This is a genomic window from Megamonas funiformis, from assembly GCF_010669225.1.
GTDB classification, from domain to species: domain Bacteria; phylum Bacillota; class Negativicutes; order Selenomonadales; family Selenomonadaceae; genus Megamonas; species Megamonas funiformis.
Genome location: NZ_CP048627.1, coordinates 1,384,116 through 1,441,786, shown reverse-complemented (window position 1 = coordinate 1,441,786; position 57,671 = coordinate 1,384,116). Strand labels below are relative to the sequence as shown.

Annotated in this window: 53 protein-coding genes and 1 pseudogene (2 of these 54 cut by a window edge); 35 read left to right on the top strand and 19 right to left on the bottom strand. The window is 31.2% G+C overall.

Translation table 11 applies throughout. From position 1 onward, the window contains the following. The 3 genes from ylqF to GXM21_RS07265 form a co-directional block, all read left to right on the top strand. On the top strand, positions 1 to 98 hold the 3' portion of the coding sequence (gene ylqF / locus GXM21_RS07275; RefSeq protein ID WP_008537671.1) for a ribosome biogenesis GTPase YlqF. Its footprint begins 784 nt before the window's first position; the window shows 98 of its 882 coding nt (coding positions 785-882); its start codon lies off the left edge, out of view; the stop codon is at positions 96 to 98. Positions 99 to 236: 138 nt separating this feature from the next. Beyond that, complete coding sequence (gene typA / locus GXM21_RS07270; RefSeq protein WP_008537672.1) at positions 237 to 2,051, top strand: translational GTPase TypA; 1,815 nt, start codon at positions 237 to 239, stop codon at positions 2,049 to 2,051. A 232-nt stretch (positions 2,052 to 2,283) separates the two neighbouring features. Beyond that, entirely contained in the window at positions 2,284 to 2,787 is a 504-nt protein-coding gene (locus tag GXM21_RS07265; protein WP_008537673.1) for a cell division protein SepF, read from the top strand. Between the two features lie 64 nt (positions 2,788 to 2,851). Here GXM21_RS07265 and GXM21_RS07260 read toward each other — a convergent pair whose 3' ends face one another. The 7 genes from GXM21_RS07260 to GXM21_RS07230 form a co-directional block, all read right to left on the bottom strand. After that, positions 2,852 to 5,743, bottom strand: coding sequence for a DEAD/DEAH box helicase (locus GXM21_RS07260; RefSeq protein ID WP_008537675.1), 2,892 nt, complete (start codon positions 5,741 to 5,743; stop codon positions 2,852 to 2,854). A gap of 87 nt (positions 5,744 to 5,830) precedes the next feature. Further along, positions 5,831 to 6,208, bottom strand: coding sequence for a PH domain-containing protein (locus GXM21_RS07255; protein WP_008537676.1), 378 nt, complete (start codon positions 6,206 to 6,208; stop codon positions 5,831 to 5,833). An 84-nt stretch (positions 6,209 to 6,292) separates the two neighbouring features. After that, the gene (locus GXM21_RS07250) at positions 6,293 to 6,976 is read right to left on the bottom strand and encodes an SDR family oxidoreductase (RefSeq protein ID WP_008537677.1); all 684 of its coding nucleotides are present in this window, start codon (positions 6,974 to 6,976) and stop codon (positions 6,293 to 6,295) included. Positions 6,977 to 6,987: 11 nt separating this feature from the next. Then, positions 6,988 to 7,728 (bottom strand): sulfite exporter TauE/SafE family protein, encoded by a 741-nt coding sequence (locus GXM21_RS07245; RefSeq protein ID WP_008537678.1) that lies wholly within the window; start codon positions 7,726 to 7,728, stop codon positions 6,988 to 6,990. A 474-nt stretch (positions 7,729 to 8,202) separates the two neighbouring features. Beyond that, a complete protein-coding gene (tsaD, locus tag GXM21_RS07240) occupies positions 8,203 to 9,234 on the bottom strand; it encodes a tRNA (adenosine(37)-N6)-threonylcarbamoyltransferase complex transferase subunit TsaD (RefSeq protein ID WP_008537679.1) in 1,032 nt (343 codons plus the stop codon). A gap of 37 nt (positions 9,235 to 9,271) precedes the next feature. After that, positions 9,272 to 9,862 carry a ribonuclease H1 domain-containing protein gene (locus GXM21_RS07235; RefSeq protein WP_008537680.1) on the bottom strand — a complete coding sequence of 197 codons (591 nt, stop codon included), beginning with the start codon at positions 9,860 to 9,862 and terminating at the stop codon, positions 9,272 to 9,274. 69 nt (positions 9,863 to 9,931) lie between these two features. After that, positions 9,932 to 10,822: a helix-turn-helix domain-containing protein gene (locus GXM21_RS07230; RefSeq protein WP_008537681.1), complete on the bottom strand. Its 891-nt coding sequence runs from the start codon at positions 10,820 to 10,822 to the stop codon at positions 9,932 to 9,934. A gap of 238 nt (positions 10,823 to 11,060) precedes the next feature. Between GXM21_RS07230 and GXM21_RS07225 the strand changes: the two genes are divergently transcribed. Together GXM21_RS07225 and GXM21_RS07220 are read left to right on the top strand one after the other, a co-directional pair. Continuing rightward, positions 11,061 to 12,407, top strand: a complete 1,347-nt coding sequence (locus tag GXM21_RS07225) for an MFS transporter (RefSeq protein WP_008537682.1) — start codon at positions 11,061 to 11,063, stop codon at positions 12,405 to 12,407. Between the two features lie 43 nt (positions 12,408 to 12,450). Next, positions 12,451 to 14,415 carry a glycoside hydrolase family 127 protein gene (locus GXM21_RS07220; protein ID WP_008537683.1) on the top strand — a complete coding sequence of 655 codons (1,965 nt, stop codon included), beginning with the start codon at positions 12,451 to 12,453 and terminating at the stop codon, positions 14,413 to 14,415. Between the two features lie 59 nt (positions 14,416 to 14,474). On the opposite strand, the gene GXM21_RS07215 is transcribed toward GXM21_RS07220, so the two are convergent. Next, positions 14,475 to 15,737, bottom strand: coding sequence for a dicarboxylate/amino acid:cation symporter (locus GXM21_RS07215; RefSeq protein WP_008537684.1), 1,263 nt, complete (start codon positions 15,735 to 15,737; stop codon positions 14,475 to 14,477). A gap of 285 nt (positions 15,738 to 16,022) precedes the next feature. Here GXM21_RS07215 and GXM21_RS07210 point away from each other — a divergent pair, with 285 nt between their 5' ends. Then, positions 16,023 to 16,409 (top strand): thioesterase family protein, encoded by a 387-nt coding sequence (locus tag GXM21_RS07210; protein WP_008537685.1) that lies wholly within the window; start codon positions 16,023 to 16,025, stop codon positions 16,407 to 16,409. 61 nt (positions 16,410 to 16,470) lie between these two features. Here GXM21_RS07210 and GXM21_RS07205 read toward each other — a convergent pair whose 3' ends face one another. Continuing rightward, positions 16,471 to 18,390, bottom strand: coding sequence for an ABC-F family ATP-binding cassette domain-containing protein (locus GXM21_RS07205; RefSeq protein ID WP_008537687.1), 1,920 nt, complete (start codon positions 18,388 to 18,390; stop codon positions 16,471 to 16,473). A 274-nt stretch (positions 18,391 to 18,664) separates the two neighbouring features. On the opposite strand from GXM21_RS07205, the gene GXM21_RS07200 reads away from it, so the two are divergent. Next, positions 18,665 to 20,917: an alpha-galactosidase gene (locus GXM21_RS07200; protein WP_008537688.1), complete on the top strand. Its 2,253-nt coding sequence runs from the start codon at positions 18,665 to 18,667 to the stop codon at positions 20,915 to 20,917. A gap of 200 nt (positions 20,918 to 21,117) precedes the next feature. Further along, positions 21,118 to 22,402 (top strand): annotated as a pseudogene (locus tag GXM21_RS07195) (S-layer homology domain-containing protein). 137 nt (positions 22,403 to 22,539) lie between these two features. Here the strand turns inward: GXM21_RS07195 and GXM21_RS07190 are convergent. The 3 genes from GXM21_RS07190 to GXM21_RS07185 form a co-directional block, all read right to left on the bottom strand. Beyond that, on the bottom strand, positions 22,540 to 23,268 hold the full coding sequence (locus GXM21_RS07190) for a DUF362 domain-containing protein (RefSeq protein WP_008537691.1): 729 nt from the start codon (positions 23,266 to 23,268) through the stop codon (positions 22,540 to 22,542). Between the two features lie 117 nt (positions 23,269 to 23,385). Next, a complete protein-coding gene (locus GXM21_RS13025) occupies positions 23,386 to 23,568 on the bottom strand; it encodes a hypothetical protein (protein ID WP_008537692.1) in 183 nt (60 codons plus the stop codon). Between the two features lie 93 nt (positions 23,569 to 23,661). Next, positions 23,662 to 25,617, bottom strand: coding sequence for a sigma-54 interaction domain-containing protein (locus tag GXM21_RS07185; RefSeq protein ID WP_008537693.1), 1,956 nt, complete (start codon positions 25,615 to 25,617; stop codon positions 23,662 to 23,664). Between the two features lie 203 nt (positions 25,618 to 25,820). Here GXM21_RS07185 and GXM21_RS07180 point away from each other — a divergent pair, with 203 nt between their 5' ends. From GXM21_RS07180 to ftsY, 11 genes are all read left to right on the top strand, one after another. Then, entirely contained in the window at positions 25,821 to 26,063 is a 243-nt protein-coding gene (locus tag GXM21_RS07180; protein ID WP_008537694.1) for a hypothetical protein, read from the top strand. A 5-nt stretch (positions 26,064 to 26,068) separates the two neighbouring features. After that, positions 26,069 to 27,553 carry a sodium:solute symporter family protein gene (locus GXM21_RS07175; protein WP_008537696.1) on the top strand — a complete coding sequence of 495 codons (1,485 nt, stop codon included), beginning with the start codon at positions 26,069 to 26,071 and terminating at the stop codon, positions 27,551 to 27,553. Between the two features lie 32 nt (positions 27,554 to 27,585). Then, positions 27,586 to 28,344, top strand: a complete 759-nt coding sequence (locus tag GXM21_RS07170; RefSeq protein ID WP_008537698.1) for a creatininase family protein — start codon at positions 27,586 to 27,588, stop codon at positions 28,342 to 28,344. An 18-nt stretch (positions 28,345 to 28,362) separates the two neighbouring features. Beyond that, entirely contained in the window at positions 28,363 to 29,226 is an 864-nt protein-coding gene (locus GXM21_RS07165; protein ID WP_008537699.1) for a PLP-dependent aminotransferase family protein, read from the top strand. A 162-nt stretch (positions 29,227 to 29,388) separates the two neighbouring features. Next, positions 29,389 to 30,027 (top strand): nucleoside recognition domain-containing protein, encoded by a 639-nt coding sequence (locus tag GXM21_RS07160; RefSeq protein ID WP_008537700.1) that lies wholly within the window; start codon positions 29,389 to 29,391, stop codon positions 30,025 to 30,027. A 14-nt stretch (positions 30,028 to 30,041) separates the two neighbouring features. Then, positions 30,042 to 30,530: a YjiG family protein gene (locus GXM21_RS07155; protein WP_008537701.1), complete on the top strand. Its 489-nt coding sequence runs from the start codon at positions 30,042 to 30,044 to the stop codon at positions 30,528 to 30,530. A gap of 15 nt (positions 30,531 to 30,545) precedes the next feature. Further along, entirely contained in the window at positions 30,546 to 31,739 is a 1,194-nt protein-coding gene (gene iadA / locus GXM21_RS07150) for a beta-aspartyl-peptidase (RefSeq protein ID WP_008537702.1), read from the top strand. A gap of 150 nt (positions 31,740 to 31,889) precedes the next feature. Continuing rightward, entirely contained in the window at positions 31,890 to 32,534 is a 645-nt protein-coding gene (locus GXM21_RS07145) for an HAD family hydrolase (RefSeq protein ID WP_008537703.1), read from the top strand. Between the two features lie 183 nt (positions 32,535 to 32,717). After that, complete coding sequence (locus GXM21_RS07140; protein ID WP_008537704.1) at positions 32,718 to 33,749, top strand: HlyD family secretion protein; 1,032 nt, start codon at positions 32,718 to 32,720, stop codon at positions 33,747 to 33,749. A 39-nt stretch (positions 33,750 to 33,788) separates the two neighbouring features. Further along, positions 33,789 to 37,349, top strand: a complete 3,561-nt coding sequence (smc, locus tag GXM21_RS07135; protein WP_008537706.1) for a chromosome segregation protein SMC — start codon at positions 33,789 to 33,791, stop codon at positions 37,347 to 37,349. A gap of 3 nt (positions 37,350 to 37,352) precedes the next feature. Next, positions 37,353 to 38,279, top strand: coding sequence for a signal recognition particle-docking protein FtsY (ftsY, locus tag GXM21_RS07130; RefSeq protein ID WP_008537707.1), 927 nt, complete (start codon positions 37,353 to 37,355; stop codon positions 38,277 to 38,279). 78 nt (positions 38,280 to 38,357) lie between these two features. Here ftsY and GXM21_RS07125 read toward each other — a convergent pair whose 3' ends face one another. Beyond that, positions 38,358 to 38,831, bottom strand: coding sequence for a nucleoside deaminase (locus GXM21_RS07125; protein WP_008537708.1), 474 nt, complete (start codon positions 38,829 to 38,831; stop codon positions 38,358 to 38,360). 202 nt (positions 38,832 to 39,033) lie between these two features. Here GXM21_RS07125 and GXM21_RS13125 point away from each other — a divergent pair, with 202 nt between their 5' ends. From GXM21_RS13125 to GXM21_RS07100, 5 genes are all read left to right on the top strand, one after another. Next, positions 39,034 to 39,159 carry a uracil permease gene (locus GXM21_RS13125; protein WP_008537709.1) on the top strand — a complete coding sequence of 42 codons (126 nt, stop codon included), beginning with the start codon at positions 39,034 to 39,036 and terminating at the stop codon, positions 39,157 to 39,159. A 134-nt stretch (positions 39,160 to 39,293) separates the two neighbouring features. Further along, the gene (locus GXM21_RS07115; protein WP_008537710.1) at positions 39,294 to 40,400 is read left to right on the top strand and encodes an RNA-guided endonuclease InsQ/TnpB family protein; all 1,107 of its coding nucleotides are present in this window, start codon (positions 39,294 to 39,296) and stop codon (positions 40,398 to 40,400) included. Positions 40,401 to 40,502: 102 nt separating this feature from the next. Then, entirely contained in the window at positions 40,503 to 41,678 is a 1,176-nt protein-coding gene (gene uraA / locus GXM21_RS07110; RefSeq protein ID WP_008537712.1) for a uracil permease, read from the top strand. A 212-nt stretch (positions 41,679 to 41,890) separates the two neighbouring features. Further along, complete coding sequence (locus tag GXM21_RS07105; protein ID WP_008537714.1) at positions 41,891 to 42,139, top strand: type II toxin-antitoxin system Phd/YefM family antitoxin; 249 nt, start codon at positions 41,891 to 41,893, stop codon at positions 42,137 to 42,139. Next, positions 42,140 to 42,400 carry a Txe/YoeB family addiction module toxin gene (locus tag GXM21_RS07100; RefSeq protein ID WP_008537715.1) on the top strand — a complete coding sequence of 87 codons (261 nt, stop codon included), beginning with the start codon at positions 42,140 to 42,142 and terminating at the stop codon, positions 42,398 to 42,400. A gap of 136 nt (positions 42,401 to 42,536) precedes the next feature. Here GXM21_RS07100 and GXM21_RS07095 read toward each other — a convergent pair whose 3' ends face one another. Continuing rightward, a complete protein-coding gene (locus tag GXM21_RS07095) occupies positions 42,537 to 43,028 on the bottom strand; it encodes an HD domain-containing protein (RefSeq protein ID WP_008537716.1) in 492 nt (163 codons plus the stop codon). A 196-nt stretch (positions 43,029 to 43,224) separates the two neighbouring features. On the opposite strand from GXM21_RS07095, the gene GXM21_RS07090 reads away from it, so the two are divergent. Beyond that, on the top strand, positions 43,225 to 44,190 hold the full coding sequence (locus GXM21_RS07090; protein ID WP_008537717.1) for a 5-bromo-4-chloroindolyl phosphate hydrolysis family protein: 966 nt from the start codon (positions 43,225 to 43,227) through the stop codon (positions 44,188 to 44,190). Positions 44,191 to 44,195: 5 nt separating this feature from the next. Next, positions 44,196 to 45,353, top strand: a complete 1,158-nt coding sequence (locus GXM21_RS07085; protein ID WP_008537718.1) for a toxic anion resistance protein — start codon at positions 44,196 to 44,198, stop codon at positions 45,351 to 45,353. Positions 45,354 to 45,484: 131 nt separating this feature from the next. Here the strand turns inward: GXM21_RS07085 and GXM21_RS07080 are convergent, their stop codons facing one another. Next, positions 45,485 to 46,360, bottom strand: coding sequence for a LysR family transcriptional regulator (locus GXM21_RS07080; RefSeq protein WP_008537719.1), 876 nt, complete (start codon positions 46,358 to 46,360; stop codon positions 45,485 to 45,487). A 277-nt stretch (positions 46,361 to 46,637) separates the two neighbouring features. Here GXM21_RS07080 and pckA point away from each other — a divergent pair, with 277 nt between their 5' ends. Further along, complete coding sequence (gene pckA, locus GXM21_RS07075; protein WP_008537720.1) at positions 46,638 to 48,215, top strand: phosphoenolpyruvate carboxykinase (ATP); 1,578 nt, start codon at positions 46,638 to 46,640, stop codon at positions 48,213 to 48,215. Between the two features lie 310 nt (positions 48,216 to 48,525). Here pckA and GXM21_RS07070 read toward each other — a convergent pair whose 3' ends face one another. Genes GXM21_RS07070 through GXM21_RS07055 form a run of 4 tightly spaced genes read right to left on the bottom strand, consistent with a single transcriptional unit; the run spans position 48,526 to position 50,844 of the window. Beyond that, on the bottom strand, positions 48,526 to 49,005 hold the full coding sequence (locus tag GXM21_RS07070) for a hypothetical protein (protein ID WP_008537721.1): 480 nt from the start codon (positions 49,003 to 49,005) through the stop codon (positions 48,526 to 48,528). Between the two features lie 53 nt (positions 49,006 to 49,058). Next, positions 49,059 to 49,928 (bottom strand): hypothetical protein, encoded by an 870-nt coding sequence (locus GXM21_RS07065; protein ID WP_008537723.1) that lies wholly within the window; start codon positions 49,926 to 49,928, stop codon positions 49,059 to 49,061. Positions 49,929 to 49,942: 14 nt separating this feature from the next. Continuing rightward, positions 49,943 to 50,611, bottom strand: coding sequence for a hypothetical protein (locus GXM21_RS07060; RefSeq protein WP_154645544.1), 669 nt, complete (start codon positions 50,609 to 50,611; stop codon positions 49,943 to 49,945). A gap of 59 nt (positions 50,612 to 50,670) precedes the next feature. Continuing rightward, complete coding sequence (locus GXM21_RS07055) at positions 50,671 to 50,844, bottom strand: hypothetical protein (protein WP_008537725.1); 174 nt, start codon at positions 50,842 to 50,844, stop codon at positions 50,671 to 50,673. 514 nt (positions 50,845 to 51,358) lie between these two features. On the opposite strand from GXM21_RS07055, the gene GXM21_RS07050 reads away from it, so the two are divergent. From GXM21_RS07050 to GXM21_RS07015, 8 genes are all read left to right on the top strand, one after another. Further along, positions 51,359 to 51,895: a hypothetical protein gene (locus GXM21_RS07050; protein ID WP_008537726.1), complete on the top strand. Its 537-nt coding sequence runs from the start codon at positions 51,359 to 51,361 to the stop codon at positions 51,893 to 51,895. A 131-nt stretch (positions 51,896 to 52,026) separates the two neighbouring features. Then, complete coding sequence (locus GXM21_RS07045) at positions 52,027 to 52,299, top strand: hypothetical protein (RefSeq protein WP_008537727.1); 273 nt, start codon at positions 52,027 to 52,029, stop codon at positions 52,297 to 52,299. After that, positions 52,299 to 52,745 (top strand): terminase small subunit, encoded by a 447-nt coding sequence (locus tag GXM21_RS07040; protein WP_008537728.1) that lies wholly within the window; start codon positions 52,299 to 52,301, stop codon positions 52,743 to 52,745. Before GXM21_RS07045 ends, GXM21_RS07040 begins: the two co-directional genes overlap by 1 nt. Next, a complete protein-coding gene (locus GXM21_RS07035) occupies positions 52,738 to 54,150 on the top strand; it encodes a PBSX family phage terminase large subunit (RefSeq protein ID WP_008537729.1) in 1,413 nt (470 codons plus the stop codon). The genes GXM21_RS07040 and GXM21_RS07035 overlap by 8 nt, the downstream gene beginning before the upstream one ends. 20 nt (positions 54,151 to 54,170) lie before the next feature. Continuing rightward, a complete protein-coding gene (locus GXM21_RS07030; RefSeq protein WP_008537730.1) occupies positions 54,171 to 54,494 on the top strand; it encodes a ribosomal-processing cysteine protease Prp in 324 nt (107 codons plus the stop codon). A gap of 6 nt (positions 54,495 to 54,500) precedes the next feature. After that, positions 54,501 to 56,669 carry a portal protein gene (locus GXM21_RS07025; protein WP_008537732.1) on the top strand — a complete coding sequence of 723 codons (2,169 nt, stop codon included), beginning with the start codon at positions 54,501 to 54,503 and terminating at the stop codon, positions 56,667 to 56,669. Positions 56,670 to 56,682: 13 nt separating this feature from the next. Next, complete coding sequence (locus GXM21_RS07020; RefSeq protein WP_008537733.1) at positions 56,683 to 57,039, top strand: hypothetical protein; 357 nt, start codon at positions 56,683 to 56,685, stop codon at positions 57,037 to 57,039. A gap of 5 nt (positions 57,040 to 57,044) precedes the next feature. Further along, positions 57,045 to 57,671: the 5' portion of a hypothetical protein gene (locus tag GXM21_RS07015; RefSeq protein WP_008537734.1), read on the top strand. It continues 555 nt past the right edge of the window; only the first 627 of its 1,182 coding nucleotides appear in the window; its start codon is at positions 57,045 to 57,047; its stop codon lies beyond the right edge, outside the window.

Here is a 57,671-nt window from a genome sequence, read left to right as displayed (position 1 = left end):
AAAAAGGCGGTATTGTAGATACTGAAAAAACTGCTATTGCTGTGCTTAAGGATTTTAGAGCAGGAAAATTAGGAAAAATCTCTTTGGAAAGACCTTGAGTCTAAAGAAAAATTTTTAGCTATTTTAGTATTTTAATTTGACATAAAGATATTGATATACTACACTAGTAAAGAGATATTTTATCTTTTATATGATGTAAACATAATATATTCATTAATACATTGGGAGGAATTTTTTTGTATACTAATAACAAATTGAGAAATGTCGCTATCATAGCTCACGTTGACCACGGTAAAACAACTCTTGTTGACGCAATGCTTAAACAAAGCCATATTTTCCGTGCTAACGAACAGGTAGCAGAAAGAGTAATGGACTCTAATGCTATTGAACGTGAACGCGGTATTACCATTTTGTCTAAAAATACAGCTGTAATGTATAAAGATATAAAAATCAACATCGTTGATACACCAGGCCATGCTGATTTCGGTGGCGAAGTTGAACGTGTACTCAACATGGTTGATGGCGTTTTATTATTAGTTGACGCTTCTGAAGGTCCTATGCCTCAGACTAAATATGTTTTACGTAAAGCTTTAGAACAAGGTTTAAAACCTATCGTTGTTATCAACAAAATTGACCGTCCTGACCAGCGTATTGATGACGTTTATGACGAAGTTTTGGAACTTTTCATGGAACTTGGTGCTGATGATGATCAGCTTGATTTCCCTGTTGTATACGCAATTGCTCGTGATGGTATTGCTAAACTTGACCTTGATGATGAAAGCGATAGCTTAGAACCATTAATGGATTTACTTATTAAAGAAATTCCAGCTCCACAGGGTGATGTAGAAGGTCCTCTTCAAATGATGGTAACTACACTTGATTCTGACGAATATGTTGGTCGTGTAGCTATTGGTCGTATCATGCGTGGTAAAATCAAAGAAGGTCAAAATGTAGTAGTTATCAGTGGTGATGGCGAAACTAAAGAACGTATCGGTAAAGTATATGTTTACCAAGGTTTAAAACGTATGGAAGTTAGCGAAGCTGAACTTGGTGAAATCGTAGCAATTACTGGTCTTCCTAGTGCAAGTATTGGTCATACTGTTGCTGATGCTGAAAATCCAGAAGCTTTACCTAGCATTAATATTGATGAACCTACATTGTCCATGACTTTTGGTGTTAATACTAGCCCATTTGCTGGTCGTGAAGGTCAGTTTGTAACATCTCGTCATTTACGCGACCGTTTATATAAAGAAACTGAAACAAATGTAAGCTTATGTGTTGAAGAAACAGATAGCCCAGATACATTTAAAGTTTCTGGTCGTGGCGAATTACATCTTTCTATTCTCATTGAAACAATGCGTCGTGAAGGATACGAACTTCAGATTGGTAAACCAGAAGTTATTTATAAAGAAATCAATGGTCAACTTTGTGAACCAATTGAAAACTTAACTATTGAAGTACCTCAAGAATTCATGGGTACAGTTATGGAATCCCTTGGTACTCGTAAAGCAGAACTTTCCAATATGACTGAATTAAAAGGTTATTTACGTCTTGAATTCACTATTCCTGCACGTGGACTTATCGGTTTCCGTTCTGAATTCTTAACTAATACAAAAGGTAATGGTATTATGAACCATGTATTCCGTGGATATGCTCCATATAAAGGTGATATTCCAGGTCGTAGCCGTGGTTCTTTAGTAGCATTTGAACAAGGTGAAACAACTCCATACGGTATTTATACTCTTCAAGACCGTGGTGTAATGTTCATTTCTCCAAACCAAATGGTTTATGAAGGTATGATTATTGGGGAAAATACTCGTGAACTTGATATGGACGTAAATCCATGTAAGAAGAAAAATGTTTCCAATATGCGTTCTTCTTCTTCTGATGAAGCTATTCGCTTAACTCCACCTCGTCTTTTAAGTCTTGAACAGGCTCTTGAATTCATCAACAAAGATGAAATGGTAGAAGTTACTCCAGAAAGCATTCGTTTAAGAAAAACTATTCTTGATAAATCTCAGCGTGGACGTTTACGTAAAAACGCAAAATAATTTTAAGTATAGTATATAATGTGTTAGAAGCGACATTTGTATGTGTCGCTTCTTAGCATATTTATGAATTTATTTGATTAGTTAAACAATCAAATAAATTTTATGAAAATAATATTTATTACAGTTTTTTGCAGGATTTTTTTATTTTATAGAGAATTGTTCTAGTATGGGTTTATTTTAATTTTATATAAAATATATTTATGGGTTATAAAAGGATATTTGAGGTGAGATTATGGCGGATTTTTTATCAAAAATCACTAAGTTTCTAATTCCAGAAGAAGTTGAAGAAATAGAAGCTAAAGTTGATGAAAAACAAGAAACTAGAAGACAAACAGTAAAAGTAGCTCCTAATGTTACTCGTGTAGCAAATGGACCTTCCATTTACACAAATACAGCTGAAGCTACAAGAGATGAAGCAACATCATCTGCTACTAATAACTATGAAGAAAATAATCGTCGTCCTAGTTTAAAAGTATATAAACAGCCAAATATGAATGTACTTGTATTTGAACCTACTAATTTCAATGATACAAGAATTGCTGCTGATGCTTTAAAAGCTTCTAAAGCTGTGCTTATCAATTACGAAAAAATTGAACAAAGTGAACAAGTTCGTATTTGCGATTTTATGAATGGTGCTTGCTATGTATTAGATGGTTCTGTAAAAAGAATTTCTGCAAAAATGGTATTATATGTGCCAAATGGCGTATCTATTGAAGAAATTATTCCAACAAAATAAAAAAAGACATCTATGGAAATGGAAGTTTATGAAACTTATCATTTTTTATAGATGTCTTTTTATTTTAAACGGTTATGGTTGTAAGATAATCGAAAATATCTGCTCTAACAGGTGTATCTAATTTATAGAGAATTTTAAAACCATTATATTTAGGTGCAAATTCTGGATTGCCTTGGGCTGTGATTTCACCTAAAAAATAAAATTCCTTAGCTTCTTTATCTTCACTAGGTTTGCGCACAAATAGATATAATTTATTTTGTTCTTTATTCGCATTATATATATGTTTAGCATCACTAGAGTCTAATTTTCGATTGCTTTTGGAGTAGGCTGTAATCAAGGTATTGCTTAAAAATTCATTAGTATAATCTACTCTTTTTTTATCTGGCGCTATATAATTGATAAATACTGGCATGGTATGTGTTGTTTTTTCATAGAAATAACCAGCCATGGCATTAGGATTTATTTTTTGAGGCCAATTTAATAGATAACAAACTTCTTCATAAGTGTATTTTTGATATAAAACAAGATTAGTATTTTTGTATTTATTTTGATAGTATTTTTGATATCTTTCTAAGGCAAAATCGAGAATTTCATTTATTTGAAAATAGAACTTTTCATCTTGTAAAGCTGATTTAAAAATATCACTGATGATGTAATCATTATCATTTTCTTTGATGAAAATGCAATTACTAAATTTAGCTTGCTCATTGCTAATAGTAAATAGATTAGTTAAATTGCGTATTAATGAAACTTTTATTTGCTCAGTAAATTCTTGATGGTATTTTGTAATTAAGATTTGCTTTATATCCATTAATAAATGAGATGTATTTTTTAATAATAATTTTAAAGCTATGAGTTCATGAATTCTTTTGCCTTTAGCAAAGCGATATGAGATAAAATAAAGAATTTCTTCTTGAATTGTATTAAATCTAATTGTGTAATCTTTATCGTATTTTTGCAAGAAATTATGATATGTTTTAAATTTATCAAGGAATTTTAAAATATCTATACTACCAAACTGGGAAAAATCAAAGATAGAAGGAATTTTTCCTAATTTTTGTTTTAATTGTAGATATTCATTTTTCAATAAGGCTGTATCGCTTAATTTGGCACTATCAATGGCTTGATAGATTTTTTGACGAGCTATTTTATCAAAATGAATGGTAGAAGAACCAAAGATGAAACGATTGCCTTCTGCTACATAATGACGGATATTATCTTTATTATAAGAAGTATCACCAGATAGAGCTATTGGTATCATAAAGTTATTTTGATAGTTGCCGATAAAGTCAAGAATTACTACATAATCTTTTTGTGGATATTTGCGAAGCCCACGACCTAATTGTTGAACGAAGATAATGGCTGATTTTGTAGGTCTGAGCATGATTATTTGATTTATAGCAGGAATATCAATGCCTTCATTCATAATGTCTACAGTGAATATATAATCAAGACCTGTAGAGCGTTCTTTTTGTTCTAATTTATGAATGGCATTAGTTCGTGTTTCTTGACTATCTTTACCTGATAGAGCAATGGTATTAAATCCTCGCTCATTAAATTTTTGTGAAAGTATTTGGGCTTCTTCTATTTGACTACAAAATATTAAACCGCGCAGACGTTCTCCACTGAAACCATAGTATTTAGATTGATTGATAATATGTGTTACGCGAGCGTCTGTAGTTAAATCGTTAAATGTTGAATTATCATTGATTTCTTGATCATCAACTGTGATATCAGTAATGCCAAAGTAGTGAAATGGGCAAAGTAAATTTTCTTGCATAGCTTGGTTTAAGCGAATTTCATAAGCTATATTATGGTCAAATAATTGGTAGATATCAAAGCCGTCTGTGCGTTCTGGTGTAGCTGTCATACCTAATAAAAATTGTGGCTGAAAGTAATTTAAGATTTTTAAATAACTACTGGCACCAGCTCGATGAGTTTCATCAATGATGATATAGTCAAAATGTGTTGGTGTGAATTGAGTTAAATTTTCTTCTTTGCTTAGCATATTTATGGTAGCAAATAGATAAGGTTTATGAAAATCCTTATGATTAGCTGACAAAATACCATATTGGATATCTGGTATTATTTTGGCAAAAGTTTTACAAGCTTGTTTAAGAATTTGTTCGCGATGGGCTAAAAATAATAGTCGTTTAGGATTGGCTTTTTTGACAGCAAAGGCACTTAAATATGTTTTTCCTGTGCCTGTAGCTGATATCAATAATGCTTTTTGTTTATTATCTTGTTGTAATTTTGCTAATGCTGTTAATGCTTCCTGTTGCATTTTATTAGGAGCAATATCATTAGTAGAGATATTTTCTTGAACTGTAGCAAATTGTCTTTTTAATTTTTGTAAAGAATGATATTTATCAGCATATTGTTTAAGCCAGATATCAGTCAAAGGCATGGCTTCTTGCCACATTTGTTGAAATTGAGATAATGTATTGTTGATTAAAGCACCATTTGCTAAAGAATTTATTTTTAGGCTCCATTCTTTATTTGCTTTTAAGGCTGTTTGCGTTAAATTATTACTGCCTACAATTAAAGTGTAATAATCATTTTGTTCAAAGATATAGCCTTTGATATGGAAATTTTCTTTAGTATAAATGCGAATATTTAAATTAGGATATTGTTGTAATTCTTGTAGAGCTTTTGGTTGATTAAAATATAGATAATCAGTGGTTAAAATATCGCCAGTGATGTTTTTTTCTTGAAGTAGTTTTAAACATTCTTTAAGACAAATTAAACCACTTTGAGTGATAAAAGCTATGGCAAAATAAAATCGTTTACAAGTTTGTAATTCTTGAAGTAGTTCTACTAATAGATTAGAGCCACTATTATAATCATTATAGATTATCTGTGGTTGTAAATCAGGCAAGGAATTAATTTTATCATCTATAAGAGCGCTAGCAAGACTTTGTTGGAGTTCTTGAGCTAAATAATCTTGTGTTTGCATAGAGTAACCTCATAATTTTATATTGAATTTATTGATAAAAAAGGCTGAGTTTAAATCTATAAAGGATTTTAAACCCAGCTTTTTATTTTAACGTAATACATATTCAGCTAAAATAGCTTGTAGTTGATAAATATCTAAACTTTTATCAAATTTTTTGCTAATAGGCATATCCATACCAGCAACATATATTTTTAATTCAGCATCTAAATCAAAATGACCAGCTGTTTCAATGCTGAAATGTCTTATACTTTTATATGGTATAGAATGATATTGTGTTTTTTTACCTGTAATACCTTGTTTATCTACAAGGATAAGGCGTTTATCGGTAAAAATAAATAAATCACGAAAAATTTCATAAGCCTGTTGAATGTTTTCGCCATTAGCTAATAATTTAGCGTAATCTTGGCGGATATCATCAAGATTTGCTTTAGAGGCATTGCCTAAAAGATTATCAAATAATCCCATAAAAATTCCTCCTATACTTATATACATATTTTTATATTATAAATATTTATATAATATAATTCTGTGTATCAAGGAAGAATACCTTTATTTATTGTAATACCAATCGCAATCATCATGATAAATCATTTGTTTGGTCATGCCACCATCAACGACGATATCTTGACCAGTAATAAATGAAGATTTCTCACTGCAAAGAAACATCACAGCATTTACAATATCTTTGGGTACGCCAACTTGAAGTTTATCTGCTGAGGAAAATTCACTATTTGTAGTATCTATCCAACCAGGAGAAATACTGTTTACACGAGCTTTTCCACGCAATGTAACTGCCATAGCATGAGTTAGTGAAGAGATTGCTCCTTTAGCAGCAGTGTAACTTTCAGTATCTGCTTGACTCATCAAATGACGGCTAGAAGAAATATTTACGATGCTAGCATTGTCTTGAAGATGGTTCATAAATAATTTAGTAAGCATAAAAGGAGCTACAGCACCAACTTTTAGTACGTAGAGAAAATCTTCATAAGAAGCAGTAGCTAAGCCACCTTTCATAAGACAAGCGTTATTGATTAAATAATCTATTTTTGTATGCTCATCAATTACTTTTTGGGCAAATTGCGTCAATATTTTTTCATCAGCAATATCGCCAACAAAATAATCATTAGATAAAATATCAATAGTACATACTGTAATATTTTGAGCTTTGAATTCATCACAAATGGCTTTGCCAATACCTCTAGCGCCACCAGTAACAACGGCAACTTTATTCATATAGTTCTCCTTTAATTGATAGCTGAATAAATAGTATATAAAGCACTGAATAATAACATAACGAAGACGAGTCGATTAAACATTTTTTGAGAAATATAAGGAAATAATTTATTACCTAACCATAAAGCAATAAAACAGAATGGAACGATATAAATACTTTGTTCAATAGCAAATGAAAAATCTTTTCCTGCTAAGTAAAAAGCAAGGATACCTAGGTAGTTAATAATAGTAAAATAAGCAATACAAGTGGCACGCAAAGAAGTTTTATCACGATTAGTAGATGTTAAATAAATAATAAGCGGTGGACCACTCATACTGGTAGAAGTATTTAAAATACCAGATAGACAACCAACAACACCAGTTTTACAGGAAGTTTCAGTCAGTTGTTTACGATAAATTTTGGTAAGAAATAAGAATGATAAAATAACACAAGCAATGAAAATTTTTAATCCTATAGTAGGCACAAATAGATAGATAAGAATACCAATAGGATGACCTATTACTGAACCAATCAGCAATGGTTTTAGAAAATGCCAATCAATATTATCTTTGACAAAAAAGACAAAAACAGTATCAAGAACGACAGATAAAAATTGCAAAAGTACAACGACTTCTTTGGCATCATAGACCATTAAAAGTAATGGCGTAGAAACAATAGCAAATCCAAAACCCGTCAAGGATTGGATTAATGTAGAAATAAAAGCTATACCAATAGCTAATAATAACGAAGTATCAGAAAATATCTCCAACATAAAAAATCGCCCACTCATAAGAGATTATTCATTTTTCTTTTATTTAAAAGAAAAACGAATCAAAAAGAAAATATGCCCGCAATATTAGATTTTACTTTGGCAAAGATGAAATCATGTCTACAACGCTCAAAACTCGCTTCGCTCAGACAGTTGGACTAAAACCGTATCCATGATTTCATCTTTGCCAATAGCTTTTAGCTACCGTAAAATCTACTAACGCGGGGAATTTTGGTATTATTAAAAAAACAATTATAAAATAATAATTTGTAATTTTTATTTTCCGCATTATAAAATTTTAATGGTAATCGCAAGATTATTGAAAATAATTATCACTGAATACGGTTTTAGTCTGAATGTTTGAGCGAAGCGAGTTTCTAAGCGTTGTATGAAGTGATAATTATTTTCAAAATTAAAATTTTATCTGCGGTGATTTCTTTCGTTCGTTTCTTTGGCACCAAAGAAATGAATAAATCCCTATTTTTTGTCAGTTAATTCTAGATAAGGGATAGCGTTTAGGTTGCTATCGGCAAAGTCTCCTGCTTGGGCTTGGTAGTAGCCACGGCAGGCTATCATGGCAGCGTTGTCTGTGCATAAAATTTTGCTTGGGTAGTAAAATTCTAGACCGTTTTCTTTGCAGGCTTTTTGGAGATGTCCTTCTAGGGAGCTATTTGCTGCTACACCACCGGCAAGTACTAGTTTTGTCATGTTGGTTTGACGAGCTGCTTCTACAGCTTTATGCACTAGGATATTAACTACTGATTTTTGGAAGGAAGCAGCAACATCAGCTTTGTTGATTTCGATGCGTTTTGCTTTCATATTGTTTAAATAATTGAGCACAGCCGATTTTAGACCACTGAAGCTAAATTCATAGTTACCTTTTTCATTTAATGCCATAGGGAAATCAATAGCATCAGAATTTCCTTCTTTAGCTAATTTATCAATTTGAGGGCCACCTGGATAAGGTAATCCCATTACACGAGCTACTTTATCAAAAGCTTCACCAGCTGCATCATCACGAGTTTGTCCCATTAGGGAAAAATGATTATAGTCTTTTACGTGAACTAGGGAAGTATGTCCACCAGAAACTACGAGAGCCATAAATGGTGGTTGAAGTTCAGGTGTGGATAAGAAATTGGCGAAGATATGACCTTCTAAGTGATTTACGCCAATTAGTGGTTTATCTAAAGCAAAAGCCAAAGTTTTGGCAGCAGATACGCCTACAAGTAAAGCACCTACTAATCCTGGGCCATACGCTACAGCAATGCGATCAATATCTTTTAAAGTAACATTTGCTTTATGAAGTGCTTCATCTAAAACAGGCATGATATTAACAATATGTTTACGAGAGGCGATTTCAGGAACGACACCTCCGAATTTTTGATGAATTGGAATTTGAGTAGAAATTACATTAGCTAGTATTTCTCTGCCACCGCGTAAGATAGCAACAGAAGTTTCATCACAGCTAGATTCTATACCTAAAGTCAATGAATTATCTGTAGTAGTCAAATTTTTATTCCTCCTCTAATTTTTATTAAGTAATTTATTATAAACCTAAAGCTTGTTTAGCTAATTTGTCAGCAAGTTCATTACCTAATACTCCTGTATGACCTGCTACTTTTTTGAAGGTTACTAAATGTAAATATGGTTTCATAAATTCAGCATATGCTTTGGTCAATTCTTTATTTGTTTTCCAATTGCCTAAAGCCCATTCAGATAAACCAATATAATCATGGCAGATTACAATTTTTTCATCATGAGCAATAGCCCATTTGGTAGCTTCCATAGCGCCTTGAATTTCTCCAGCTACGTTATGTAACTCACTAGCATCTATGGAAGTGCCTTTTCCGTTGAAAGTATCTATTAATTTACCTTTATAAAAAATAGCCATACCCCAGCTATATTCACCATTTATATATGAACCATCTACATAAATATAATAACGGTCATCATCTTGTTCAGAAATATTGACAGAAGGTTTATCTTCTAAATAGTTTTGAGCTTCTTCTTTTGTGGGAAAAGATTTAAATAATGCTCCTTTAAAACCTTGTGTCTGTTTTTGACATTCAGCCCAAGTAGTAAATATTCCTGTTTGATAACCTTTTTTTACTGCGTAAAATTTTTTCTTTGTAGCCATATGTCCTCCTTTACAATATGTTTTATTATAGCATTTTTGTTTTATTATAGCTATTTTAATTAAAAATAGTTAGATTTTATTTATTTGTTGTTGCTTTCTATAATTTGTAGGAGCAGTGCCAACTATACGTTTAAATTGTTTAGTAAAATATGCATTATCATCAAATCCTACAGATATAGCCACTTTATTAATAGAAAAATTTGTGTATGTTAATAATTCTTTAGCTTTTTGTATGCGTATGTGCAAGAGTAGTTGTAGTGGACTCAAGCCATATTTATTTTTCACGCAACGAATTATATGTGTAGGATGAAAAGCATATTCATCAGATAGTTTTTTTAAATCGAAGCTTTCTGTATAAAATAGAGAAAAATGTTCATAAATTTTTTCTGCTACATTTTTGGTATTTGGCTCATGAATATCACAAAGAATACTTAGAATGGAAAAAAATAATTGTTGGCTCTTTAATTGAGAAACAGTTGAAGAATAGAAATCTTTTTTGGGTTTAGTTTTATCAATTTTTACTTGAACGATAGTATTCATATATTCAGCCATTTGAGATTGTTGTTCGGCTGTTAGTGAACCATGTTGAGGTAGTGATATATGGAAAGGTTCTTTAGTAAATTGATAATTTGCTTTTTGTTTATGGTTTTTATCATAGATAGGTTTATCCATATATTTGAATTTACCAGTAGTATAAAAATGTAGCCAAAAGAAATCTGTAGCTTCATCACAACATTTATATCCTTTGTGTAATCTATTTGGTGGCAAAATCAAGAATTCTCCTTTTTTGAGAATATATTTTTGAGAATTTTCTTCTAAATACAGCTTGCCAGCAGTTACAAATATTAAGTCAAATGTAGACGGCATGATTCTTCTTAAATGTAAATCGCCTACTCGATATAATGATTTACCTCCTACTATTAAATGAGGTAAAGGTGGACAAGTAAAAATAATATACAAAAAATCACCTCAAATATTAATTTTATTATACTAATAAAACTTGAAATTAAGCATAATATTGATGTTTATTAATATTATACTATATATTTTTTTATTAGTTATGATAATTTTATTATATTATTTATGCTAATATTATACTATTAAATGTTAATTTTATTTATTTAAAGTTTTCAAATAATTATATAAAATATAAACAGTTAAAAGTTACGTGACTAAAAAAAATAAGGTGGTTTTAGATATGAGTAATAATCAAATTAATCATAAAGTACCATTATCTGGTCGTTTGAGTTATGGCTTGACTGATGGATGCGGAAATTTATTATATTGTATAATAGGTTCTTATTTATTGTATTTCTATACGGATGTTTTTGGTTTATCTGTTGCTACAGCTGGAGCTATTTTGTTATTTACTCGTTTATTAGATGCTATAGATGCTCCAATTTGGGGCTTTATTGTTGACCATACTAAATCTAAATATGGACAATCTAGACCATACTTTTTATGGTTATGTGTACCGTTTGCTGTATTTATGTGGCTTACATTTACTACACCAGCTTTATCAGGTACAACAAAAATAATTTATGCTGTAGTTACTTATATATTAGCAGGAATTTTTTATACGGGGATACAAACAGCAATTACTTCAATATTACCAAATTTAACTCGTCGTCCAGGTGAGCGTGTTATATTAAATACATTTCGTATGGTTGGCGGTAATATAGGAGCATTTATTTGTATGACTTTTACGTTACCGTTAGTTGCTTTTTTTGGTGAAGGAAATGAACAAAAAGGATTTTCATATACATTAGCATTTTTTGGTATTATTGCTATTGTTTTATTTATAGTAGCTTTTAAGAATTTACGTGAAGTTAACGTAGAGAAAATAAAAAGTATACCAATAAAAGATAGTGTAAAAGCTATAAAAGGTAATTGGCCATGGATATTGGTTGTTATAGCTAATTTGATTTTTTGGATAGCATTAACTATACGTTTATCCACTGTAGTATATTATTGTCAATATTATTTAGGAGATAAGAGTTTAACAGTATTTATAAATGGAATAATGTTGGTTCAAGTTATAGGTATGATTTCTATTCCATTATTAGTAAAAAGATTTAATAAATATGGAACAATGATTTTAGGTTTTATTTTAGTAGCAGGTGGACATATTGGTATTTTCTTTGTAGGCACTAATATAGAATTAATGATTGTTTTTTGGATTATTGCTTCTTTAGGGCAAGGTATAGCATGTTCAATGCCATTTGCTATGCTTTCAGATACAGTTGATTTTGGAGAATGGAAGACAGGTATTCGTGCTAGTGGATTTTTAACAGCTATAGGAAGTGCATTTTGTATCAAAGCTGGCTCTGGTATAGGAGGTTTTATTCCAGCAGCTGTTATGAATTTATTTGGTTATGTGCCGAATGCAGTCCAATCTTCAACAGCATTATTTGGTATACAATTTGTATTTACATGGCTTCCTGCAATAATTTTCTTATGTGGAATTATTCCAATGCTTTTTTATCGTAAATATGAACAAAATGAAAATAATATTCTTTTAGATTTAGCAAAAAGAAATAGTTAATAAAAAAATAATAGATGGAAATAAATTGTTGAGGAGATTTATTATGTTTGAAAATAAAATAAAAATAACAGCACCATTTTGGCAACAATATATAAATTTAATCCGTGAAGAAATGCTACCTTTTCAGTGGTCAGTATTAAATGATGAAGCTGATATTAAAATTGAAAAAGAAAGAGATGCAGATCATATACCAGCAGAGAAAAGCCATGCTATTGAAAATTTCAAAATTGCAGCTGGAATAAGCAAAGGAAAACATTATGGAATGGTTTTTCAAGATAGTGATGTTTATAAATGGCTAGAAGCGGTAGCATATGCACTACATCAACATCAAGATAATGCTTTACAAAAAATTGCTGATGAGGTAATAGATTTATTAGCAAAAGCTCAACAAAGTGATGGATATTTAAACACATATTTTACTATAGAGGCACCAGAACGTAGATATAAACGTTTATATCAAAGCCATGAACTTTATTGTGCAGGACATTTTATTGAAGCAGCAGTTGGATATTATAGTGTTACAAAAAATCAAAAAATATTAGATATTGCTTGTAAATTAGCAGATCATATTGATGATATTTTTGGCAGTGAAGATGGAAAAATTCATGGATATGATGGACATGAAGAAATAGAATTGGCATTACTTCGTTTATTTGAGCTTACAAAAAATGATAAATATAAAAACTTAGCAAATTTCTTTTTATATGAACGTGGGAAAAATCCAAATTTCTTTAAAGAACAACAAAAGACAGATCCTTCAACTAAACCTGTAATTGAAGGTATGGAAAGTTTTAAACCGGAATATTATCAAAATCATAAGTCTATTTTGGAACAAGAAACAGCTGAAGGACATGCTGTACGTGTTATGTATATGTGTACAGGTATGGCTATGTTAGCTCGTTTAAATAATGATGAAAAGATGTTTGAAGCTTGTAAACGTTTATGGAAGAATATTGTTACTAAACGTATGTATATAACAGGTGGTATAGGTTCTACTGTTATAGGAGAAGCATTTACTGCAGATTATGATTTGCCAAATGATACAATGTATTGTGAAACATGTGCCTCTATAGGATTGATCTTTTTTGCAAATAATATGTTGAAATTAGATGTAGATAGTCAATATGCAGATATAATGGAAAAAGCTCTATATAATACAGTTATAGATGGTATGGCTCTTGATGGAAAACATTTCTTTTATGTAAATCCATTGGAAGTTGTTCCGCAATTAAGTCATAAAGATCCAGGTAAATCACATGTAAAAACTGTTCGTCCAGCGTGGTTTGGTTGTGCATGCTGTCCACCTAATTTAGCTAGATTATTGAGTTCTTTAGACGAATATATGTATACAGTAAAAGATGATGTTATTTATAGCAATTTATATGTAAGTAATAAATCTGATTTTAAAATTAATAATCAAGTGATAAGTATTGAAGAAATTACAGATTATCCATGGGATGGAAAAATTACTTTTAAAGTAAATAGTGAGGCAACATTTAAATTAGGTTTACGTATTCCTAGTTGGGCAAATAGATATTTATTTAAGTTAAATGGTAAGGAATTTACACCAAAAATAGAAAAAGGATATGCTATTATAGATAGAACTTGGGAAAAAGGAGATATAGTTATTTTTGATATACAAATAGAAGCTAATTTTGTTTGTGCAAATCCTTTAGTTCGTGAAGATTATGGCAAAGTTGCTATACAACGAGGTCCTATTATTTATTGTGCAGAAGGTGTGGACAATGGAGATAATTTGCATTTAATAACTATAGATACAAATAAGAAAATAAATGAGTATAAAGATAGTGATAGTTTAGGGGACATTGTAAAATTAGAATTAGAAGCTGAAAAATTAATTTTAGATAAACAGTGGAATAATATTTTATATAGAAATATCATGGAAAAACAAGAAAATGTAGAGATTATTAAGTTGAAACTAATACCATATTTTTGTGCGTTTAATCGCGGTGAAAATGAAATGGCTATTTGGTTAAAAACTAAATAATAAATAAAGCTCCTTAAAAGTCAGTGGACAGCTTTTAAGGAGCTTTATTTTTATTTATATTATGCTAAAGTATCACCTTTAAAATTATTTTGGTAAGAAGATTTTATTTCTCCGCGAGAAATTTCACGTTCCCAGAGACCAACAACAACTGTAGCAATACAGTTACCAAATATATTGCAGAATGTACGAGCCATATCCATGATACGGTCTACACCTAAGATAATAGCGATACCTTCTGTTGGAATACCAAAAGAAGCAGCTGTACCAGCAATTACAATGATAGAAGCGCCAGGAACACCGGCTATACCTTTAGTGGAAATCATAAGTGTAAGTAACATCATGATTTGTTGAGTAAGACCAAAATCAATATTATACATTTGAGCTAAGAAAATAACAGCTAGAGAACTATATAAAGTGGAACCATCAAGGTTGAAGGAATAACCTGTTGGCATAACGAATGTGATGACATGTTTTGGTAAACCTAATTTTTCTAAACATTTCATGGCAAGTGGTAAAGCAGCTTCACTACTTGCAGTGGAATAACCTAATAATAATGGTTCACGTAAAACTTTGAAGATATGCCAGAAATTTAATTTAGTGATGATAGAAGCAATAATTGCAAGGATAATTAAGAAGACGATTATTGCAAAATAAAGTGAAAATACTAATTTTCCAAGAGGAATAAGCATTTCTAAACCGAAAGTACCAACAGTATAAGAAATCATAGCAAAAATACCAATTGGTGCAAAAAGCATAACATAATGTGTAACTTTGAACATTGCTTCTGCTACACCGCGACAACATTCAACAACAATTTTTCCTTTTTCGCCGATATGAGCAAGAGCTACACCGAAGAAACAGCTAAAGAAGATGATTTGTAACATATCGCTTTTAGCGCAAGCTTCAACAATGTTAGCAGGAATGATATTTAATAAGTGCATAGAAATACTGAAAGATTCTGCAGTAGCGGCAGCATTAGCTCCAGCAGAAGCTCCAATGGAAGGAAGAGAAACGCCAACACCAGGTTGAAGTACATTTACGACTACAAGACCAACAACTAAAGCTAAACTACTAGCAACTTCGAACCAGATGATGGCTTTACCACCTAAACGACCAAGTTTTTTGAAATCACCAGTACCAGCAATACCAATTATTAAAGTACTAAAAATAAGAGGTACAACGATCATTTTAATCATGCGAATGAACGCATCGCCTAATGGTTTTAATTGTGACCCGATATCAGGTAAAAAATAACCAAAGATAGCACCTAATACTAGCCCTAAAAATATTTGAGCTGTGAGATTAATGCGCAACTTTTTCATTAAAAAGACTCCTTTTTGAAATTTATTTTTTGCATAAAAACGGATTATATATTGTTATTTTATGCAGTTAACATATTAACAATATATTTAAAAACATATTTATCATTATAGTAGTAGTGTTATGTTAAGTCAATGTAAAATCTAGATAAAACATTGTATACATTGTTTTAAGAGTAAAATTAGTTTGAATATTTATGAATTAATAATTTGCATAAAAACTCTATGGATAAATTTTAAATATATGTTAAAATAAAAAATATATTTAAATGAATAGGAATGAGATTAATGTTAACTTTAAAAACAGGTATAAAAGGACAAGCACAAGTTAAAGTGGTTGAAGAAAATACAGCGAAAATAATGAAAAGTGGAGCCTTGCCAGTTTTTGCAACTCCAGCGATGGTGGCGCTAATGGAAGAGGCTTCTTGCATGGCTTTAAAAGATTATTTGGAAGAAGGAGAAGGTACTGTAGGTATAAAATTAGATATATCACATATCGCACCAACTGCTTTAGATGATGTCGTAATAGCTATAGCTACTTTAGATAAAATAGAAGGTAGAAAATTAACTTTTATAGTTGAAGCAAAAGATACGCATAAAGTTATTGGTAAAGGAATACATGAAAGATTTATTATAAATAATGAAAAATTCATGAATAAATTACAAAAAAATTAATAATTAATAAAAAAGCTTTCTATTTATAGTTTGTACTAAATAGAAAGCTTTTTTGTTAGATTTATTTGCTATTTTCGGCTAATTCTTCTAAATATGCCCAACGTTCCATTAAATAATCTAATTTTTCTTGAAGAGCAGTTTCTTCTTTTGTTAGTTCATTTAATTTGCCATAATCAGAAGCATTTTGACTCATTTGAAGTTGTACTACTTTTAGTTTTCCTTCTGTTTCAGCAATTATGGCTTCAATTTCAGCATATTCTTTTTGTTCTTTAAAAGAAAGTTTTTTTACGGGCTCAGTTTTAGTTGTGGTATTTTTAGATGTTTTTTCTGTATCAGAAATGGCATTTTTTGTTTCAGTATTTTTTCCTTTTTCTAATGTAGCTAATTCTTTTTCTTCAATGCCTTTGTAATAAGAATAGCCACCAGGATATTGACGAAGCGAGCCATCTTGTTGATAAACAAAGACTTTATCTGCTAAGCGGTCAATGAAAAAGCGGTCATGGGATACAAATATAATAGCACCATTAAAATTATCAATGAATTCTTCTAAAATAGACATGGTTTGTAAATCTAAATCATTTGTAGGTTCGTCTAGTAATAGAACATTAGGAGAACTCATTAAAACTCGCAATAGGAATAAACGACGTTTTTCACCACCAGATAATTTACTGATAGGAGTCCATTGTAATGTACCTGGGAATAAAAATCTTTCCATTAATTGAGATGCACTTAGTTGTGTACCATCAGCTAATGTTATGTGATGAGCAACTTCTTTGATATATTCAATAGGGCGAAGTCTTTCGTCCATATCAATATTTTTTTGAGCAAAATATCCAATTTTTACAGTTTGACCAATATTTACATTTCCTGTTGTTGGTGGCAAAATGCCAGCTATTATATTTAATAAGGTAGTTTTACCAGAACCATTAGGTCCTAAAATACCTATGCGGTCATTTCGTAAGACTGTATAAGTGAAATCTTTAATGATTGTTTTATTATCTACAGTATAATTTACGTTTTCTAATTCAATTACAGTGCGACCTAGACGAGAGCCTGCAAGTCCCATTTCAATTTTACTATTATCAATATTTACTTTTTGATTTTTTACTTCTTCAAATCGTTGTATTCTTGCTCTTTGTTTGGTAGAACGAGCTTGAGCACCACGACGTATCCATTTTAATTCATTACGTAAAAAGTTTTGACGTTTTTGTTCTGAAGCTTCTTCGCGTTCTTCTCGGGCAGTTTTTAATTCTAAAAATTGAGTGTAGTTACCTGTATAAACATAAGATTTGCCTTTATCCAACTCTAAAATTTTAGTAGCAACAGAATCAAGGAAATATCTATCATGTGTTACCATGATTAAAGCACATTTCAATTTTTGAAGGTATTCTTCAAGCCATGCGATAGTTTCACTGTCTAAATGGTTAGTAGGTTCGTCAAGTAATAATAAATCACATGGTTGAATTAATGCTGTAGCTAAAGCTAATCGTTTTTGTTGTCCTCCAGATAAGGTTTTTATTTGGGCAGAAAAATCCATAATACCTAATTTAGTTAGAATGGTTTTAGCATCACTTTCTAATTGCCAGCCATTTAATTCATCAATTTTACTAGTTAATTTAATAATTTTTTCTTGTAATTTATGATCATGAGGATTTTTTTGACTTTGAGCTAGAGTGATTTCGTAATCATAAAGCGCTTGCATAATAGGTTGATTACCTTGAAATACTTCCATTAGAATAGTATTTTCAGGATTGAAAATTTTATCTTGTGATAGATATTCAATTTTTATATTTTTGCCAGCAATGATATTACCACTATCTTGAGGAATAAGACCTGCAATAACTTTGATAAAAGTAGATTTACCCGTCCCATTGACACCAACAATACCTATTTTATCACCTGAAGATAGGCTGAAGTTTACATTTTCAAATAAGACTTTTTCTCCATAAGTTTTACATAAATTTTCTATTGTTAAAATCATAATAAAAACACACTCACTTTAAATGTTTTATTGTTTGTATATTATATCATAATTTATTTAGCTAAATAAAATTTTTAATTAAGTGAAAAAGAACAACATAGATACAATTTTTAGAAACATAAAACATTGATTTTATTTTTTATAAATATTATAATATTAAGCAAGAAAAGCGAAAACGTTTACAGATTTATTTGTATTGAATTTTGCAAAAAATCTTAGCATTTTTAATTTAGTTATTAATGCAAGAAGTTTTTTAATTCAAGGAGGATAAAAGATGATTTTATTTAACCAAGAAACAAAGACATTTCATTTAAAAACTTCTAAAACAAGTTATTTGATGAAAGTCTTAGAAACAGGGCATTTACTCCATCTTTATTGGGGGCGTCCTTTAAAATCTGAAAATCTTGATTATACTGTACGTAGAAAAGATTGGTTTAGCTTTGTTGCTAATACAGATAATATAGATGCTTTCCATTTAGAGTCTAAAGAACAAGAATATCCTGGATATGGTTCTACAGACTTACGTAGTCCTGCTATTGAACTTGAATTTGCTGATGGTACAAGTGCTACAGATTTTAGATATGTAGATTATAAAATTGTTGATGGCAAACCTGCATTAGAAGGTTTACCTGCAACATATGTGGAAGCAGATAAAGAAGCTCAAACTTTAATTATTACATTAACTGATAAAGTAAAAAATGTTGATGTAGAATTATCCTTTACTGTTTTTGAAGAATATAATGCTATCGCTCGTAGCGTTAAAGTAATAAATAAAAGTGCTGATGATGTAAAAATTCAACGTGTATTGAGTGCAAACGTTGATTTTAAAGATAGTAAATTTGAAATGATTCAGCTTTCTGGTTCTTGGGCTAGAGAACGTCATATCATTCGTACACCACTTCGCATCGGTGGACAATGTGTAGAAAGTCGTCGTGGTGCAAGTAGCCATGCGCAAAATCCATTTATGGCTCTTGTTCGTAAAGATGCTACTGAAACAAATGGCGATGTTTATGCTATGAGTTTAGTATATAGTGGTAACTTCTTAGCTAATACAGAAGTTGATATGTATAGCAAAGCTAGAATGCAAATTGGTATCAATCCATTTGATTTCACATGGTTATTAAAAGCTGGAGAAGAATTCCAAGCACCTGAAGCTGTACTTGTTTACTCTAACGAAGGTTTAACAGGTATGAGTCATACTTATCAGAATTTATATGGTAAACGCTTAATGCGTGGTGTATGGCGTGATAAAGCTCGTCCTGTTCTTATTAATAACTGGGAAGCAACATATTTTGATTTCAATGAAACTAAAATCAAAGAAATCGCTAAACAAGCTAGTGAATTCGGCATTGAATTATTCGTTTTAGATGACGGTTGGTTCGGTGAAAGAAATAATGATGACCGCTCTTTAGGTGATTGGTTCGTAAATGAAAATAAAATCCGTGGCGGTTTGAAAAAACTTGTTGATGAAATCAATGGTATGGGCATGAAATTTGGTTTATGGTTTGAACCAGAAATGGTATGTCCTATCAGTAAATTATATGAAGCACATCCTGATTGGTGTTTGCATATAGAAGGTCGTACACGTTCTACAGCACGTCGTCAGTTGATTTTAGACCTTTCTCGTAAAGAAGTTTGCGATTATATTATTAAATCTGTATCTGATGTACTTGCTAGTGCAAATATCGAATATGTAAAATGGGATATGAATCGTAATATGACAGAAATTGGTTCTGCTGTATTACCAGCAGAACGTCAACGCGAAGTAGCTCATCGTTATATGCTTGGTTTATATCATGTAATGGATGAAATTACTAGTCGTTTCCCTAATGTTTTATTTGAATCTTGCTCTGGTGGTGGCGGTCGTTTTGACCCAGGTATTTTATACTACATGCCACAAACTTGGACAAGTGATGATACTGATGCTATTGAACGTTTGAAAATTCAATATGGTACATCTATGGTTTATCCTAATGTTGCTATGGGTTGCCATGTTTCAGCAGTACCAAATCATCAGGTAGCTAGAATTACACCATTTGCTACTCGTGGTATTTCTGCAATGTGTGGTAATTTTGGTTATGAACTTGATTTAACAAAATTAACTGATGAAGAAAAAGCTCAAACTAAAGCTCAAGTAGCATTTTATAAAGAAGTTAGAGAACTTATCCAATTTGGTGATTTCTATAGAATTCAAAGTCCATTTGAAAATAATGAAACAGCATGGAGCTTTGTAGCTAAAGATAAATCAGAAGCAGTTGTAAGCTTCTTTAGAACTTTAGCAGTGCCAAATGATAATTTAGCAACTATTTGTGCTGTAGGTTTAGATGCTGATGCTATTTATGAAGATATGCGTACTGGTAAACTTTATGGCGGAGATGAATTAATGTATGTAGGCATTAATGTTCCAGATAAAGTTGTTGGTGGTATAGCTGAAGAAGGTAAAGAATTATTTGCAGGCATGCCAAGTCCTGTTATTGAAGGCGATTATGCTGCATTTATATGGCACTTCAAAAAAGTTAATAAATAATAAAATAAATTATATAAATGAATTTACTAGAGATTGAGATTTTATCAATCTCTAGTAAATAAAAGAGAAATGATTGAATATTTTTAATATTATTTTTATAGGCAAAAACTTTATTTTAAATAAAAATTTTATATTTTAGGAGAGAATTTATTATGTTTAACAAATCTACATTAACTATTACAACATCTGCTTTGGTTTTAATGAGTACGGGAGTAGCAGGAGCTGCTAGCAATCCATTTAGTGATGTTCCTCAAGATAGATAGCTGGGCTTATGATGCAGTGGCAACACTTGCTGCTGATGGCGTAATTGATGGTTTCCCAGATGGAACATACCAGGGCAATAAAACAATGACACGTTATGAAATGGCTCAGATTGTAGCTCGTGCTATGGCAAAAGAAGATTTACAAAAAGCAGATAAAGCTATTGTAGATAAGTTAGCTGCTGAATTTGCAGAAGAACTAGATAATTTAGGTGTTAGAGTAGCAGACCTTGAAAAGAAAAGTGATAATGTAAAATTCACAGGAACAGCTCGTTTACGTTATGATGATGGCGATATCAATGCTACTGGTCCAAAAGCTGATTGGGATAAAGATAGTGCAAGTCATGCTCATATTGAATACTGGATTAAAGGAAAAGTAAACGACAATTGGACAGGTGTAAGCCAGATTGAAACAGAATACAATATGAAATCCGATAGCATCACTGCATATGGAGACAAAGATATTCAAGTAAATAAAATATATGCAGAAGGTAATTTCGGCGATAGCATGTTAAAAGTAGGTCGTTATGGAGAATTTTCTTCATACGGAAGAATTATCGATACTGAAATTTCTGGTGCAGAATATACATTTGAAGCTGGCGATTTATCTGGAGCATTAACTTATGGTAGATTAAAAGATAGTAGAACATTAGCTGGAACTAAATTCGAAAATAAATCAGGTGGAGAATATGGAGCATATCTTGGAACAGAGTATTCCTCTGCTAGATTGAAATATAATCTTAGCCCAGTAACATCAATTGGTGCAACATATGGTAGATTGAATGAAGTAACAGTAGAAGATCAAGGCTTTAAAGATAGTGTAAATATTTGGGAAGCAGGATTTAATACAAAACTTGCAGACAATTTAACATTAATGGCAGCATATAGTAAATCTGATTTAGATGGAGTAACAGATAGTGTTGGCAGTGAAGTGGTAAATGATGGATGGTTTAGTGAACTTCGCTATAAACAACACAATCCAAGTGATGTAGGTTCCTTTGCAATCTTCACAAATTATAGAAATGTAGGTGCATTCTCAACAATAGATGCAACAGTAGACTATACTGAAAACGTAAGAGGATGGACACTTGGCTTTGACTATGTACCAATGGAAAATACAACAATAGAAGTATTCTACACAACAGGTACACAAGTAAATGCAACAAGTACAGAAGGTAGACAAGATGTAGATATTTTCCGTGCACAAATGGAATTTTATTTCTAATCATATAATTTATAAATCTAATATTTAAACAAAAAGGCTTATTACTTACAAATTGTTTAGTAATAAGTCTTTTTGTTTTGGAAATTAAAATCATGATATTAGATTTTAAATTTAATAGATAGTGTCTTTAATCATTTTTAATCAATAGAAATTAATTCATATTGAGGATTACCCATTTTTAAATCGCGCATAGCGGTCAATTGATGTAATCCATGACGCGATTCAATACGTTCTACTAAATCTTGATTGTTTGGTTGAGCATATACTAAATCAATAGAGGCTTGGTCTATAGCAAGTAAGTCAGTTGAGACTAATATACCAATATCTGGGATTGTAGGTTCAGCAGCAGATAATCCAGCGCAATCACAATCAACAGACATTCTACGTAAAACATTAATAAAAACGATATGTTTGCCAAAATAATCAATAACAGCTTTTGCTGATTCGGCCATATTTTCCATTAGACGCCCTTTACTTGGCCATCGTCCCCAGTCAGCAGGTTGATTATCAAATGAAACGCCATGAACCATTGATTTACCAATTCTACCATCAGCACAACCGATAGCGATATTTTTCATGGAACCACCATATCCACCCATAGCATGACCTTTGAAATGGGTTAATACAATCATAGAATCATAATTAACGATATTTTTTCCCATTGAAATTTCTTGAAAATGTTTGCCATTGCGTACAGGGAGCATAACAGTACCATTTTCATCCATTATATCTACAGGGCAAAAATCCCAACCATTAACTTTTAAGGTTTCTCGATGACTTTCGGTAGTATATCTATCACCTTTATATAAGGTATTTGTTTCAACTATATTGCTATTAGGAACATGTTGTTGAAAAACGCAAACCATATCTCTAGGCAAAATATTTGGACCATTTTTTTCGCCTGTATGAAGTTTTATAGCAGTTTTTCCATAAATACCTTCATTGATTAAGTTATATAATTTTAGCAGACTATCTGTATTAATTTAAGAAGAAAAATATACTTTGGCTTTAGAGCCAATATAATTGTCATTATTGATTTTGGTACTAGCTATTACTGGTGATTGAGCAAAAGAATGAGAAATATTATCCGTTAAGCCATAAGTTGCTGCTCCAATAACTGCACCACCGGCTACTTTGAAAAAATCACGTCTAGAAAATTTTTTCATAAAAATCTCCTCCTGTAAATGATTTTATTATTATTTTAATCATACATCTTGGAGTTTACTTTAGGTCAAGAAAATAATTTTATAGTAATGATTTTAAATGACTTTTAAACTGTATTTACCAAAACCTATTTGAATGCGGTTTTCTTCATGTAAGACGTTTAAAACTTCACGGATTTTATTTTCAGAAACGGAGAATTTATGAGCTAAGGAACGTCGACCAACAGGTTGGCGAAGTGTATTACAACGTTTGATTTCAGCAAAAATTTCTTCTTTTAAATCAATGATATCATTAGGAGTTTTAAAAATTTCAGATTTAATATCTTCTGGCAAATCACTGCTTTGAGGTGGTTCATTAGGGCAAATATTAGCTAGATATTCAACTACATTTTGAAGTTCACGAATATTTCCAGGCCATGAATAGTTTTGAAGACAAATTTTTATATTAGAAAAATATAATTTGGCATCTAAAGATAAAGGTTTATATTTTTTATAAAAATTATATGCAAGTGGTAAAATATCTTCTTTGCGTTCACGCAGTGCAGGCATTTTTATAGGAAGTACATTTAAGCGATAATATAAATCTTCTCGCATCAATCCAGCTTTGATATGTTCTTTTAAATTGTGATTAGTGGCAACAATGACGCGAACATCAATAGGAATTATTTTTATACTACCTACACGACGAATTTGACGTTCCTGAAGGACACGCAATAATTTCACTTGGAATGGCAAAGGGGCATCACCAATTTCATCTAAAAATAATGTTCCTTTATGAGCTGCTTCAAATAAACCCGAAGAACCGCCTTTTTTAGCACCTGTGAAAGAACCTTCTACATAACCAAATAATTCTGATTCTAAAAGTGTTTCTGAAAGTGCAGCAAAATTAATGGCGACGAAAGGTCCTGAACTGCGATTGGAAGCATTGTGAATACTTTGAGCTAATAATTCTTTACCCGTACCAGATTCACCTTGGATAAATACTGTAGAGTCGGATTTTGCCATTTTTTGCGCGAGTGATAATACTTTTTGTAGTGCTGGACTTTTACCAACGATATGAGAAAAATCATAACGTGCAATATTTTGTTCTTGGTATAAACGACGACGTACTGATTCTTCAAGGCGATGAATTTCGGATACATCTTTTAATACAAATAATTTGCCATTATCGCTGTTTTTAGCATAGAGGGGAATTTCTGATATTAAAAGTTCATGAGAAGGCAATTTTAATATACCTTCTTTTCGAGGATTATTTACTGTTTGGAAAAAAGTATCATCTAAGAAATTTTCACTATCTTGCCCAATTAATTTCGTCGCTTTTTGAGCAAAGATTTTTTCAGCAATAGGATTAAAAACAGATATTTTATTTTCTTTATTGATAGCTATTAATCCATCATGAACATTATTGATGACGGTTTTAAATCTTTCTTTCATTTTGCTACTATCTTTTAATAATTTATTACCTGTTTTTATTAATTTAATAATATCTTGAATATATTTAGCTGATAAAATATTAGCGAATTTATCTAAAATATCAAAATGAGTGAGAATTTCAATGATAGAAGTAATATCAACTAAGCGAGTTTTTATATCAATAATATGATTTACAAATCCCGGAACATGTTCAGTTTCGCCAGGAGTAATAGCTATTTTTAATTTAGGATAATTGTCTATTCCAGGATAATAAGGATAATAGTTTATATGGTCTATACCTAATGCTTGCAATAATAAAATAGTTTCTTCTGCACTATCTTTAGAATCATTAACTAATAATACATCACTATATTTAGGCAGTTTAAATAGTTTGCCAATTTCATGATAATTTATAGAGCGTCGTGCAATAATATAAGGTACATTTGCAGGGCGAAAATTAATTCTTTCAAATGCATATTCGCTGGAATAGAGGATTAAGTCAACTTCTAAGTTTGTTGGTGGAGGCGAAGATGAATAATAATATTTGATATCTACTGAGGAATAAAGAATATTACATAATTGTTCATAAATAGTATGAGCAGTATTATATCCTACAGAAATGATGACTAATTTTTTCATTTTATATTTATCTCCTAATGGGAATTTAATGGTAATTTATAATAATATACCCTATATTATCAAAATAAATGGTATTTATCAATTTATAAAAGGTTATGATTTTTAAGTGTTTCTTGGTTCTTCTATGTACAAATGTTTACTTGGCATGGAAATTGCATGATTATATTAGTGAAACTTTATATACTGATAAGGGAGGTTTTATTATGAACCCATTTAGTAATTCTTTTGAAAAGAAATGGACTTTTATTTTTTTATTTATGTATGTGTTAATAATGTTGCCATTTCCTTGGTATTATGCCACTGAATACATTCCTTCATTTTTGGGAACTCCGTTATTCATCTTTGGATGGATTTTTCATGGTTTAGTAGTTATTATACTCATATTTTTATGGTGGCAAAGTTGTAAAAAACGACCAGAGTATAAAGAATTTGATGATGAGGAGTGATTTAAATGACACATTCATTAGATAATAATATTATTCCATTTTTAGCTGTTATTATTACTTATTTTGGTTTATTGACTTATATCGGTTATTATGCTACAAAGCAAACTCGAACTCTTAGAGATTATTTCACAATGAGTGGTAAGGCAGGAGCTTTGCTTAGTGGTCTTGCATATTTTTCAACTCAATATAGTATGAGTACATTTATGGGTGTGCCAGGCACTATTTATAAAGTAGGTTATGCTGGAATGTCTGTATCTGTGCCAGGTATTGCTTTTAGTATGGTTATTCCTGCTTTACTTGTTGGTAGAAGATTAATTCGCTTGGGTCATCGTTATCGTATGCTTACTATGGCAGATTACATATCTGATAGATATGAGTCCACTTTAATGCGTGCGTTATTGGCTATTATTATGATTTTATTCTTAGTACCAATGATGGGAGCGCAAACAATTGGAGCTGGAATTATTTTTAAAACATATACTGGTGCTCCAGAATGGGTTGGTATTGTAGTCATGGGTATAACTGTTATACTTTATTGTATGGCAGGTGGTATTAGAAGTATTATGATTACAGATGTTATTCAGGGTATTTTAATGGTAGCAACAGCTGTAGTTACTTTCTTTGTATCTTTGCAATTAGGTGGAGGTCTTGAAGTAATTAATCAGCATTTAGCAGATACTGATATGAGTTTATTATCTCATCCTGGACAAAATAATTCTATGCCATGGCAAAATTATGTTTCTATGATCATCATGTGGAGTTTCTTTACAATTGGACAGCCACATTTATTTACAAAATTTTTCACTATGAAAAACTACAATGTAATGTTTAAAGCAGTATTATTGGGAACTTTAGGTATGTGGTTTTCTGCTACACTCATTGAATGGTGTGGTGTAACAGGTAGAATGTCTTTCCCTAATCTCACAGGAACAGATACAGACTTTATCGTACCTCTTATTTTACAAGCAGGCGTTCATCCTGTAATTTCTTCTTTGATGGTGGCTGGTATTTTCTCTGCAGGTATGTCAACTGTAAGTGGTGTATTAATTACTTCCACAAGTGCTGTAACTCGTGATTTATATCAAAAAATATTTAATAAAGAAGCTACAGATAAAGATGCATTTATTATGTCTCGTTATGTAACAGTTGGTTTGGGCGTATTAGCTATTTGTATTGGTATTTATAAACCATCTTCAATTTTTCAATTAGTTTTATTCTCTTTTGGTGGTTTAGGTATTTGGGCAGCTCCGATTTTAGCTGGTCTTTATTGGAAACGTGCAACAAAAATTGGTGCATTTGCGTCTGTAATCGTTGGTGAAATCGTATATATTTTATTGACAACTACTTTTACATCTTTAACATTTGGTTTCAATCCATTAATCGTGGCATGGATTATTGCTATGGTGGTATTGATTGTAGTGAGCTTGTGTACAAAACCTGCATCAGCAGAAACAATCAGACGTCATTTTGATGATTTAGAAAAATGTTAATTTGATTTTAATGAATAAAGAAGGTATTAATTATGTATTTAGCACATTTAAATTGGCAACAAGCAAAAAGAGCTTTCGCAAAAGATGATTTAGTAGCAATTATTCCTATTGGAAGTACAGAACAACATGGCCCTGTAGGTCCTTTGGGAACAGATTTTTTAATTCCTGATTATTTTGCTAAACAGATAGAAAAACGCACAGAAGTTTTGATTGTGCCTACAGTTCCTTTTGGTATAGCTACACATCATGTGGAATTTTCGGGAACTATTGATATTGGTTTTGATGGCTTATATGCTGTTATTAAAGGTATTGTAGATGGTTTAAGTCGTCATGGCGTGAAGAAATTTGTATTTTTAAATGGTCATGGTGGTAATACTCCTGCTTTGGATAAAGTAGCATTAGAAGCGAATAAAAAAGGTTGTCTTTGTGCTCAAATTGATTGGTGGTCACTTGCTCCAATGCTCAATCCTGAATGGAAAGGTGGTCATGGTGATGGACAAGAAGTTTCCATGATTATGGCTATTGATGAAAATTTAATAAATAAAGATGATTTAATGGAAACAAAGGTAAATCATTTATCGGATAAATTAAAAAATATACATTTAAATGCAGTTGATTTTAAAGGCGCAACTATAAAAGTAATTCGCAGTGTAGATAAAGTGGTAAATAGCGGTGGCTATGGCGGAAGTGATTCTTATAGTGCAAATAAACAATGGGGCGAAGATATGAAAGTAGCTTTGCTTGATTATATTGTTGATTTTGTAAATGAATTTAAATCTGTAAAACTATAATTAGATAGGATAATTATTATGTTTAAACGCAGAGATTATTTTAAAGAAGATAGACAAAAACCATGGTCAATAAAAGATGAACCTGTTACTTGCGAAGCTTTAGCTGATACAGAAGCAAGAACATATCCAGATATGTTTGAGGCATATAAAAATTTTGCACAGACATATAATTTATCAAGGGATAGTTTTATCTTAACTAATGGCTGTGAAAATGCAGTGAGAATTATTTTTGAAGCACTTCGACCTAAATATGCTTATATTGAAAATCCTTCATGGGGTTTGGTAGAAGTACTGGCTAATGGTTTGTTATATCCTCGACCTGAGGAAACACCTGAAGAAAAGCGAATTTTTCTAGTAGATTATGAGTTTAAAAATGAAAAATTTGTTTTAGGGGATTATCCTTTAAAATTACCACAAGAAAATTCTTTGTTTTATGTTACTGATAAATATAATAATGTTTTTGAGCATGAAGTACTTCAAGATAGAAATGAATATGCTAAATATACTATTGTTGATGAAACTTATTCAGCTAAAATATTGAGAGATAGTAATAGAGAAATACCTGAAAATGTTTTTGTAATTGGTTCATATTCTAAGTTTTGTGGTGCGGGAATACGTTTAGGCTATATTTTATATAATCCTAAATGGAATAACTTAATGCAATTACTAAGAGAAGAATGTATTTCTAAATTAGCAGAAAAATATACAAGTATACACATGCCAGAAATACATTTACCAGAATTTGATGGCGATTTTGTTTGTAAGTCTAATAATTATGTTATAGTAAAAGCTGATAGTTATACAGGTGATAAACGAAGAATTAATCGAGAGTTTGAGGTTTCAGGTATAAAATTTTATAAATTAGGATTATCCTTAAAATGATTTTAATGGGAATTTTATATTTTAAGTTTTATAAAATTCCCATTAAGTTTTTATAATAAAACACAAAAGTACTTTTATATTAGATTGTTGTATCTATTAAATTGTTGGCACGAAAATTGCATATAATAAAATAGTGAAATATTTTATTAGGGAGAGATACAAATGGATAAACAGAAAAATAATGATGTAAAAATCTCTGTGCCATGGTATGGTTATGTAGTTTTTGTGTTGGCAATTTTATTATTTTCAGGGATCTTTTCTTCGTCTGATGGAGTTTTACGTGCTTTAGATTTCAATGTATTGAATGGTAGTTTTGGACAGATACCAACTGATAAAGCTATGAGCTTTAGAGGTGCTGGCGGTAGCGGTGCTAAAGATGGCTTTTTATTTGCTTTAGAACTTATTCCTGCTGTTATTTTAGCTTTAGGGATTGTAAATGTCATTGATGGTTTGGGTGGATTGAAGGCTGCTCAAAAATTAATGAACCCATTATTAAAACCTTTACTTGGTGTACCAGGTGTTTCTGCACTTGCAAATATTGCTAATATGCAAAGTACAGATGCTGCTGCTGGTATGGTTAAAGAATTAGTTGATGAAGGAAAATTAACAGATAAAGAACGCTCTGTTATCATCACTTATCAAACAAGTGGTAGTGCTTTTGTAACAAATTACTTTTCTTCTGGTGCTGCTGCTTTTAGTATTTTACTTGCACCAATTATCGTACCTTTACTTGTAATTTTTGTATTTAAAATTGTGGGTGCAAATTTAATGCGTTTATATTTTAAATTTATTGGACAATAAGTGAGGTAAGATAAATGAGCGACAATAAAGTAGAAGTTATTCAGAAAAAAACAATTTTGGATTTATTCATTGATGGTGCTAGAAAGGGTTTTACTATTGGTACTACTAGTTTGTTACCAAATGTAATGATGGCATTTGTAATTATTCGTATTTTAGATGTTACAGGTCTTTTACAATTAATTGGCGTTGTATTCCAGCCAGTAATGGGGCTTTGGGGTCTTCCTGGTGAGGCAGCAACAGTTTTAATTACTGCTTTAATGAGTATGGGTGGCGGTGTAGGTGTAGCAATGAGCTTATATACTGCTGGTTCTTTAGATGCTATGCAAGTAACAGTGCTTTTACCTGCTATTTATTTGATGGGTAATCCTGTACAAAATGTGGGTCGTTGTTTAGGTATTGCTGGTGTAAGTACTAAACATTATCCTGCAATTATTTTAATTTGTGTAATTAATGCATTATTATCTATTTGGGCAATGCATTTTATTATGTTATTTTTACAATAAAAGAAGGTTGATTATATGAATACTAAAAAAACATTTTTCACATTATTAAAAAATGCACATGTAATTGCTCCAGAAGATTTAGGAGTTAAAGATATTTTAGTAGCTGGCGAAAAAATCGCTATGATAGGTGAAGGTCTTTCTTTACCAGCAATATATGATTGCGAAGTAGTTGATTGTGAAGGTAATTATGTAGTACCAGGTTTTATTGACTCTCATGTACATTTAATCGGTGGTGGCGGTGAAGGTGGTTATGCTACTAGAACACCTGAAATCCAATTAACAGATATCACAACTTCTGGTGTAACTACAGTACTTGGTCTTTTAGGTACAGATGGTGTAACTCGTCATGTAGCTAGCTTACTTGCCAAAGCTCGTGGTCTTGAAGATGAAGGCATTACAGCATATATTTATTCTGGTTCTTATGAAATTCCAACACCAACAATTACAGGTAGTGTACGCAATGATATTATTTTGATTGATAAAGTAATTGGTACTGGTGAAATTGCTATGTGCGATCATCGTTCTTCTCAATCTCCAAAAGAAGCTTATCAGCAAATTACAGCAGAAGCTCGTGTTGGCGGTATGCTTAGCGGTAAAGCTGGTGTAGTTAATATGCATTTAGGCGATGGCGAAGATGGTTTAAAAATGCTTTATGAAATCACTAAAAATGGTGAAATTCCTAAAACACAAATTATTCCAACTCATGTAAACCGCAATAAACGCTTATTTAAAGAAGCTATTGAATGGGCAAAACAAGGCGGTATTATGGACGTAACTTCTAGTGTTAGCCCAGAGTCCGGTTCTAGCCATTCTGTAAAATCCAGTGAAGCTGTAAAACAAGCATTAGAAGCTGGTGTTAATATTGAAAATATCACTATGAGTTCTGATGGTAATGGTAGTATGCCAATTTTTGATGAAGCTGGAAATAATATTGGTGTTGGTGTAGCAAGCCAGATTTCTATTTTAAATGAATTTAGAGATATGATGCAAAAAGAAAATATTGCGATTACAGATGCTATAAAAATTATTACAAGCAATATTGCTAAATTTACTAAATTATATCCAAGAAAAGGTTGCTTAGCTAATAACAGTGATGCAGATATTTTAGTATTAGATAAAGATTTACAATTACAACATGTGTGGGCAAGAGGCACTCATATGGTAGAAAATGGTAAACCTATTGTATTTGGTACTTTTGAAAAAAGATAATAGAAGATATGCAATAAAAAGTGGTAGAAAAAATCTACCACTTTTTTATTTATTAATATATTTAAACATAATAAATTGATTTTGTTATGTATTTGATAGATAATAAATATAAATATGAATAAAGAGGTGAATGCTGGAAACAGCGAATTTATGTTAAAAGCAGTTATTTTTGATTTTGATGGTACAATAGGAGACACTTTAAAATTAGTTATTGAGTCAATCAGAGAAGCAGTAAGTCCTTTTATAGATAGAGAATTATCTGATGATGAAATAGCAGATACATTTGGACCTATAGAAGAAGGTAGCATTTTAAAATTTGTAGATGAAAAAGACTATGAAGAAGCTTGCAAACGATTATATGATGCTTATGCAAGATTACATAGAGAAATAACACCAAAACCATTTGCAGGTGTTGTGGATTTAATAAAATATTTGAAAAGTAAAAATCTCATTGTAATTTTGGCTACAGGTAAAGGTGCAAAAACTTGTGAAATATCTTTGAAGCAGTATCAAATGGAAAATCTTTTTGATAAAATAAAAACTGGCTCCATAAAAGGTGGTATAAAACCACAAATGATGCAAGAAGTTATCGATGAATATAAATTATCAGCAGATGAAGTGATTTATATTGGTGATGCACCAACTGATATTGATGCAGCTAGACAAGTTGGTGTAAAAATAGCTTCTGTATTGTACGGAACAAGAATAGAAGAAGAAGCCGTAAAAGCTAAAAATCCAGATGCAATTTGTTATTCTATTGAGGACGTTAAAAAGTATTTAACTAGTTTGATTTAAGAGAAAAATAAATATTATTATTTTGTTATAATTTCATTAGAAATGGGCTATTTTGTTGTATAAATTATCTTTTTGTGGTATTTTTAATACTAGCTGTAAGAATATATACAGCCTTTCTCATTTATTTAGATATATGTTGAATGAGAAAGGATTTTTTTATTGCTGAAGATGGGAGGTACTATTATGGAAAAAGATATTACAAAAAAAATAAAACCATTTATAATTTATAGTGTTCCTATAATTCTACTTATAGCTGTTGTAGCTATTTTTGGTGTATATAAATGGAACCAGGGACAAGGAATTATTAATATTAATGATGCAAAACTCACAAGTTCTAAAGTTATGGTTATAGCTCAAAATGATGGAACATTGACAGAGCTTTTAGTAAATGATGGTGATAAGGTAGAAGCAGGTCAAGTTATTGCTAAAATGAAAGTAGTTGTAACACCTGAACAAATTGAAGCTTTGCAAAAGGCATATGACGAAGCAAAAGTAAATTATGATACTTTAGAGCAACAAGTAAAAGCCTCTATGGTAGTAAGTCAGCCAGTAGTTACAAGTTCTTCGACAGGAAATGTAGCAGCAGCTCAAGCTAGATTAGATGCAGCCGCAGCAAATAAACAGAAGATGGATAAATTATATTCTATAGGTGCTGTAAGTGCGACACAATATGCGGAAGCACAATCAGAATATGCAGCAGCACAAAGTGCTTTAGCGGCAGCAAGTACACCACAAGTTGTAGAACAACAAGCAAGTGTTTCTTCTGCTCCATCTAAAGAATTATCAGAAGCATTAGCTACAGCTCAAATTCAATTAAATCAAGCAAAAGCAGCTTTAGACCAAGCTCAATCTGATGATAATTTTGCCGATATTACAGCTCCAGTTAGTGGTATTATATATTTAACTGATTTTAAACAAGGTAATGAATTAAAACGAGGCGATGTATTCATCAATGTGGGTAATACTAAAAATTTATGGGTAGAAGCACCACTTACAGAAGAACAATATGCTAAAGTACATCAAGGTCAATTTGTGCATTATTCTGTTGATGATATGGATTTAACAGGTACTGTCTTAGAGGTAACACATCAAGATAGTGAAGATGAAGAAAATAAAAATTTAGTTACAGCAGCAAAAATTTCTTTCCCTGATGAATTAAAAGATAAAGTTTTACCTGGTGCTGATGTAACAGTTCAAATAACAATAGATAGATAGTAGTTTATGAAATAGAAACAACAATGGACGGTGAAAACTTTGCTGTTAAAGCGATTAGAAGCGTATGGATTTAAATCATTTGCAGATAAATTAGAAGTAGAATTTGATGAGGGCATAACAGCAATTGTAGGGCCTAATGGGAGTGGTAAGAGTAATATTACAGATGCCATTCGTTGGGTTTTAGGGGAACAAAATGTGCGCAATTTGCGTGGAAATAAGGCAGAAGATATTATTTTCACAGGTAGCTCCACAAGAAGACCTCTTGGTGCAGCGGAAGTTTCCGTTACTTTTGATAATAGTGATGGTAAATTGCCTATAGATTTTCAGGAAGTAATGATTACAAGACGCATATTTCGTTCCGGTGAAAGTGAATTTTTAATCAATAAAACAAAATGTCGTTTAAAGGATATTTATAATTTATTTGCCGACACAGGATTGGGTAAAAATTCTATAAGTGTTATTAGTCAGAATAAAGTAGATGAAGTTTTAAATACAAAGCCAGAAGAGCGAAGATATTTCTTTGAAGAATGTGCGGGAATTACTAAATATCGTGAACGAAAACGCGAAGCTGTACGAAAATTAGATAATACACAGGCAAATGTTGTACGTTTAAATGATATTGTAAGTGAGATTGAAAAACAGTTAGAACCTTTAAAAGAACAAGCTGATAAAACTAGACGATATAATGTCATTGATAAAGAATATAAAGATTGTAGACTCACGCAGATTTTGTATAAATATGAAAATCTTTCAGCTGAAAATAATAAACTGGATTTAGAGATAAAAGGTTATGAACAAGAAAGAGCTTCATTAGAGGCCACAGTTTCTGTTTCTGAAAGTGAAAAAATCGCTAAAAAAAGTGAGATAAATAAATTAGAACAGAAAATAAAATTGCTTGGTGAAAATAATCAAAAAATCCATGAAGAAATAGAACGCAGTCGCAATCAAGCCACTTTATTACAAGAGCGTATACGACAGAGTTGTCAGTCTCAACAGCGTTTAGAGGAAAGACAAAATCAGACAAAAGAAGAATTAAAAATATCTTTAGCTGATGGAGAAGAACTAAAAAGAAAAGCTCAGATTGCTAATAATACTGCAGATAAATTGGAACTTGCCCTGCAAGAAGAAAATTCAAGTGTACAAAAAGTAGAAAATGATATTAAAGCGAAAGAAGAAGAAATTAAATTAAAGCAAGAGCAAGATAATGAAAAGCGCAAGCAGATAGAAGAACAAAATAAGGTATTACTATTGTTAAAGCGAGATATGTCTGATATAGATGTAAATATTGAAAATCAACATAGTGCGCATAAAAATGCAATTAATGAAAAAATAGAAAAAAATACAGCTAAGGAATTATTACAGGTAGAGATTGATAATATCAATAAAAAGGTACAGGCTAAACAAGAAAGTATTAATTCTCAACAAAGTAATTTAGATGAACTTATAAAAGTTTGCAAAGAAGCTACAGAATTTATCAATGAAACTCGCCAAAATGTGCGTATGGCAGAGGAAAAAGTAAAATTTTTCCAAGAAATGCAAGCATCATATGAAGGCTTTGGCAAAGCTGTAAAAAGAGTTTTAAAAGCGGATAAATCATGGCAAAAGGGTATTTGTGGTGTTGTAGCTGAATTGATAAAGGTAGAAGATCCTTTTATTACAGCTATTGAAGTAGCTCTTGGTTCTGCTATGCAAAATGTAGTTACTAAAGATACAGATACTGCAAAATCAGCAATTAATTATTTGAAAGAAAATAAATTTGGTCGTGTAACTTTTATGCCATTGACTACTGTTCAGCCACATAAAAATAAACGCACTGAAATTGAACCAGGTAAACATGGTTTTATCGCTTATGCAGATGAACTTGTAAATATTGATGAAGAATATAAAGTGATAACTCAATCTTTATTAGGTAGAATTTTAGTAGTTGATGATGTGGATAATGCTTTAAAGTTGGCTAAGTTATATGATTATCGTTTGCGTATCGTAACTTTAGAAGGTGAATTATTGCAGCCTGGTGGTGCTATTGCTGGTGGTAGTAGCCAAAGCAAGGAAGCAGGTTATTTACACCGTAAAGGTGAGTTATTAGAATTAAAAGATTATCTAGCTAGTGAACGTAAAGTATTACGTGATGCGAAAAATAAATATGAAGATGATGAAGCAAAACGCGTGGCTTTGGCAGAAAATATCAATCGTTTGCAAAAAGATTGGCAAGAGTTATCTTTATTATTAGCACAGAAAAAAGTAGAATTTAAACAATTAGAAAATTGGTTTGTAAATCAAGAAGATATCTTAAAAGCTATAGATAATCGCATATCTGCTTTAATCGTGAAAAAAACGGCTATTGAAGCAGATATTGAAAAACAAACAGCTAAAATTACTCAAATGGAAGCTCAAGTTGATGAAAAACAAAATCTTTATGAAGATATTTACAATGAGATTGAAGTATTGAAACATGATTTAAAAATTCGTCAACAAAAGGTAATGCAAAAACAAATTAGCTGTACAGAGGCAAGACAAGAAGTCATTCGTTATAATGATAAATTGAATTTGTTGACAGGACAGGCAGAAAGATTTAAGGCATTTTTAGCTGATAGTGATAAAGAAATGGCTGAATTACAAAAAGTCATTGATGATAGTTTAGCTGAATTAAAACAATTAGAAGAATCTGTAGCTAATTTGGAAAAGTTAAAAACTGATGGTAAAGAAGAATACAATACTTTATATAAAAGACAATTAGGTATGCGAAGTGAATTGTCTGATATGGACGAAGAACGTGCTAAAATTGCAAGTAAAGTAGGCGTTATCAAGGATAAAATTCATAAATGTGAAGTAAGTGTAGCTAAATTGGAAACTGAAATTAAGCAGTGCTTGCAAAGTATGCAAGAAGAATATGAATTGACTCCACAAGAAGCTTTAAATCATCGTTTAGAACTTGATGAAAATGAGCTGAAATCTAAATTAAAAAAATTAGATAAAGAATTAAAAGATATTGGTCCTGTAAATCCAAATGCTATCAACGAATATGAAACATTAAATGAGCGTTATAGCTTTATGAGTAAACAAATTGAGGATTTAGTCAAGGCTAAAGAAGATTTAACAAAAATCATTGAGCAGATAGATAAAACAATGTCTACACAATTTAGCTTGGCTTTTGATAAAATAAAAGTATATTTTAATGATATTTTTAAACGTTTGTTTGGTGGTGGCAATGCAAAATTAATTTTAACAAATAAAGAAGATATCTTAAGTTCAGGTATTGAAATTGAAGTAGAACCACCAGATAAAAAACCACAGAGTCTAGCTGTATTATCAGGTGGGGAAAGAACGCTTACAGTTATAGCATTACTGTTTGCATTTTTCACTTATAATCCTGCACCATTTAGTGTATTAGATGAAATTGATGCTCCATTAGATGAAGCAAATGTCAAACGTTTCGCGAAGTTTTTAAAAGATTATGCCAAACGCACTCAATTTATTTTAGTAACACATCGTAAGGGAACAATGGAGTCTGCTGATGTTATGTATGGTGTAACTATTGAAGATGCTGGTGTATCTAAGTTGATATCTGTTCGTTTAGAAGATTTTGAGGAAAGAGGTTAAAAGATGGGATTTTTTAGTAAATTAAAAGAAGGTCTTACAAAAACACGTAAATCTCTAACAGAGAAAATTGAAAAAGTAATTATTGGTTATGCTGATATTGATGATGATTTATTAGATGAATTAGAAGATGCTTTAATTCAAGCTGATGTAGGGGTAAAAACTTCTTTACAATTAATGGACGATGTTCGTGCTGGTATTAAGAAAAAACAGATTAACTCTCCAGAAGATTTAAAACCATTCTTGATTAAACGTATTACAGAAATGTTAAATGAAGGTTCTGATGAAACAAACATTGCTAAATCTGGGCCTACAGTAATTTTAGTAATCGGTGTAAATGGTGTAGGTAAAACTACAACTATTGGTAAATTAGGTAGATATTATAAAGAACAAGGCAAAAATGTCATGTTTGCAGCAGCAGATACTTTCCGTGCAGCGGCTATTGACCAATTAGAAATTTGGGGTCAAAGAGTAAATGTTCCTGTGATTAAACATGAAGAAGGTTCAGATCCAGCAGCAGTAGTATTTGATGCTGTGAAAGCTGCTATCGCAAGAAAAGTGGATATACTCATCATTGATACAGCAGGACGTTTGCATAATAAAGCTAATTTAATGACAGAATTAAATAAAATTCAAAGAGTTATTAAACGTGAAATAGCAGAAGCTCCACATGAAACATTATTAGTATTAGATGCTACAACAGGACAAAATGCAATTAGCCAAGCTGAATTGTTCACAAAATCAGCTCCTATTTCTGGATTGGTATTGACTAAATTAGATGGTACTGCTAAGGGTGGTGTAGTAATTGGCTTAAAATCTGAACTTAGTATGCCAGTAAAATGGATTGGCGTAGGTGAAGGTATGGACGATTTACGACCATTTGTAGCTAATGACTTTGCAGCGGCTTTGTTTAACCAAAAAGTAGAAGAATAATATAATTAAATAATTGTCTATTTGATGATAATAAAAATAATAAAAAGAGGATAAGTATAAAACTTATCCTCTTTGTTTTTAGTAGATTGTTTTGTCTGTTTTTTGTGCAAAGTTATCAAAGGATTTTATAGTGATATCTCTACCAAATTGTTCTAAATCTAAAACGGAGATATCTTGGCATTTTCCTTCAATATAGTTGTAGATGAAATCATCTCTAAAACCAATTTTATCAGCATCTTTAGCTGTGTTTCCATAATAAACTTTTTTAATGTTTGCCCAAATAGTAGCAGAAAGGCACATTGGACATGGATAGCAAGATGTATAGAGTTCACAACCTGTTAAATCATGAGTACCTAAGTTTTGACAAGCATCACGAATAGCTTCAACTTCGGCATGACAAGTTGGATCATGTTTTATAAGTACACGATTATGACCACGACCTACGATTTTGCCATCTTTTACAATAACTGCACCGAAAGGGCCACCTTCATTAGTTGTTAAATTACTATCAGCTTCTTGAGTTGCAATAAGCATAAATTCTTCTTTAGTCATAAAAAATCTCCTATTCATAATAAAATATATAGGAAAAAATAATGTTTTTATTTTTTGCCTATATAAATATAAATTAAAAGCGGTAAATATGCAATAATCTTTTGGTTTTTAATAAATATTTTTATTTTTAAATAGATAGATATGATTTCTTATGATAAAATAACTAAGGAATTTTTTATTTATTTATGAAAGCGAGGACAAAATGAAAAAGTTTTATGACGTAGAAGAAAAAGTGCCTTTGTTGCAAGGAATTCCACTTAGTTTACAACATTTGTTTGCTATGTTTGGTTCTACAGTGTTAGTTCCTTTTTTACCAAATGTGCCGTAAAGCCCCGTGCTTTAGCACTGGGGATATAAGGCACGTCCGACGAATTTGCGTAAGCAATTGAAGTCGGACCATTTTATTTTGTATATTCATATGCTATCATATAACTACGAATAACAATAAAGGCGGTGAGATAAATGAAAACCTATTGCTTTAAGCTATATAACTCTAAACGAAATAAAAAACTTCATAGGCAGATTAATGCGGCAGGTCTCATTTATAATCACTGCATTGCAATTCACAAACGGTACTATCGTTTATTTAAAAAATCATTGCACAAATTTGTTCTGCAGAAACACTTAACTAAACTGAAAAAACGGGCAAAATTCAGCTATCTTAAAGAAATAGGTTCACAATCAGTACAAAATATAACTGAACGCATAGACCGTGCCTATAAGTTGTTTTTCAGAAATCAGAAGCATAATGTCCGTTCAGCTCCTCCGTCGTTTAAAAAGATACGTAAATATAAATCATATACTTTGAAAACGTCCGGTTGGAAATTATTGGGTGGAAATGTTATTAGAATTGCCAATCAGAAATATCGCTATTTTAAATCGCGGGATATTGACGGAAAAGTAAAGACCGTAACCATAAAGCGCGATGCTTTAGGCGATATTTATTTGTATTTTTCCTGTGAAACAAATGAAAATGAAGTCTTAACAAGAACAGGTGAAAGCGTCGGTTTTGACTTCGGGTTAAAGATATTTCTCACAGGTTCAGAACGGAAAAATATCATCTCTCCGCTGTTTTTCAAGCAGAATGCAAAATTAATTGTTAAAGCTAACCGCAATTTATCCCGTAAACAAAAAGCTTCTAACAATCGCCAAAAAGCAAGACTGAATTTGGCAAGACTGCATAAAAAAGTAACGAATATGCGCCGTGATTTTCATTGGAAAACGGCACAGTATCTCACTGGTAAATATGCCTTAATCTCTATCGAAAATTTGAATTTAAAAGCCATGCAGAAACGTTTCGGCAGAAAGATATCCGATTTAGGTTTTGCCGATTTTGTAAACAAGTTGAAGTATGAAACACAAAAGGCAGGTTCCAACGTTGTTGAAGTAGGAAATTTCTTTCCGTCAAGTCAGCTATGCAGTAATTGTGGCTATCAAAACAAAGAACTCAAAGAATTGAGAATAAGAGAATGGACTTGTCCAAAATGCGGTAAACATCATGATAGGGATTTAAACGCCGCTATAAATATAAAGAAAGAAGGAGAAAGAATTTTTTTCTCCCGCAAGTAATAAATAAATATGGGCAGGGCGTTGTCCATTGTGGAGAGAACTCGTAAGACTGTCTTTTGATAGCAAGGTTCGTCAGTATCCCAGAATCCCCTAGCTTTAGCTATGGGGAGTACGTCAATTCATGTAAATCCAGCAACAGCTTTATTTATGAATGGTATAGGTACAATTTTGTATTTAATCATTTGTAAAGGGAAATTACCTGCTTATTTAGGTTCTAGTTTTGCATTTATTTCTCCAGTTTTAGCAGTGCTTGCTACTAGTGGACTTAGTTATGGCGATGCTCAAGGTGGATTTATAGCATTTGGTTTATCTTTTATTATTTTATCTTTTGTTGTGGGTAAATTAGGTACAGCTTGGATTGATATTATTTTGCCACCAGCTGCAATGGGTGCGGTAGTAGCAGTAATTGGTCTTGAGCTTGCACCACTTGCTTTGGATATGTCTGGTTTTATCAGTGATACAATGCAATCTCAAGGCATTCCAAATGAGCTTGCAATGATTACTTCTGTATTTACATTAGCTGTGGCAATTTTGGCTTCTGTAATTGGTAGAGGATTTTTAAGTGTAATTCCTGTATTAATTGGTGTAATTGCAGGATATATTATGGCTTTTTGTTTAGGTATTGTAGATTGGTCTGGTGTAGAAGCCGCTAGTTGGGTACAAGTACCAACTTTCTATGAACCAACTTTTAATATTCACGCTATCATGATTATTATGCCTGCATTGTTTGTAGTTTTTGCTGAACATATTGGGCATGTTGTTGTTACAAGTAGTATTGTTGATAGAGATTTAATTAAAAATCCAGGACTTAATCGTTCTTTATTTGCTGATGGTGTTTCTAATGTTTTATCTGGTTTTGTAGGCTCAACTCCTAATACTACTTATGGCGAAAATATGGGCGTTATGGCTATTACTCGTGTTTATAGTGTATGGGTAATCGGTGGAGCTGCTATTTTTGCTATTCTTTTCTCTTTTATTGGTAAAATTGCTGCGATTATTCATGCTATTCCAGTACCAGTAATGGGCGGTATTTCTGTATTGTTATTTGGTGTTATCGCTTGTTCTGGTATACGTATGCTTATAGAGAAAAAAGTTGATTATACTAGTACGAAAAATATGATACTTACTGCCGTAACTATGATAAGTGGTCTTAGTGGAGCTGCTGTAAATATTGGTCCTGTACAATTAAAAGGTATGGGCCTTGCTGTTGTCTGTGGCATGATTCTCAGCTTATCGTTTTATGTTTTTGGTAAATTAGGTATAGCTAATAAAGAATAAAGCAAAATAAAAACTCATGGGTATTTTAATCCATGAGTTTTTATTTTTATAATTGTGCCCATTTTGTGCCCATGTGCTCAAATTATAATGAATATATTTTCTCTTTTTAATTTTTAAGAATATAGATTTTGATATGCTATATATTATAATCGCTTCAAATATATTTTGACGTACGTTAATAAGTACGATATACTATATTTGAGGTGATTATAATGATTACAGCTAATGCTTCAAATTTTAGAAAGAATCTTTATAATACTTTAGAACAAGTTGCTAAATATAATCAAGTAGCAACAATTAATACTAAAGATGGCGATGTGGTATTAATTAGTGCGGATGATTATAAAAATCTTATGGAAACAATGTATTTATCTTCTATACCTAATGTGCGAGAAGATTTATTAAAAGCTAAAACTGCATCTAATGAAGATTTTGTTTCAGAAGATGAGGTTGAATGGTAATTGTATAAGATAGAATATTATAAAAAAGCATTAAAAGACATTCCAAAGCTAAAAGCAAGTGGATTAGATAAAAAAGCTAAATTATTAATTGATTTAATAAAGGAAGATCCTTTTCAAAATCCACCACCATATGAAAAACTGTTAGGAGATCTAATGGGATACTATTCTAGAAGAATTAATATTCAACATAGATTAGTATATGAAGTATTAGAAGATGAAAAAGTTATACGTATAATTCGTATGTGGACGCATTATGAATAAAACCGTTGGTATTCTTACCAACGGTTTTGTTGTTTTATAAATTGATGTTGTAGAGTATTTTATATTTTTATCTTAGTAATATTTATTGAAAGATTTCATTATATAAAATGTTTACTAGGATACTATTCAAAGAAAATTAGACATCGAAAATAGTTTTACATAAATTAATGCCGGTTTTAGTTTTAAAAATTCTGTTTAATGCATTTTCTATAGCTTGTTTTGGGCAATTATCTTCATAAAGATTTACTAAGAAATCTGCTTCTATTAGGATTTGGTAATCTAAATCGTCAATATTATTATAAGTATGATGATGGGCAATCAAGAAACATACTCTATCTATTACAGCAGTATCTACTTGGAGTTTTTCAAGTATTTCTCTAGCAGGAGCAGGGCCTTCTAATTCTTGATATTTGCCATTGCTACTGTTGTATTTTTGTTCAGCAATTTTTATGCCGATATCATGCATTAAACCAGCGATTTCTAAAATATATAATTTATCTGAAGGCAAGTTTTCTTGTTCTGCTATGAATTTTGCAAAGCTATGTACTTTGAGAAAATGTTGAATGCGTTTAGGGTCGCCCTGATAATAATTAATCATTTCTAGTAATACATTATTTATATTTGTCATAATAAAAGCCTCCTAAGTATAGTTTTGTTTCAGAAAATAGAAATCAAGAAAAATTTTAATTTTATTTTAATACAATTTTAATATGATATACAAGCATAATCAGTGTAAATTTTGTATAATTATTTTTGTAGTGCAGGATTTTAAAAGGGTTTATTAGAATTTAATAAGTATAATAAAATATAGGAGAATAAAAATTATGTTTAGTTTTATTATGTTTTTAGCAGTTATAACGACTATTTTGGCTTTTATTGGGTTTGATATGATAACACATTTTAGTGATATTGTAAATTTGATAGGAGCAGTAGCTTTAGGTGTAGGCGTCTTTTTGACATTTAAACCAAATAAGAAAAAGCAGATTAGTTTAGATTTAGATGATAGTGAAAATAGTAAATTATTGCAGGAAAGTTATCAAAAAGCGTTAGAGGATTATAATTATATAAAAGGCTCATTGAAATATATCAGAGATAGTGAATTAAAAATGCATGTGCAAGACATGCAAAAGGTATCTTTGAATATTTTACAATATCTACAAAAACATCCAGAAAAAATTACTTTAGCTAGAAGATTTATCGATTATTATCAAGATACTGTGGCTGGTTTAATTGAAAAGTATGTAGAAATAGAAAATACGCAGTTAAATACAGATAGTGTAAATGATATAAAGGAAAGAACAAAAAATACTTTATATGGATTGAGTAATGCTTATACAGAGCAATTTGAAAAATTGATAAATGACCAGTTATTAGATATGGACGCGGAATTAAAGGTTATGGAAAATACAATAAAAGCAGATGGTTTTGATGTGAAAAAGCAAGACCGCACTCAAGAGATAAAATCTGGCTTTAGCTATAGACGTAAAAATTGTATGCATGATAAACCTATGCAAAGAATGCGTTGGCAATTAAAGCATTTACCAGAAAGATTTTTTGATAGTGATGAAGTTTTGCGTAAAAAATTAATTGCTGGAGGTCTAGGAATTTTATTTGGTGGTTTTGGCGCACATAAATTTTATTTAGGCAAAACTTTTATGGGAATTTTTTATTTATTATTTTCATGGACAGGCATACCTTTTATTGCGGGATTTATAGAAGGTATACGCTATTTATTTATGGATAAAGATGATTTTTATCGCAAATTTTTCGATAATATGAATAGAGGGTGAAACTTATGGCAGATATTAGTTTAGATGATTTAATCAAAGCAAAAACACAGACAATGGACAATAATGCTGATGCTCAAAATTGGCAAGTAATGACAAAAAAAGAAGAGATTGAGCAGGTTACAAAGCAAACAGAATTGATTTCACCGGAAGATAGAAAGCGTATTGATGAAATAAAAGAAAATATAGATTTGACGAATTCACAGACTTCTGTACAATATGGCATAAATGCACAACGAAATATAGCGGAGTTTTCAGATAGTATTTTGAATAATATTCGCAGTAAAGATAGTGGGCATGTTGGCGATTTATTAAGCAATTTAGTAGTAAAAGTAAAAGGTTTTGATGTAGATAGTAAAAACAGTGGCGGATTTATAAAGAAAATACCTATTTTAGGTTCATTAGTTGGCAGTGCTAAAAGTATGATGGCAGAATATGATAAATTATCTGTACAGATTGATAAGATACAAGGCGAATTAGATAAAGCCCGCATGAGCATGATGAAAGATATTGTGATGTTTGATACTATGTATCAACGAAATTTAGAGTATTTTAAAGAATTGCAGTTATATATTAAAGCTGGCGAAGAAAAAATCTTAGAATTGCAACAGCATACTATTCCTAAATTACGCATGGAAGCTGTAAATTCTCAAAATCAAATGGCAGTGCAAGTAGTCAGTGATTTTGAAAATGCTGTCAGCCGTTTTGAGAAAAAAGTTCATGATTTGAAATTGAGTAAAACAATAGCTATACAGACAGCACCACAGATACGCCTTATTCAAAATAATGATAAAGTTTTAGTTGACAAGGTACAAAGTGCTATTTATAATACTATTCCATTATGGAAAAGTCAGATTGTAATTGCGCTTGGTTTATCTAGACAGCAAAAAGTTTTACAGATGCAACGTGAAGTAACAGATACTACAAATGAATTATTACGACGTAATGCTGAAATGTTGAAACAAAATACAATAGAGACAGCACGTGAAACAGAACGTGGAATTGTAGATATCGAAACTGTAAAAAAAGTAAATGAAGATTTGATTTCTACTATTGAAGAAACTATTAAAATTCAAAAAGATGGACGTGAACGTCGTAAATTAGCAGAAGCTGAACTTGTACAAATTGAAGATAAATTAAAACAAACTTTATTGGCTCATCGTTGAAATATCATTAAATAAGCTATAAAAAATATAAAAAGGATAATCCTAAAATAAGTGGATTATCCTTTTTGTTATCAATAAAAATAAAAAGCCATCAGCAAAATTAAATAAACTGATGGCTTTAATTTTATAAATTATTTATTTAATGTATCTTGACAGAAATTGATAAAAGATTGAGCAGCTTTGGAGATATATCTATCTTTTTTCCATGCAAGTCCAACATCTACAAATATAGGGTCTTCTATTGGTAATGTTTTAATATGTGGTGTATCTTGAACTACGAAGTCTAAGAGGAATGCCATACCAACATTACTGGAGATAAGACCTTTTATCGTTTCGATTTGGTTTGATTCTAAGATAATATTTGGTTGAATATTGTGTTCTTTGAGTTTTTGTTGAATTAAATTACGGATAAAAGAACCTTCTTTTAACATAATTAAATCAATATTGCTTACATCGCTCCAAGATAAAGAATCTTTTTGAGCAAGTGGGCTATCTTCAGGAACACAAGCTACTACTTGGTTAGTAGACATTGGCAATAACTGTAAACTAGGAGAAGCATTGGAGATGATGACAATACCAAAATCTAATTCATCACGTTCTAAGGATTCACGAATAGACATAGAGCCTTTTTCATAAAGATAAATATCTAAATGAGCGAATTTTTTCTGGAAACCAGAGAAAATTTTGGGGAAAAGATATGCTCCGATCATAGAAGGAATACCAATTTTGATAGTGCCTTTTTGAAGTTGTTTATAGTCATTAACTTCTAAAACGGCATCTTGAATATTACGCAAAGCAAGTTCAATGCGATTTAAAAATACAGCTCCTTCTGGTGTGAGTGATAATTGTTTTTGGCTACGTTCAAAAAGTTGTATGCCAAGTTCTGCTTCTAATTTTTTTATAGCAACTGTAATATTTGGTTGAGAAACAGAAAGCCGTTTGGCTGCTCTAGTAATATTTTTCAAACGGCTAGTCATTTGAAAGTATTCTAGTTGTTTAAGTTCCATATAATCCTCCTATTGAAAATATCTTATGTATAATAAATTTTATTAATTAACACATAGATATTATAGCATAAAAATAGCATATATCCAATATTTTATTTATTACAAATGTTTTTTGCCATAAGTTTTATCTATTATGTAAAAAATGTATAAAAAATATATAAAATTTTTAGAAATTTAAAGGAATAATAAATTTTTTATAGAATTATATATTCATATGGTAAATCAAAGTAATAAATACTATGAAAAATTAACATAGATAAAAGAGAGGTTGATTACAATGATGAATAACTATTCTAGCCAAGATTTCTTATCTGTAGCAAGAAGAATAACTTATGACGCAACAATTCCTGAATTACTTGAAGAAGCGGTTAGAAATCATGAAGGACGTTTATCTGATAAAGGTGCGATTTGTGTAACTACTGGTAAACATACAGGTCGTTCACCTAAAGATAGATTTATTGTTGATACTCCAGACATTCATGATTTAATACATTGGTCAAATACAAATCAACCATGTTCGGAAAATACATTTAATCGTCTTTATGAAAAAATGAAAGATTATGCTAAAGACCATCAATTATTTGTAACGGATGCTTTAGTTGGTGCAGACCCTGCATACAAATTACAAATAAAATGCATTAATGAGCATGCTTGGCATCATTTATTCTTAAAACAATTATTCATTAGACCAAAAACTAAACTCACTACACCTGCTGAATTTACACTTATTTGTATGCCTAGTGTAAAAGCTAATCCAATTGAAGATGGTACACATTCTGAAACTTTTATTATTGTTAATTTCAGCAAAAAAATGGTATTAATCGGTGGCGGTGCTTATGCAGGTGAAATGAAAAAAGCTATTTTCTCTGTTATGAACTTCATTCTTCCTCAACGTGGTGTTTTATCCATGCACTGCTCTGCAAATGTAGGTAAAGATGGAAATTCTGCATTATTCTTTGGTTTAAGTGGTACAGGTAAAACAACTTTATCTGCTGACCCTAATCGTTCTTTAATCGGTGATGATGAACATGGTTGGAGTGAACATGGTATCTTCAATGTTGAAGGTGGTTGCTATGCAAAAACTATAAAAATTACACCTGAAAGTGAACCAGAAATTTATAATGCAATTCAATATGGAACTGTTTTGGAAAATGTTTATATCAATCCATATACTCGTGAACCAGATTTCTTTGATGCTAGATTTACACAAAATACGCGTACAGCTTATCCAATAGAAAATATTACAAATGCCATCGTACCAAGTATGGCAGGTCATCCAAATGCAATTATCTTCTTAACTGCAGATGCTTTTGGTGTATTACCTCCTATTGCAAAACTCACTAAAGAACAAGCTATGTATCACTTCTTATCCGGTTATACAAGTAAAGTTGCTGGTACTGAACGTGGTATTACAGAACCACAAGCAACATTCTCCATTGGTTTTGGTGAACCATTCTTCCCATTACCACCATTACAATATGCTAGATTATTAGGTGAAAAAATTAATCAATATAATACTAGCGTATATCTTGTTAATACTGGTTGGACTGGCGGTCCATATGGCGTTGGTAAACGTATGGAATTAAAATACACTAGAGCTATGATTTCTGCTGCTTTAGATGGTAAATTAGATGATGTTACTTGGACTAAACATGAATATTTCCAATTAAATATTCCAGATAGCTGCCCGGGTGTACCAAGTGAAGTATTAAATCCAGAAAATACTTGGATGGATAAAAAAGCATATAAAAATCAAGCTGAAAAATTAGTAAGATTGTTCGCTGAAAATGTTAAACGTTTCGCAGGCGAAATGCCCGATGAGATTTTGAACGCTGGGCCTAGACTTGAAGAGTAAAAAAAGCCTTATTTTATAAGGGGAAATTTTAAAATAGATTTAAATTTTTTGAGTAGGTTTAAATTTTTAGATAACAAAATGGTAACAAATACCAAAATGAATGGTAACAAATTTTAAAGTAACGTGATATAATATGTATGCGGAGCTCTAGTATCTCTACGGGGACTGGCGCGAAAAAGAAAAAAGAACACAAAAACTAGTTGCGACAAGTTTTTGATAAGTTAATCTGCGGAAAAACTTATTTTTAGTAAAAAAAGACTACCTTATTTGGTAGTCTTTTTTATTTTAGCTAAAATTTTTGGTAGTTTTTTTATTGTTTAATATAATTTTTTAATAGTTCTTTATTTTTTCCTAATTTATATAAGTATTGTATTAGTTCTTTATAATCATTTATACAAGTATAAATTAAATCTGGAGGACCAATAAAATTATCCTTAAACACTGTTAAATATATGCCTTCTTTTCCTGCAGGAGTACCTATATGTGCTTCCATGTTATCAATAAATTTTTCACCATTAACGTTTACAGATATAACAATTGTATATTCATCATCAATATCTTTTTCTAACGTTATAATTATTCCGTCTTTAATAAAACTCTTTGGTAAATCCTGTTCTATTGGTTTTTTATTATTAAACTCATGGATTAAGTCAAAATGAGATTCTATTGGATTTGCATAAATACGCCAATGCCCTTTTTTATTGTATTTTTCTATAAAATCAATAATATTATTATAGTTTTCAGACGTATAGAAGTTACCATCTTCAAATTCAGCTTTATATAAAAACATATACATCACTCCTTATTAAACATAAGAGCAGGTATAAAACCTGCCCTTTTATTTTAATATGAATATGAATATGAATTTTTGTTTATCTCCATATTTTCTTTAGTTATTACTATGTCATAGTTCAATGAATGGATTTTAATTTTATCTATTGGGATATTTTTATAAATAATTAATTCTTTATATGGTATTTTGTTTACATTGCTAAAATATTCAGTTTTTTCATCTATAGATAATTCAATACTTATATCATAACCTAAGTCCACATATTTTATGACATTACTATTGAATTTTAGATAATCTATGGCAATGTTAATTTTATCTTGAAAATTTTTGTTTGCAAGTTCTTTTAGTAATCCTTCCACTGCTACTGTTTCATACTTATGACTGTTTTTAAAATCATGAGCAATCATATCATAGATATTGTTTTTCCAATCTTTATATTCTAGCTCATTTCTTCTTCTTTCTGGGCGATGCAATATTTCTTCTGCATTTTCTAATTCTCTAACAGGGACTACTTTGAAATTACCATTAATTACACCGTTATAACAACTATCTACTACATATACAATAGCTTCTTCTGTATAAGCGTCTAGTACCATTTCGATGTAGTCCTTACCATTTGCATGATGACGTTCGTCTAAACGGAAAAAATAATTATTTATTTCAAAAATAATATGAATGTTTTCGACAAATTCGAATATATTCATGTTATTCATTTTATTTTTTAAATCGTTCCAACACTTATCCTGAGTTGTTGGTTCTGCTGGTAGAACTGGATTGTTTAAATCCAGCTCTACACCTTTATAGTAAAATCTCATATCATCACGTATTTTTAAATTTTTTAATTCTTCTAATGAATTTACTTTATATAACTTTTTAAAAGTTCTATCCTTGAAATCGTGCTTTTCAATTATTTTAATCATGTTTTATTTCTCCTTTAATAAAAGCATTCACAATTAACTAACCATTTATTTTTTCTATAATCAAATTTAATAACAGAACGCCAATCATTCGCCCAACTATCACTAAATACATCACCATGATAGCAAGTGTATTCTAATCTGCTATTGTCAACTCTAAAATCCAAAAATTTTGATGGTATGTTTTTTATCCATTTGTTATTTTTAATTTCATGTTTTAATATTTTTATTCCTGTATCTTCATCACAGTCATTTATTTCATTAAAAATATCACGAATTATAATATTGAAAATTTGTTGTTGCCCAGCGAATTTAAAAGCAGTTAAAGCTTCTATATCCTCATCAAATTTTTTCCATGAGTATTTGTTTTCTTCATGTTCATAATAGAACCATTCTGTAATAGTTTCACCATCACGTTCAATATTTTTTGCGTCAATAATGTTCCAGTAAAAATCTTCTGCCCCATCACCGTTTGATATTTTTGTTTTATTATATGGTGATACCTTAATGTTTGGATCTAATAAGAATTTCTCTTCAATTTCTTTATAAAATGTGTATTTTATAACTGTCTTTAAATCTTTAGAATAAGCTATTAGCATTTCTACTCTATCATAGAATATTTTTACATCTAGCATTGGCTGGAAATCAAGTTGCTTTAATAAAGATAATCCCTTTTCAAATGACATTAACTCTATCATTTGGTGTAAATTTTTAGTTAATGTTTCTATGTCAGATGGATCTGCATCTAGTGGTAAATACATTGCTCCAATTTTTTTACTACATATACAGAACCTAAATAAACAGTGGATTTAGCAGCTAATTTTGCTTCTTCTAAAGAGGTGTATTCTTTATTGTCATGGTAGGTGTATCCGTTTGGATCCATATATTCTAATGCGTAAATTAAATTTTTGTTTTTCATTGTTATTCCTCCTAAATTCATTTGCTGATTTCATTATAGTACCCAATGAGTATATTTATAAATACTTTATTTTATTTTTTTTATTAGTGTAATCACTGGTGTGTTTTTTGGTGTATAATATATAAAAATATTCCTTCGTATTTAAAGCGTATATCATCATCTGGTATACGCTTTTTGTTTTGCTCATTTTTACTATATATTATATATAGATGCATTATCATTTTTAATCATAAAAAGCCGTCATTTCCTCTTAGATTATAAGAGTTTATGGCGGTTTTTTTATTGACACTAAAATTGTGTATTTTTAATAGCTAAAATGGTTATTTTATGCAGTTAAAAAAGTTGGTTGTATTTGTACAATTGCGCATTAAAAAAACGTTTCCCCCTAAAATAACTAATTAGATTGCGCATTTGCGTATTTTATTTGCGCACGTTTTTTATCTGCATAGAAATTGCGCACTTAATTTAAGATTGCGCATTTGCGCAAAACAAATAAAAGAAAGGAGTATTTTTAATGGGTAAAGATGTTGTTGTTAAGCAAAGTCTAATAGATACTGCCACAGGTGAAGTCGTAAGGCAAAAGGAGTTTTATGTTAAAAATAAATTTGATGCAGAAAAGGGATATTATTTTACATCACAAAAAAATCGTATCAGCATTTTTCCCAGCAATATGCATGAAGAACTAACCGACGCAGATATTGGAAAAATGTTTAAGCTTTCTAAACACTTACAAGCTAATACAAATTTGTTAGTATATCGCAGTGGCAATAATATTAAGCCAATGCAAATTAAACACATCGCTAAGCTTCTTAAAATTTCCGAACGTTCATGCGCAAGATTTATAAATAAAATTATTAAGCTGCACATGATGGAAAAAACAATTGAGAAAAATTCTAAGTTTTCTTTTTATTGCTGTAACAAATATTTTATATGTCCAACTGTATTTTTCTGTGGTTGCTGGCTTAATTATAATTTATACATCATGTTTAAGCGTGATTTGGATAGAATTTTGCCGAATTGGGTTATTTCTAAATTTAATTCTAAAAATTAGAGCCGTTTTAAGAGTGTCTTATTTTTGCAGGTATAATTATATTAACCACTAAAAGAAAAACGCTTAAAACGGCTCTAAGAAGCTCAAAATTTTCAAGAAAACGAGAAAATTTAAGTATTTGAGGTGTTTTTATGGGAAAATACCTAAAAAGCATAAAAAAAGTTATAAAAGCTATGGAGCAGAAAACAGGATTAATTTTGCTCTTATCTAGGCAAGAAATTTTCTCTCCAGAAAAAGAAAGAAAGTTTTACATCTTAAAACTAAGATGCATAAAAAATAAAAAAGATATTTTAAGCTCTGCGAGTGAGCCAGTATTTTTACGGCAACTTGTAGAGCTTTTTAAATTAGACAGAAAGGAACTAATGCGCAAGCTTCAGCCTAACAAGCAGCGAGGTGATGGGTGATGGAAAATGAAAACTTAACACAACTTGCTAAGGATTTAAAACTAACAGAAAAACAGCGAACGTTCTGTGAATTATTTGTTCAGCTTGCCAACAAACGAGAGGCATATGAGCAGGCTGGTTATAAGTGTACAAAAGAAACAGCATTTAAAGAAGCAACTAGAATGCTCAAAAATCCTAAGATAAAAAAATATGTAGATGCAATAACAGAAGCTAAACACGATGCGCTGATTGCAGACAAAGATGAGGTATTAAGATTTTATACACGTGTAATGCGTGGTAAAGAAAAAGACGCATTTGGATTGGATCCGAGTTTGCAAGACAGATTAAAAGCTGCGGACCAGTTAGCTAAAAGATATCAATTATTCAGTAATAAAGTCGAAGTTGATGGCGGACAACAAATGATTGTTCAGTTCGTAGATGACTTAGTAGATGATTTAGATGAGTAGCAATATTCGTAAATTATCTTTAAAAAAGATTGTTGGCGGTGGATATACAGCTTTTTGGCGATTTGAGGGTCGTTATCGTGTTGTTAAAGGTTCTCGTGCTTCTAAAAAGTCTGCAACTATTGCCCTGAATATAATAACGCGTATGATGAAATATCCTTTGGCTAATACTTTAGTTGTTCGCAAAACAGGTAATACTTTGTATAACTCATGCTTCCAGCAGCTTAAATGGGCAATTCATCGCTTGGGAGTAGATAGTTTATGGAAAACAAAAGTTAATCCGATGGAAATAATCTACATACCAACAGGCCAAAAAATAATTCTACGTGGTCTAGATGACCCATATAAACTAACGTCTGTAACAGTAGATATTGGCGTTCTGTGTTGGGTTTGGCTAGAAGAGTGCAGCGAAATCGATGACGAAGAAGCATTCAATCGTGTAGACGAGAGTATTCGTGGTGCTGTTCCTCCTGGATATTTTAAACAGATAACAATATCTATGAATCCGTGGAGTTCTGCTCATTTTGTTAAGCGCAGGTTTTTTGATGTTGTTAATGACCCTGACATTCTAGCGATAACAACAAATTACTTGTGCAATGAATTTTTAGATGAAGCAGATAAGCGAATGTTTGAGCGCATGAAGCGAGATGACCCAGATAGGTACAAAGTTGCTGGATTAGGTGATTGGGGAATAGATGGCGGACAATTCTTTAAACAGTGGCGAGATAGCCTGCATGTTATTAAGCCGTTTAAGATACCAACCAATTGGACTAAGTGGCGTGTTATGGACTGGGGAAGTAGTAGGCCTTACGCTTGCTATTGGATTGCCATTGACTATGACGGTAATGCTTACGTATATCGTGAATTATATGGATATGGCGGTAAACCTAATGTCGGAACAGGAGAAACTACAGTGGAAGTTGCTAAAAGGATAATACAATGTGAATCAAAAGATGAAGAAGTTTATAAGGCTGTTTTGGATAGTGCATGTTGGGCAAAAATTGGAGTTGCTGGAAAAGATGACACGTCTGTTTCTATTGCAGACCAGATAAATGATGTTTTATACGATGCTAACAGGGAACGTTTTTCACCATGTAAAAAAGGTAGAGAACATGGTGCAGAAGAATTTCGTCGTAGATTGGAAGGTACATTTGATAAAAACGGAAATCAAAAGCCAGCAATTTATTTTTTTAGTAATTGCATACATGCTATTAGAACGATACCAATGCTAACATTCGATGAACACGATCCAGAAAAATACGATACAAAAGGTGAGGACCACGCAGCAGACGCAATAATTTATTTCTGCTTAGAAAATCCATACGCCAGCGAAAGACCATTACCACCACAAAAAGAAAGTAAATATAATGGTGGATTGCCTACAGATTCTACAGGTTGGTCAGCATAATTTTTTAAGGAGTTGTTAATTTGATTGAATATAAACTTATAAAAAAGCAAAAGGGAAGATTGGGTTTAATGGTTAGAGGTCATGCAAATTTTGCATTACCAGGAAAGCCAGATATTGTTTGTGCTTCTGTAAGTAGCGCTTGTTTTATGGCGGTTAATGGTTGTATAAGCCAAGTAAAAAGCGAAGATGATATTGACGTTAAATATTGCCGTCCTGGTCATTTTGTTTTTACTGTAAAAGATATCCCACAGACTAGGGCTTTAATTGACGCAGCATATTTACATCTAAAAAACTTAAGTGAACAATATCCCCAATGCTTTAAAACAAACAATGAAGCGGGGTGATGATTGATGGCTATAATGCCAGACGCTAGGACGGTAACAGACCCTTTAGATAGTGTGAAAGCAGAAAATAAAATACCTTCTATAGATAGCAATGATTATGACATCATGAAGTTTACTCAATGGTTTCGCGAAAGTGTTGAATACATGAACGATTGGCGAAAAGAAGCTCATGAGTGTTTTGACTTTGTTGAAGGTAAACAGTGGAGCGAGGGCGATGTTGAAAAACTAAAAAAAATGGGTAGACCAGTTGTAACCATAAATAAAATACGTCCAATGATAAATATGCTTAGTGGTTACCAGCGCAACAATCGCAATGATATAGATTTTTTACCTCGTACAAATGATGATGCACAACTTTGTGAAGTACGAAAAGCCATGACAAAATATGTTATGGACCGAAGCAATTATGAAATTTGCGAAAGTGCTACATTTGAAAAAGGTTGTATATCTGGTCTTGGCTGGGTAGAAGTTGGTTACGAATATGATGAGGAAATAGACGGTGAAGGTGAAGCATTTGTAAAAGATGTAAATCCATTTGATATTTATATAGACCCTGAATCCAGGAAGCGCGAATTTGAAGATAGTAAATATATCATACGCGCAAAATGGATAGATAAGGATAAGTTGTGCGAAGTATATCCAGAATATAAGGATATAATATTGGCTAAAATTGATGAGTATGACAAAAACGAACAGGAAGAATATAACACTAGACTTTATTACCAGCGAGATAAAAAGAAAATTCGTCTATGCGAATGTTGGTATAAAGTTAGAGTAATGAGGAATATATATTATTTAGCAAACGGCACTACACTTGAATTGACAAACGATGATGAACAGCAAATGTCTTTGGAAGAAATGATGTATTTACAGCAAAATGTAATAGGAAAAACTACAGGATTTAAAACACAGGTCCGCGTATGCGCATTCTTTGATGATGTAAAATTGGAAGATATGGAAAGTCCATACGAACACGGCGAGTTTCCTTTTGTTCCTTTTGTTGTTTATCGCAATGATGAAAATAAAATGCCACAAGGTATTGTTACGGCAGCTAAAGACCCGCAACGAGAGCTCAATAAACGTAGAAGTGAATTTATAGATATTGTTTCTAAATCTAGTCATAGTGGCTGGATTTATGAAAAAGATGCTATGGATCCTAATCAAAAACATAATTTTTCTCATAATGCTTCTAAAGCTGGAGCTTTATTAGAGGTAAAAAACCTAAACAAAATGAGAGAAATTGTACCGCCTAATCCTCCACTATCTCTTGTTCAAGCTATTCAAGAATCGGCAAATGACATGAAGGAAGTTACAGGCATAAATGAAGCAATGCTTGGTACAGATATAAATTCTTCTGCTAGTGGTAGAAGTATTGAGCTACAACAAAAGCAAGCTATTACTAATTTAATACCATTATTCGATGCATTGCGCAGTATGAAGAAGGGTATTGTTTATAGGCTTTGGGGTAAGCGTGGACATAAAGGAATTATTCCACAGTATTACACAGAAGAAAAAGTATATAGAATTGAAGGTCCTAATGGCTCATACAACTTCATGACCGTAAACCAAAAACAACAGATAAATGACCCGCTAAGAGGTGTCATAACGCAAACTCTAAATGACCTAAGTCAAGGAGAATTTGATGTTGTAATTGCAGATATAAATGCTAGTTCTACTGTTAGAGAAGCTAAATTCTGGGCACTTTGCGACGCCATATCTAAACTTGGTATTCCTGGTGATATGGTCTTTGATATGTTGATTGATTTATCTGATGTTCCAGGAAAAGAAGAAATCAAGCAAAGATATCAACAGCGACAGCAGGCACAGCAACAGGCACAACAGGCACAAATGCAACAGCAGTTACAGCTTGTACAAGCCCAAAACAATAGGACTAATAAATCTATTAATATTAAAGATGTTCCACTCCCTATACAACTTGCTATGCTTGCTAAAGAAAATTTAGTCGACCCACAACTTGCACAATATATGATGGAACTTTATGTAAAAACAATGGCTCCAAAAGTAGCAGTACAAGAAGAAGCACAACAGGCACAATCGTTAGTACAGCAACAAGCAAACGCTGGAAATCCGCAACAAATTACGCAAGAGCAATTAAACGACTTGCAACGTAGAATAGCAGCACAAAGAGCTATTGGCGGAAATAATACAAATTAAGGAGTAAAAAAATATGACTAGAAGAAATCCAGAAAAGAAAGTAGACATCGACCTTAGTGGAGATGTGGTTATTCCTAAAGTGGTAGAACAGAAAAAGAAAACAAAATCCAAAAATATTGAAGAAAAAAATATCGAGGAAAAAAAAGACATGCAGTGTAAGATTGCTCCCGCCTTAACAATAGATGATTTAAGACAGAAGTTAATTGACACTGCATGTTTTACATTAGAAAAAATTAAAAGGCAACAACTGCCTAATTCTAGTGAATTATTAGATGTATCTTTACGTATTTATCACGAGGTAAATGCTGTTGATGTTAAAGATGATATCAAAAGTGTAATTAGTAATTGTTTATCTGAAAACAAGGAGTGATTTAATTGATTAAGTATTTATATGTTGATATTAAGCTTTTTGGCGATGATGATAATGCAAATAACAACGTAAATGATAGCACTAAAAATAATGATGAATATTTATCTGCAATTAATGATATTTTTGGTATTGAAGATGGTGAGTTTGAAGAATATGCAAAACGTATAAATGGTGAAGAAAATTATTCTGATGATATCAATAATGAACCTGAACATCAACAAAATGATGATGATGAAGCTGAATCACAAGAAAATAATATTGAAACTACCGCTGATGATAATTCTGCAGAAGAAAATAATCCTGACAATAAAGAAGATAATTCCGATGATAAAACAGAATTACAAGAAGATTTTAAGACTCTGTATGAGAAAGCTAAGGCTGAATTAGATGCGTTAAAAAATAATCATAATCAACAACAAAATAATAATGTAATTAATAATACTGCTCAACATAATATGCAGTTTAATCAAGGTATTTCAGTTAATCAAAATGCTAATATGCAGGGATTTAAGATAACACCTGAACTTGCCCAAACAATAAATAATTTAATTCAAGAAAGGGTAATTAAAATTTCTGGATTAAATAAAGATGAAATTGACGCACTTGAATATGCCGATGATGACGATACAAAT

Bases quoted from the DNA above. Each gene is read 5' to 3' on its own strand.
- GXM21_RS07265 (WP_008537673.1), top strand. From the start codon at position 2,284: ATGGCGGATTTTTTATCAAAAATCACTAAGTTTCTAATTCCAGAAGAA.
- GXM21_RS07260 (WP_008537675.1), bottom strand. From the start codon at position 5,743: ATGCAAACACAAGATTATTTAGCTCAAGAACTCCAACAAAGTCTTGCT.
- GXM21_RS07255 (WP_008537676.1), bottom strand. From the start codon at position 6,208: ATGGGATTATTTGATAATCTTTTAGGCAATGCCTCTAAAGCAAATCTT.
- GXM21_RS07250 (WP_008537677.1), bottom strand. From the start codon at position 6,976: ATGAATAAAGTTGCCGTTGTTACTGGTGGCGCTAGAGGTATTGGCAAA.
- GXM21_RS07245 (WP_008537678.1), bottom strand. From the start codon at position 7,728: ATGTTGGAGATATTTTCTGATACTTCGTTATTATTAGCTATTGGTATA.
- GXM21_RS07235 (WP_008537680.1), bottom strand. From the start codon at position 9,862: ATGGCTACAAAGAAAAAATTTTACGCAGTAAAAAAAGGTTATCAAACA.
- GXM21_RS07225 (WP_008537682.1), top strand. From the start codon at position 11,061: ATGAGTAATAATCAAATTAATCATAAAGTACCATTATCTGGTCGTTTG.
- GXM21_RS07220 (WP_008537683.1), top strand. From the start codon at position 12,451: ATGTTTGAAAATAAAATAAAAATAACAGCACCATTTTGGCAACAATAT.
- GXM21_RS07215 (WP_008537684.1), bottom strand. From the start codon at position 15,737: ATGAAAAAGTTGCGCATTAATCTCACAGCTCAAATATTTTTAGGGCTA.
- GXM21_RS07210 (WP_008537685.1), top strand. From the start codon at position 16,023: ATGTTAACTTTAAAAACAGGTATAAAAGGACAAGCACAAGTTAAAGTG.
- GXM21_RS07205 (WP_008537687.1), bottom strand. From the start codon at position 18,390: ATGATTTTAACAATAGAAAATTTATGTAAAACTTATGGAGAAAAAGTC.
- GXM21_RS07200 (WP_008537688.1), top strand. From the start codon at position 18,665: ATGATTTTATTTAACCAAGAAACAAAGACATTTCATTTAAAAACTTCT.
- GXM21_RS07190 (WP_008537691.1), bottom strand. From the start codon at position 23,268: ATGGTTTGCGTTTTTCAACAACATGTTCCTAATAGCAATATAGTTGAA.
- GXM21_RS13025 (WP_008537692.1), bottom strand. From the start codon at position 23,568: ATGAAAAAATTTTCTAGACGTGATTTTTTCAAAGTAGCCGGTGGTGCA.
- GXM21_RS07185 (WP_008537693.1), bottom strand. From the start codon at position 25,617: ATGAAAAAATTAGTCATCATTTCTGTAGGATATAATACTGCTCATACT.
- GXM21_RS07180 (WP_008537694.1), top strand. From the start codon at position 25,821: ATGAACCCATTTAGTAATTCTTTTGAAAAGAAATGGACTTTTATTTTT.
- GXM21_RS07175 (WP_008537696.1), top strand. From the start codon at position 26,069: ATGACACATTCATTAGATAATAATATTATTCCATTTTTAGCTGTTATT.
- GXM21_RS07170 (WP_008537698.1), top strand. From the start codon at position 27,586: ATGTATTTAGCACATTTAAATTGGCAACAAGCAAAAAGAGCTTTCGCA.
- GXM21_RS07165 (WP_008537699.1), top strand. From the start codon at position 28,363: ATGTTTAAACGCAGAGATTATTTTAAAGAAGATAGACAAAAACCATGG.
- GXM21_RS07160 (WP_008537700.1), top strand. From the start codon at position 29,389: ATGGATAAACAGAAAAATAATGATGTAAAAATCTCTGTGCCATGGTAT.
- GXM21_RS07155 (WP_008537701.1), top strand. From the start codon at position 30,042: ATGAGCGACAATAAAGTAGAAGTTATTCAGAAAAAAACAATTTTGGAT.
- iadA (WP_008537702.1), top strand. From the start codon at position 30,546: ATGAATACTAAAAAAACATTTTTCACATTATTAAAAAATGCACATGTA.
- GXM21_RS07145 (WP_008537703.1), top strand. From the start codon at position 31,890: ATGTTAAAAGCAGTTATTTTTGATTTTGATGGTACAATAGGAGACACT.
- GXM21_RS07140 (WP_008537704.1), top strand. From the start codon at position 32,718: ATGGAAAAAGATATTACAAAAAAAATAAAACCATTTATAATTTATAGT.
- ftsY (WP_008537707.1), top strand. From the start codon at position 37,353: ATGGGATTTTTTAGTAAATTAAAAGAAGGTCTTACAAAAACACGTAAA.
- GXM21_RS07125 (WP_008537708.1), bottom strand. From the start codon at position 38,831: ATGACTAAAGAAGAATTTATGCTTATTGCAACTCAAGAAGCTGATAGT.
- GXM21_RS13125 (WP_008537709.1), top strand. From the start codon at position 39,034: ATGAAAAAGTTTTATGACGTAGAAGAAAAAGTGCCTTTGTTGCAAGGA.
- GXM21_RS07115 (WP_008537710.1), top strand. From the start codon at position 39,294: ATGAAAACCTATTGCTTTAAGCTATATAACTCTAAACGAAATAAAAAA.
- uraA (WP_008537712.1), top strand. From the start codon at position 40,503: ATGGGGAGTACGTCAATTCATGTAAATCCAGCAACAGCTTTATTTATG.
- GXM21_RS07105 (WP_008537714.1), top strand. From the start codon at position 41,891: ATGATTACAGCTAATGCTTCAAATTTTAGAAAGAATCTTTATAATACT.
- GXM21_RS07095 (WP_008537716.1), bottom strand. From the start codon at position 43,028: ATGACAAATATAAATAATGTATTACTAGAAATGATTAATTATTATCAG.
- GXM21_RS07090 (WP_008537717.1), top strand. From the start codon at position 43,225: ATGTTTAGTTTTATTATGTTTTTAGCAGTTATAACGACTATTTTGGCT.
- GXM21_RS07085 (WP_008537718.1), top strand. From the start codon at position 44,196: ATGGCAGATATTAGTTTAGATGATTTAATCAAAGCAAAAACACAGACA.
- GXM21_RS07080 (WP_008537719.1), bottom strand. From the start codon at position 46,360: ATGGAACTTAAACAACTAGAATACTTTCAAATGACTAGCCGTTTGAAA.
- pckA (WP_008537720.1), top strand. From the start codon at position 46,638: ATGATGAATAACTATTCTAGCCAAGATTTCTTATCTGTAGCAAGAAGA.
- GXM21_RS07070 (WP_008537721.1), bottom strand. From the start codon at position 49,005: ATGTTTTTATATAAAGCTGAATTTGAAGATGGTAACTTCTATACGTCT.
- GXM21_RS07065 (WP_008537723.1), bottom strand. From the start codon at position 49,928: ATGATTAAAATAATTGAAAAGCACGATTTCAAGGATAGAACTTTTAAA.
- GXM21_RS07060 (WP_154645544.1), bottom strand. From the start codon at position 50,611: ATGTCATTTGAAAAGGGATTATCTTTATTAAAGCAACTTGATTTCCAG.
- GXM21_RS07055 (WP_008537725.1), bottom strand. From the start codon at position 50,844: ATGAAAAACAAAAATTTAATTTACGCATTAGAATATATGGATCCAAAC.
- GXM21_RS07050 (WP_008537726.1), top strand. From the start codon at position 51,359: ATGGGTAAAGATGTTGTTGTTAAGCAAAGTCTAATAGATACTGCCACA.
- GXM21_RS07045 (WP_008537727.1), top strand. From the start codon at position 52,027: ATGGGAAAATACCTAAAAAGCATAAAAAAAGTTATAAAAGCTATGGAG.
- GXM21_RS07040 (WP_008537728.1), top strand. From the start codon at position 52,299: ATGGAAAATGAAAACTTAACACAACTTGCTAAGGATTTAAAACTAACA.
- GXM21_RS07035 (WP_008537729.1), top strand. From the start codon at position 52,738: ATGAGTAGCAATATTCGTAAATTATCTTTAAAAAAGATTGTTGGCGGT.
- GXM21_RS07025 (WP_008537732.1), top strand. From the start codon at position 54,501: ATGGCTATAATGCCAGACGCTAGGACGGTAACAGACCCTTTAGATAGT.
- GXM21_RS07020 (WP_008537733.1), top strand. From the start codon at position 56,683: ATGACTAGAAGAAATCCAGAAAAGAAAGTAGACATCGACCTTAGTGGA.